This is a genomic window from Dietzia sp. NPDC055343, assembly GCF_053645265.1.
Genome location: NZ_JBSHMJ010000023.1, coordinates 1 through 56,795 on the forward strand (window position 1 = coordinate 1; position 56,795 = coordinate 56,795).

A 56,795-nucleotide genomic window follows, 5' to 3' on the forward strand; every position below is an offset into this window, starting at 1 on the left:
AGCTCCTGCTCGATCCGGCTCGCCGTCGCGTGGTCGGCCATGCTGAGCTCCGGGCGGCAGTGGAAGTGACGATAGAGGTCGCGGAGCCACGGGAGAAGGTCCGCCGCGCGGTCGGCCGGCTCGGCGGCCGGGTCGGGAACGGGCCGGCCGGTCATCAGGCCGACTTCTTTGCCGCCGCCTTCTTGGCGGGGGCCTTTTTTGCCGTCGACTTCTTGGCCGCGGGCTTCTTCGCGGCGGCCTTCTTCGCAGCAGGCTTCTTCGCGGTGGCCTTCTTCTCCGTCGACTTCGTGGCCGGGGCCTTCTTGGGGGACGACCTGGTGCGCTTCTTGGCCGCTGCCTTTGTCGTGGAGCCGGAGCCGTTGTCGTCGTCGGTCTTGTCGTCGTCATCGCCGGAGTCGGAGTCATCCACGTCCCCGCCGCGGTCCTTCACACTCGCACGCAGCGCGGCGAGGAGGTCGGCGACCTCGTCGTCTCCGTCGTCGTCGGAGCTCTCCCGCTCCTCCACCGTGAACGCCTCCCCACCGGCGGCCTTGGCCTCGATGAGTTCCTTGAGCTGGTTCTGGTAGTCGTCCTCGTACTTTTCGGGCTCGAAGTCCGCCGCCATCGTCTCGATGAGCGACGCCGCCATCTTGACCTCCTGGGGGCGTACCTTGGCCTCCTTGTCCAGGCCCTCGAGGATCGCCGGGCGGATCTCGTCCGGCCACAGCAACGTCTGCAGCATCAGCACGTCCTTATACACCCGTAGAGCGCACAGCCTGGTGCGGTTGCGCAGCGTGAACGTGCAGATCGCCAGCCGGTCGGTGGACTCGAGAGCCTCACGCATGAGGATGTACGCGCGGTTCGAGCGCGACGCCGGCTCCAGGAAGTAGGCGTTGTCAAAGGCAACCGGGTCCACCTGATCGGCGGGCACGAACTCCGTGACCTCGATCTCGTGGTTCTGCTCGACGGGCAGGCTGGCCAGGTCCTCCTTGGTGAGGATCACCATCTCGCCCTCATCGGACTCATAGGCCTTGGCGATGTCGCCGTACTCGACCTCCTCGCCGTTGTCGTCGCGCACCCGCTTATAACGGATCCGCACGCCGTCGTTCTTGTCGACCTGCCGCGCCCGCAGATCGTGGTCCTCCGTCGCCGCGTAGACCTTGACCGGCACGTTCACCAGGCCGAAGGAGACCTCGCCCTTCCAGATGGATCGCATGGGGGCAGTATGCGCCGGATCGGGACCCGGGGCAGCCGGACGGGCATAGTGCGCCGGCGTCGGTCATGGTGCGTTCGTGGCGTCGCCCGCCTTCCGTGCGAGGTACCGCTGCTCGGGCAACGAGGTCGCCTCCGAGGCCGCTCGGCGGTAGAGCCCGCGTGACCGCGTGTGGTCCCCCGCCAACTCGTACAGGTACGCCTGCGCCGCGGTGCGTCTGGGCAGCGTCTCCGGGACCTCGGCCAGGGCGGCCAGTCCGGCGTGCGCGCCGTCGGCGTGCCCCACCGCCACCGATCGGTTCAGGCGCGCGACGGGGGCGTCGCGCAGGGCCAACAGCTCGTCGTACCACTCGACGATCTGCACCCAGTCCGTCTCGGCGGTGGACGGGGCGTCGGCGTGCAACGCGGCGATCGCCGCCTGCGCCTGGTACTCACCCAGCTGATCGCGTGCGAGCGCCGCCTGCAGTATCGTCACGCCCTCGGCGATCGCGCCCCGGTCCCATCGGCTGCGGTCCTGCTCGGCCAGGGGCACCAGCTCGCCGTGGTCGTCGGTCCGGGCCGCCCGCCGCGCGTGGTGGAGCAGCATGAGCGCCAGCAGTCCCCGCACCTCGGGATGGTCGATCGACCTCGACAGCTGCCGCGCGAGGCGCAACGCCTCGGCGGCCAGGTCCACCTCCCCGGTGTACCCCTCGTTGAACACCAGGTAGAGCACCCGCAGCACGGTCGCCACGTCGCCGGGCCGGTCCAGCCGCCGACCGACGAGGGTGCGCTTGGCACGGCTGATGCGCTGCGCCATGGTCGCCTCCGGCACCAGGAACGCGCGCGAGATCTGGCGGGTCGTCAGTCCGCCCACCGCCCGCAGTGTCAACGCGATGGCCGACGGCACGGGCAACGCCGGGTGGGCGCACAGGAAGTACAGCCACAGGGTGTCGTCCATCGCCGGCCCCGTCGCCTCACCCGCACGCTCAGCCTCGCTCGCCTCCTCGCGGCGCCGGCGGGCAGCCTCCGACCGGGTCGCGTCGAGGAATCTGCGCCAGGCCACAGCGATCAACCACGCGCGGGGGTCGCGCGGCGGATCGGCGGCCCAGGAGCGCAGCGCCTCGATCAGCGCGTCCTGCACGGCGTCCTCGGCCGCCGCGAAGTCCGCCCCGCGGCGGACGAGGACACCGATCACCTGCGGGGTCAGCGCCCGCAGATCCGGATCATCCACGAGCTCAGTCCTCGAACTCCCCTGGACCGGTGAGCAGTGGACGCAGCTCGAGCCACTCGCGGATCGGTTCGCCACCCGGCCCCGGGGCCGCGGACAACTCACCGGCCAGTTCGACCGCCCGCTCGTAGCTGGCCACGTCGATCACCATCCAGCCGGCGATGAGGTCCTTGGTCTCGGCGAACGGGCCGTCGGTCAGCGGCGGGCGCCCCTCGCCGTCGAACCGCACCCACGTCCCCGACTCCGACAGCGCGTTGGCGTCCACGTACTCGCCGGACTCCTCCAACCGGGCGGCGAAGTCCCGCATGTACTGGATGTGCGCGGAGACCTCGTCGGTCGTCCACTCGGCCATGGGCGGATAGGTGGGCTGCTCGGGGGCCGAACCCCGATAGTGCTTGAGCATCAGGTACTTGGCCATGACGGTCCTCCTCGGGTCACGCGACCCAGTGTGGTCGCTTCACCAGGGGGACGGAACCGCTGCCGGGTTCTCGACACCGGCTGGCCAGCGCGGAGTCGCCGGAGTGGGGAAACCGATGCCGGTCGCCGGAGTCGGGCGCGGATGCGAGAGTGGAGCCATGGCGACACAGGGGCAGAAGGAGACGGTGAAGGTCGACGGGCAGACCGTGCGCTTCACCCATCCCGACAAGGTGCTCTACGAGGCCACCGGCACCACCAAGGCCGATGTGCTGGAGTACTACCAGGCCGTCGCGCCGCTGCTCCTGACGTACGCGGGCCGTCGGCCGGTCACCCGCAAGCGCTGGCCCGATGGCACGGACGCCGACTCGTTCTTCGAGAAGAACCTCCCCCAACATGCGCCCGACTGGGTGCCGCGGGTCGCCATCGAACATTCCTCGCGCACCGTTCGCTACCCGGTGCTCGATTCCGCCGCGACGCTGGCGTGGTTCGCGCAGCAGGCCGCGCTCGAGCTGCACGTGCCGCAGTGGACTCTCGAGAACGACGAGCCCGGACGTACACGGCGCATCGTCATCGACCTGGACCCCGGCGAGGACGTGGCGCTCGATACCACGGCGAAGGTGGCGCTGCGCGTCCGCGACCTCCTCTCCGAGGCCGGGTTGGACGCGTTCCCCGTGACCAGCGGCTCCAAGGGCATCCACCTCTACGCCCGCCTGGACAGAGCCGTGACATCCAAGAGCGCCGCCGCGGTGGCCAAACAGATCGCGCAGTCACTGGAGAAGCAGACGCCCGACCTGGTCACCGCCACCATGAAGCGCTCGATCCGCTCGGGCAAGGTGTTCGTGGACTGGAGCCAGAACAGCGGCGCCAAGACCACCGTCGCTCCGTACTCCCTGCGCGGGCGGGCCGAACCCTGGGTCGCCGCGCCCCGCTCCTGGGAGGAACTCGGCGACGGCGGTCTGGAGCACCTCCATTGGGACGAGGTCCTGCGTCGCGTGGACTCCCAGGGCGACCTGTTGGAGGGCCTCGAGGCCGGCGCCGCCGGTAAATCCGCCAAGAAGAGCGCCCGGGGAAAGAAGTCGGCCGGCAAGAAGAAGACGGCGTCGTCGTCGTCCGATGACGACGACCCCCACCGCACCGACACCCCCGGCACCCGCGCCGCCACGGACCCGGGATGCGACGCCGGGCCCACCAGCGACGACGCGGTGGTGACCAGCCTCGACGAGTACCGCCGCAAACGAGACCGTCGCCGGACGCCCGAACCGTTCGAGGGCGAGGTCGACACCGACCGTAACGAGATCGACGGACCGATCTTCGTGATCCAGGAACACCACGCCCGGCGCCTGCACTTCGATCTCCGACTGGAGCATCACGGGGTGTTGGCGTCCTGGGCCGTCCCCAAGAATCTGCCGACGGAGCCGCGCGATCGGCGGCTGGCGGTGAACACCGAGGACCACCCGCTCGGCTACGAGACGTTCGAGGGCACCATCCCCGAGGGCGAGTACGGCGCCGGTCACATGACCATCTGGGACCACGGCTGGTACGAGTGCGAAAAGTGGCGCTCCGACGAGATCATCGTGTGGCTGCACGGCGACAAGGTCTCCGGCCGATACGTGCTCGTGCGCACCAGCGCGGAGAAGAACCAGTGGATCGTGCAGTACATGAAGGACCAGTCGCCCGACTCCTTCTACGGGGGGCGCGACAACCCCAAGTCGTCGTATCCCGAGGGCGACAAGCGGGCACGAGGGTCGGGCAGGGGGGCCGCCCGGCGCTCGGGCGGCGGATCGTCCGGCGACTCGGGCAGCGGGTCCGGCGGCGCCGACCGACCCGACGCTCCCCCGCTGCCGATGATCCCCACCGCCGCCACGGTGACCGAGCTGCCCGGCGAGAAGTGGGCGTTCGAGGGCAAGTGGGACGGCTACCGGGTGACGGTGGCGACGAACGGCGAGCAGGCCCGCATGGTCAGCCGCAACGGCAACGCGATGGACTGGCTCACCGACGGTTTCCCCGGTCTCGCGCAGGCGCTGGGCCGGCCGGCGGTGCTCGACGGCGAGCTCGTGGTGCTAGATTCCGCCGGCGTCCCGGACTTCGCGGCGCTGGCCAAACAGGCAGGGTCCGAGGGAACGGATGCCTCGATCGCGCCGGTGCACCTGTTCGTCTTCGACGTGCTGGAGCTCGACGGCGTGGACCTGCGTTCGCAGCCCTGGTCGCGGCGGCGGGAGGTGCTGGACCTGCTCGCGCCGCGACTGGCCGAGGTCCCGCGCGTGCAGGCGCCGGGAGTGCTGGACGGCCCCGGCGATCGTGCCCTGGCGGAGGCGGAGGAGTTCGGCTGGGAGGGCATCGTCGCCAAGCGTCGCGACTCCCGGTACGAGTCGGGGAAGCGGTCGCGGGCCTGGCTCAAACAGAAGCTGCTCACCACCACAGACGCCGTGGTGGGCGGGTGGCGGCCGGGCAAGGGCGGGCTCTCCGGCGGGCTCGGCTCGTTACTCCTCGGGCTGCCCACGGATACCGGCCTGACCTATATCGGCCGGGTGGGCACCGGCTTCACCGACCGGCAACGGCGGGCGATGCTCGACGAGCTCGAACCACTGCGGCGCAAATCCAGCCCGTTCGTCGGCGAGCTGCCCTCCGACGCGCGCCGCGACGCGATCTGGGTGTTGCCCAGGCTCGTCGTGGAGGTCCGCCATCAGGGTTTCACGGACGACGGCCACATGCGCCAGCCCACCTGGCGCGACATCCGCCGCGACAAGCTGCCCGGGGATCTGTAAACACGCGTCCGTACCCGAGTCGAGTGCGACCCCGCTGCCCTGCGGTGCCCTGGAGAGGCTGTTCAGGGCACCGCAGGTCACGGCGGTTCAGTCACGCACGCGCCACCGCGCGGCCGTGCCACGAGGGCTGCCATCACGGCCGCGGCCACCGACGTCCTGGGCCCACTTCCCGCCCGGAGCCCCGCCCGAGCCCCGCCCGGATCAGGCGTGAAGTATGTCCGCTGACATGGGGCGCCCTGCACGGCGCCTGCAGGGCACCCAAGGCCAGGCGGGCCGGTCGGGGTCGGGCGGACTCAGGGAGCGATCCCGGCGAGCCGCTTCTCGTCGATGGTGCGATCGAACACGAACGCATAGAGCAGTCCGGCCACCACGGCGGTGTAGGGCCAGATGAAGTAGACGATCACGGCCATGGACATAGGGATGCCCCAGAGATTGGTGTCGCTGTTGTAGGACAGGATCGACCACGCCACGAGTCCGGCCAGGACCGCGCAGTACCCGATGATCCCGATCGTGGACTGCCTCCCCCAGGTGCCGTCGGAACGCAACGAACCCTTGAGCATCAGGACCACCGCGAACAGCGGCACGGTGAGGAACACCATCTGCCACACATCGATGAGCATGCCGACCAGCGCGAACGCGCTGACCGCGGCGAAGGCGTGGATCAACATGTCCGCGCGCTTGTGGTCGGGCTCGGGGGCCAGGGCGGCGTCGAGAACGGGCTCAGACATGGTCGTTCCTTTCGGTGGATACGGCGGCGACACGAGCAGCCGCGCCATCGCTCGACGTGGTCGACCCGCCGTAGAGGTGGGCCAGCGTGGCATCGGGGTGACGGTTGGAGGTCATGAGCGAGACCACATAGAACAGCAGGATCGACACGAGCAGCGAGATGCCGCCGACCTGCATGTACGCGGGCATCGTGATGACCTCTCGTGCAGCCAGGGAACTGATCACGAGATTGCCGACGATCGCGAAGATCACGGTGACGGTCGCGGCGGTGGCCGTGGCGCGATGCCAGTAGATCGACATCACCACGGGCCCGACGATCGCTGCGGCGAAGGCGGCCCACCCCAACGCGCCGAGCAGGAACACCACCTGGGACAGGAACAGGGTGAGCAGCACGGACAGGACCACCAGCACCAGGCTCGAGATGCGGCTCCACAGCAGTTCGCGGACCACCTTGATACCGAACGCGGAGGGCAGGTCACGCATCATCGAGGACGCGCCGATGGTGATGAAGCTCGAGGCCGAGGACATGATCGCGGCCAGCAGCCCGGTCAGCGCGATGCCGCCGACGATCGGGTGGGTGACCGAATCGAGGAACCAGATGGCGGTGTCGTCGATGTTCGCCAGCTCGGGGGCGTCCCCGGTCACCACCATGGACCGGGTGGCCAGGCCGATCCCGACCGAGAACAGGGTCGTGACGCCGTACGCGATGCCGGCCACCGCCGCGCCCCACTTGAGCTGGGTCATGTCGCGCAGCATGAGGAACTTGGTGAGCAGCTGCGGCTGTCCCACGGCGCCGACGAAGATCAGCAACCCGAAGGCGAAGATGTAGGTCGGCGACTTGACGCCGTCGATCGACAGGAGTTCGGCGCTGGCCGAGGAGATGGTGTCGAGCATGGGGAGCCATCCGCCGGCCATCTGGATGGCGAAGAAGAACAGCCCCACGGACATGACCACCATCAGCACGCCCTGCACGAGGTCGGTCCACACGGCCGCGAGCATGCCGCCGGCCATCGTGTACGCGGCCACGACGAGGGAGCCGATCCACGCGCTGGTCGCGACCGAGGTGCCGAGCAGCAGCGAGATGATCACTCCGATCGAGGTGACCTGTGCCGTCATGTAGGCCACAGCCGCCACGAACACCGCGACGGACATGGTGGCGTGCGAGGTCTTGTCCTGGAAGCGCACGCGGATGAGGTCGGGCACCGAGTAGACGCTGTGCTTCTTGCCGATCCAGTTAAGTCGGCTGCCCAGCAGGAACCAGGCCACGGCGAAGCCGAACAGCGCGAAGAGTCCCACGGCGATGAGGGCCTGGAAGCCCCACGCGTAGGTCTGGCCGGTGCCGCCGACCATGCCCCAGCCGGACTGGATGGAGGAGAAGCTCGCGATGGCCATCACGAAGAAGCCGAGGGACTGCCCGGCCACCAGGAACTCCTTCGCCGACTTCATCTTGGTGTTGGCCCACGCTCCGATGGCGAACATCAGCACGAAGTAGGCCAGCACCACGCCTATGACTACGGGATTGTTCATTGCAGATCCTTTGAGAAGAAGACAGTCTTTGAGAAGGAGTCAGTCTTCGGGAGAGTGGAGGGTTCAGCGCCCGTGATCCGAGCGCAGCTGCGCCCGGCGGATCTTGCCGGTGTTGGTGGTGGGCAGCTCGTCCAGGAAGACGACCTCCCGCGGATATTGGTAGAAGGCCAGGCGCTCCTTGACGAAGGCCTGGATCTCGGCGGCCAACTCGTCGGAGCCGGTGACACCGTCAGCGGCGACGATGTACGCGACGATCGCCTCTCCCCGTAGCTCGTCCGGCACGCCGATCACCGCGACCATCTCGACGGACGGGTGCCGCAGGATCTGGTCCTCGATCTCGCCGGGGCCCACCCGATAGCCGGCGGTCGAGATCAGGTCGTCGTTGCGGCCCGAGAACCAGTAGTTCCCGTGGTCGTCGACCGTCGCCAGGTCACCGGTGTGCAGCACGTCGTCGGCGGTCTTCTCCGCCGTCTTGTCGGGGGCGTTCCAGTAGCGCAGGAAGGCGTTGGGGCTGGGGAGTCGCACGCAGATCTCGCCCACCGCCCCGGGCCCGACAGGGTGACCGATCTCGTCGAGCAGCACCAGGTCGAACCCGGGCGTGGGACGGCCCATAGAGCCGGGCGGGGTGTCGAATCGGGCGTGGCAGGTGCCCACGATGAGGTTGCATTCGGTCTGCCCGTAGATCTCGTTGACCCGCACACCGAGGGACTCGCGTGCCCATTCGGCCACGGCCTCGCCCAGTGCCTCGCCGCCCGAGAACGCGGCCCGTAGTCCGGTGTGGGAGTAGTCCACGTCGGAGGCACGCATCATCTTGAGACTGGTCGGGGGCAGGAACGAGCAGGTCACACCGTGTCGCCGGAGGATGTGCTCGACGGTCTCGGGGCTCGGTCGACGATCGGAGGCCACCACGGGGACGCCGCTGTAGAGGCTGGGCAGCAGCACGTCGAGGAGGCCGCCGGCCCAGGCCCAGTCGGCGGGGGTCCAGAACACGTCGCCGGTCTCACCGGTCGCGGCGGGCCGGGGGAAGCCGTCGAGCGCGCGCACCACCCCGGGTATGTGACCCAGCACCACGCGATGACCGTGGAGGGCGCCCTTGGGCTGGCCGGCGGTCCCGGAGGTGTAGATGAGCAGCGCGGGGTCGTCGGGACCGGTGTCGGGGACGACGACGGCGACGTCGGCCGAGTCCGTGACCGACAGCGGGAGCACGGTGAGCGCATCTTCCCCCGGTCTCGCTGGGGCCTCCGGCTCGGCCCCGGTGACGAGGACGAGGCGCAGCTCGGGCAGCCCGGCGAGCTCGTCGGCGAGACGCTCGTGGCAGTCCGCGTCGAACACGGCGGCGACCGCGCCCGAGTCGCCCATGCGGAACAGGGCCGCCTCCGGGCCGAACTTCACCGACAGCGGCACCGCGATGGCGCCCATCAGATATGCGGCCATGTGGGCCACGGCGGTCTCGGCGGACTGTGCGCACATCACCGCGATGCGGTCGCCCTCACCGATCCCGTGGTCGCGCAGGACGGTGATGAGCCGGCGGGCACGGGCGCCGAGGTCGCCGAAGGTCGTGATCTCCGGTGGGGCGTCGCCGCGGTCCACCACGATCGCGGGGGATTCCGGCGGATGCGCGTCAGTGCACGCGGCACCGATGTTGAATCGCTCCGGGATCTCCCAGTGGAAGCCGTCGGGCTCGAGGGGCGGGCGCCAGGGAACCGCCCGCCGATCTGTGACCTCACTCACGTTGTTCTGCATGCCCTGACCGTAGGAGTGGTCTGATTCACATACAATGGAGATTCCCCCTAGCCTTGGAGCCCCTCGATGTATGAATCCCTATCCCTGGATATGACAGACGGCGTCGCCCTGATCACGCTCAACCGTCCGCCGGTCAACGCCCTGTCCCGTGCGATGCAGGAAGAACTGCGTGCAGTCGCTTCGGAGGTCTCGGGGCGCGACGACGTGGAGGCCGTGGTCCTCACCGGTAGCGATCGCGTCTTCGCGGCCGGCGCGGACATCAAGGAGATGCGCGACATGTCGTATGCGCAGATGGTCTCCGAGGCCCGCGACCTGCAGTCGGCGTTCACCGCCGTGGCCGCGATCCCCCAGCCCACCGTCGCCGCGATAACCGGCGCGGCCCTGGGCGGCGGCATGGAGCTCGCCCTCTGCTGCGATCGCCGGATCGCCGAGTCAAAGGCCAAGCTCGGACAGCCCGAGATCCTGCTCGGCATCATCCCCGGCGCCGGCGGCACCCAGCGACTGGCACGGCTCGTCGGTCCGGCCGTGGCCAAGGACCTGTGCCTGACCGGCCGCACCCTCACCGCTGCCGAGGCCCTCGAACTCCGCGCCGTCGAGGAGGTCGTCCCCGACGGGCAGTCCACCGCCCGCGCTCTCGAGTGGGCCCGGCAGTTCGTGGGCGGCCCCCGCATCGCACTCCGGGCGGTCAAGGAAGCCGTCGACCGCGGCATCGAGGTGGACCTGGACACCGGGCTGAGCATCGAGCGCGCCCTGTTCGCGGCCCTGTTCGCCACCGAGGACCGCCAGATCGGCATGCAGTCGTTCATCGACAACGGTCCCGGCAAGGCCGGGTTCACCGGCCGCTGACCGTGTCCGCCGACCTCACCCGCGGGCTCCGCGATGTCCTGGACGCGGCCGCCGAACTGGCCTCCGCCCAGGACGAGGACGCGGTCCTGCACATCGCCATCCGCAGGGCCCGCCAGCTCGTGGGGACCGATCTCGCCTACGTCATGCTGCTCGACCCCGAGCGAGGCGACACGTACATGCGGATGGCCGAGGGCGCCACCAGCCCCAAGTTCGACACCATCCGGCTCGGCATGGGACTCGGACTGGGCGGTCAGGTGGCCGAAGCCATGGCCCCGCGCTGGACCCGCAACTACCTGGCAGACGAGCAGTACACGCACGTCATCGACCCGATCATCATCGACGAGGGCGTTCTGGCGATCCTCGGCGTCCCCGTCCGTACCCACGGCCGCCTCACCGGGATGCTGTTCACCTCGGACCGCTCCGAACGGGACTTCGCGCAGGACGAGATCACCCTGCTCGCGCTGCTCGCCGACCAGATCTCCGCCGCACTCACCGCCGCCGAACGCGCATCACGGCGCCGCCGGGAACTCGACGAGACCCGCGACGCCCTGGACGCCGAACGCGCCCGCACCGCGACCCTCGCCTCCACCGTCGAGACCCATCAGCGACTCACCGAGCTGGTGGTGGGCGGGGCCACGGTGCCCGAGATCGTGGACCTGCTCGTGGACATCGAAGGCGGCACCGCAGCCGTGTACGACCTCGCCCACCGGGAGCTGGGCTCCGCCCGGTCCACCGAGGGGCCGCCGGTCGACCTGCTCCTGCGGGTCCTGCACGAGGTCACGACGGACCAGGAGCGACCGGCCGGACTCATCTCCCGGCGTGTGGACGGCCACGTCGTCGTCGTCACCCCGATCGTCACCGGCCCCGACCACCTCGGCTACGTCACGTTCGGCAGCCGCGGCGGCGCCCCGACGGCCGGCGTCGCACTGGTCCGGGTCGCGTCCGTGATCGCCCTGTTCCTCCTCGGCCACCAGGCGCGCGACGAGGCCGACAACCGCGTGCGGGGCGAGCTGCTCGCCGAGCTCCTCTCCCCCGGCGAGCACGACCTCGAGTCCCTCAGCCGGCGCGCCGACCTGCTCGGGGTGAATGTGGACTCGGACCTCGTCGCGATGGTCATCACCCCGCCAGAAGCCCGCATGACGCGCGCCCTGCAGACCGAATGTCGCGCACTCGCCCGCACCGCCGGCGGGCTGGTCACCACCTATGGCGACCGGGCCGTGATGCTCCTTCCCGGATCGGACGCCGGCGCCACCGCCCGGGACGCGGCCGGCCGCCTGTCATCCCACCGCGCCACGGTCGGCGCCTCCGGCCCCATCGCCGGCCTGCCCGGACTCGACGGGGCCGACGGCGGAGGCGGAGTCGTCGACCACGTGGAACGAGCCCGGCGGGCCGCCCGGCTGCTCATCGCACTGGACCGCGAAGGCGACGGCGCGGCGACCGAGGAGCTGGGGCTGTACGGCCTGCTGTTCAGCGAGGTCGACCGCGAATTCGTGGGCCGATTCATCGAGAGTCACCTGGGACCCGTCCGCGCCAGTGACCGCGCGCGCGGCACCGCCCTACTCGAGACGTTGCAGGCGTGGTTCGCAGCCGAGGGCAGCCCGTCGGCCACCGCCGCGCGACTGTTCGTGCACGTCAACACGGTGTATCAACGGCTCGAGCGACTCGACGCCGTCCTGGGCCCGGGCTGGCGGCGGGGCGACCGCGCGCTCGAACTACGCCTCGCGTTTCGCATGTCCGAGCTCCGCGGGGCCTGAGCAGCTCCCGCCCAGGCTTACGAGCGCACCACGTCGTAGATCATCTTCTGGATCCCGTTCCCGTAAGCCTCGTGCTCGACCAGCGCCAGCGACTGCGCGTCCCTGTCGGCCGCACTGAACAGGCGCTTGCCGGCGCCGAGGAGCAGGGGGAAGACCAGCAGGTGGTAGCGGTCCACCAGCCCGGCGTCGGCGAGCGCGTGCCCGAGCGTCCCGCTGCCCTGCACCAGGATCGGGCCGCCCTCGGTCTCCTTGAGAAGAGCCACCTCCTCCACCGACCGGAGGATGGCGATCGGCCCCCAGTCGTCCACCAGATCCTCATTGCGCAGCGTCTCCGACACCACGTACTTGGGCAGTTCGTTGTAGCGGGCGAAGTCGTCGGTCATCGTGGGCCAGATCGGCGCGAACGCCTCATAGCTCCGGCGGCCCAGCAGCAGCGCCGCAGCCTCCTCCTGCTCCCGCCCCTTGAGTTCGTATGCGGCCGGGTCGAACGCCACGTTCCGGTACGTCCACCCCGCGTTGCGGTATCCCTCTTCTCCACCCGGGGCCTCCATCACGCCGTCGAGCGAGACGAATGCCGTGATGATCAGGGTCCTCATGGGCGTCCTCCTGCCAGCACAGTTTCCTCCAGGCGCGCGTAGCTGATCTCCATGCCGTCGGTCATGCCGGTGCCCAGGATCGCGTCGCGCTGTTCGCGGCTGTCGTAGGTCACCACGAGCGAGATCAGCGTGCCACCGTCGACGGGGGTGAGCGTCTGCTCGTTGCGGGTGGGCGGGCCGTCGACGCCCTCCATCGTCTCCAGGAACACCTCGCGATGCGGTGGGTCGGTCTCCAGCAGCTCGCCGACCAGGGCGAACCCCTGGCCTTCCGTGCCGTTGGTCGGCGCGTACGCGTAGCGGTGCCGGTCCCCCGGCTTCGTGCTCGTGACACATTCGGTGAACTCCCAGCCTTCGGGCCCGTAGCACCACTGCCGCAGCAGTTCCGGATCGTGGTGGGCGGCCCACACCTGCTCCGGGGTCCCGCGCACGACCCGGCTGATCCGGACCGTGGTGTCGGACAGCAGTTGGGCGCTCGTGGCGCGGTCGGCGGCGAAGCTCCGCAGGTCGGCGAGCACGTCGTCGATCTGCCCCATGGCGGAGGTCATGCCCTCCTCCATGCCCATCTCGAGGAGTTGCTCGAGTTCGGGCAGGCTGTTGAAGTGGGTGGTCGTGGTGAGGCGCGAGCCGCCGTCCGTCTCGGCGAACTCGAAGACCATACGCATGGACGGCATGTCGGTGTTGGGCTCGCCGTCGTCGCGGGTGAAGCCGTCGAGGACCTCGAACGAGCGTCCCTCCGCGACCGCCAGGAACTCCCAGTAGCCGCCGGAGCGGTCACCGTCGGGGCCGGTCATGTAGTACTCGGACAGGCCGCCGGGCGCGAGGTCGTGGCGGACGAACGTCGCGGGCCACGTGGGTGGCCCCCAGAACTTCTCGAGTTGGCGCGGGTCGGCGTAGGCGTCCCAGAGACGCCGGAGCGGAACGGTGAAATCAGCGACGACGACGAGGGTCAGCGCCTCCGGGTCCTTGACTACTGAGGTGATGGGCATTGTGAGCCTCCAGGGATGAGATCTGCCTGCGTGGTGGGACGTGGCGGGGCGTGGCGGGCCAGTACCTTTCGCGGTCCTCCTTCCTCTGTTCTCGACCAGGGGCGTTCAGTCTTCGGCCAGGAACGCATCGAGGCGGTCGATACGGCCGCGCCACAGCTGTTCATAGCTGGTGAGCAGGCCCTGTGCGGTGCGGATGGTCTCGGGATTGCCGCGGATCCGGCGTTCTCGGCCGATGCGGTTGTTGCTGATCAACCCGGCCTCCTCGAGGATGTTGACGTGCTTACGGACCGCCGCGAACGACATCGCGTACCGCTCGGCGAGTTCGGAGACGGACGCCTCCTCGACGAGCGTGCGCCGGACGATGTCGCGGCGCGTGGCATCAGCCAGCGCTCGGAAGATCCGGTCGACGTCGGCATCGCTGAAGTCCGTCTCGTACGGTTGATGTAGAACCATTTGGTATCACGTTAGGCCGACCACGCCCGCCCGTCAATGGCTGCCGCCGGGGAATTTTCCCGCCCGGTCCCCGGGCCCTGACCTGGACTGCCCTGGAGGCGCGGTCCAGGGCATCGCAGGTCAACGCGCCGGAGCCGCGCGAGTGGCACCCCCGCCCCGAACTTGTCGCATTCCGGCTTCACTGGCCCCTGCAATCCTGGCAGCCAACAATGTCGCACCTCGAACATACAGTCGAACACATGACGACCACCTACCCGTTCACCACGCAGAATTCGGCCTCCTCGACCAAGGCGCTCAACACGCAGTTCGCTCAGTCCGCTCAGTTTGCGGAGAGATTCGAACCGCCGCCGGGATTCACAACGACCACAGCCCCCGCCACCGAGGTGCTCGTCCCGGACGCCTTCGGCCGGTGGGACCCCGGACAGCAACGCGGGTATCTCGCCCAACGAGCGATCAATGCCGCCGAGGGCCGGACCGTCGTCTACGCCTATGCCTGCGTTCGCAGGGCCACCGAGCACGACGAGCAGCGCGACCCGCTGGACACGGCCGCCACCATGGTGGGCGCGTCGATGGCCTTGTCGCGCCGCGGCGCATTCCGCCTCGTCACCACAGCGGTGGAATTGATCGAGCGGCTCCCGCGAACCGCGGCTCTGCTGACGACCGGATGGATCGGGGCCCAGGCAGCCCACGCCATCGCCGAGGAGACCGCACTGGTCGAGGACACGCTGATCCCTGAACTCGACCGGCGCATCTGCGAGGGCCTCGCACCGACCAGGCGACGAACGCACCCGCCCAGAATCGGACCTCTGCGCAAGATGCTCAGCAAGCATGTCGCGGCCTGCGACCCCGTCGGTGCCGATGCGCGCGCACAGCAGACGCGACGTGATCAGAACGTGAGGATGACGCCCATATCGGGCGACCACGCCCGGATCACCGCGACCCTCACCGCAGTGGACGCCATCGAGATCGCCGACCGCATCGAGGCGCTGGTACGCACCGTCTCCGCGGACGATCCCCGGACCAGCGGGCAACTCCGAGCCGCCGGCCTACTCGCCCTGAGTCGCGGCTGGACCTGTCTGCCGGAGCCCGACGGCAGCCACCCCACCGATCCGGCCGCGCAAGAGGCGGCTCGGCGGGTGATCATCCATTCCTATGACGACGGAGATCCCGACTTCCGCGGGCTGTTCCTGACGGGATACGGACCGGTCACCGGCTACACCGCCGATGAGTTGCAGCGCATGGCGAGACGAAGGCTCGACGCGCTGGACACTCTCGGCGACCCGGACAGCGAGGCGGCGCGCCGGTACTCCCCCTCGGAGGCACTGTCCCACTTCTGCCGGGGCCGCGACGGCACTTGCGTCTTTCCCGGATGCCAGACCCCGGCGGACAAGACCGACCTCGATCACATCATCCCGTTCGACCATGACGAACCCGGCCGTGGCGGTCACACGACAAGCGACGATCTCGGCTGTCTCTGCCGCACGCATCATCGCCTCAAGACCGAAGGCCTATGGGCGTACTACCGGAACACCGAAGGGGTCTACGTGTGGATCCACGGGCCGAACCATCCCGACCGGGACCCCGGGACGCGGATCATGAGCGTCCCCAACGGGCCGCTCGCGCAGTTCGCCGCACCGCGGCACCCCGAGCGCAGTTGTCTACAACAGGAGTCGGCGGAGGCCGGCCGGACCGGCGACGGCATAGCCGGGGCAGGACGCCGGCCGCACAGGCGGCAGCGCCGGCACACCGAACGGCGGTACCTGCGGGCGCAGGCCGAGCAGCGGCTCCGGCCGACGGGCGGATCCGCCGAGCAGCCGCCGGGGCAGCAGGGGCGGTCGGCAGCCTAGGCCGCGCCGCCGGGTGTCAGTTCAGGCCCGCGTACGAGTGCAGACCGGAGACCACGATGTTGATGAAGAACAGGTTGAACACCAGCACCACGAATCCGGCGATGTTGATCCACGCCGCCTTCTTCGGGCCCCAGCCGGAGGTGGCGCGAGCGTGCAGGTAGCCGGCGTACAACACCCACGAGATGAACGACACCGTCTCCTTGGGGTCCCAGCCCCAGAACCGGCCCCACGCGCTCTCGGCCCACACCGCGCCCAGCAGGATGCCCACGCCGAAGACGGGGAAGCCGATCACGGTGACGCGGTAGGCCAGCCGGTCGAGGGTCTCCGCCGCCGGCAGGGGGCGGGCCAACCCGGCAGCCCAGCCGTTCTCCTGGCCCTGCGGCTGCCACACGCGGATGAGGTACATGATCGACACGACACCCGGGACGAGCAGGATCCCCGCACCCAGCGAGATGATCGACACATGGATCGGCAGCCAGTACGAGCGCAGCGCCGGCACCACGGGTGCGGCCTCGGAGTACAGGTGCGTCCCGCCGAAGAACATCAGCACCAGCACCGGGAGCAGCAGGTACGGCCATGCCGTCTGCATCGCGGGCTTGCGCAGGAACACCAGCCCGGCGCCCACCCCGAGAATCGACGTGCCGAGGATGAACTCGTACATGTTGCCGAGCGGGAACCGGTCGGTTGCGAGTCCTCGCAGGATCAGCGACGCCACCGAGAAGACGAATCCTATGGTGATGAACAGCTGCGCGATCCGGGCCCAGCGCCGGTTCCCGGCGGCGGCCCGCTCATCGTCGGCGATTCCGGTGGAGCTGAGCGAGGTGGACTCGGTGAGCCCGGTGCCGCCGGCCGCTACGAGCTCCTTCTCCGAGATCTTGGCTACGCGGAACCCCCCGTAGTAGACCAGCGATGCGATCAGCGCCAGTACGTAGATGCCGAACGCCGTCCGGAACGCCAGATCCGAGTACGTGGACAGGGTCTCGTTGACAGGCAGCCCCTGAGCGAGAATCAAGGTATTCACCGGGTGTCGTCCTTCCGCACGGTGTCGTCGGCATCGCCGCGACTGGTTGAAGTGTGTCCCGGCTCCGCCGGATCAGGCAAGCCGTCACCGGGCAACACGGGTGTGACAGTGGATTCAGCGACCAGCCGGTCCCGGAGTGCATCGAATTCCGAGCCCCAGCCCGATCGGTCCGTCCGGGCCAGGCCCCCCAGGTCGACGCGGGTGACGTTGTCGTCGTCGATACTCACCCGGGCCCAGATTCGCCGGCGCCGCACCATCAGGCTCAACACCAGGCCGCCCATCATGACCGCGGCGAACACTCCCACCCAGATCTGTGTGGGGTCCTCGGAGACCTGGATGTTGATGAACTCCTCGGCGCCGTCGAACCGGACCTCGGTGCCGTCGGCGAGCGTCGTGGACTCGCCCGGCCGCAGGTTGACGCGCGCCTCGCGGTTGAGCAATCCCGACTCGATGAGGTCCGGCTCCAGCGAGAAGATCGACTGCGGGCGGCCGGTGTCCAGGCCGGCGTCGCCGCGGTAGACGTCGATCGCCACCGCCGGGTCGTCCATGCGCGGGAAGCGCGAGCTGAGCAGGGTGCCGTCGAACTGCGCGGTCGGCGCGAACAGGCCCTGCACGGCGATCTGCTGCCCACGCCGCTCGACCAGGTCCGGGTACATGCCGGCCGGCGGGTCGAAGCGCATGATTCCCGAGGACAGGAACGTCTGCAGCTCCGTCGGCTGCCAGTGCTGGGTGTCGGTGCGGGTCTCGCCGTTGGGGAACGTCACCGTGAACGTGGGCGCGAAACCGTGTCCCTGCAGGTAGACGCGGGTCGAGCCGATGCGCAGCGGGTGGTTGACCGCCATCTCGTAGTGTTCCCACGTGTCCGGGGAGGTGGTGGCCACGTCCTCGGTGAAGCGCACGTTCGAGGTGAACATCTCGGCCTGGCCGTTGGACAGGTAGTCGGCGCGGAAGTCCTCGATCTTGATGCAGAACTGCTCGAGGTCTGTGCCGTCGACGAGCAGGCCGGCGCGGAACGAATCGTACGCGCTCGGCGTGGTGTTGCAGAACGCCGGCGACTCCTCGTTGGCGATGAGTACCCGCATGCCCTCGGCGTACACGAACTTGCCAGCCGCGAACATGATCAGCAGGGCGAGCAGGGCGAAGTGGAAGACGATGTTGCCGACCTCGCGCGTGTAACCGCGCTCGGAGGACAGCTCGATGGTGCCGGGGACGCGGCCGTCGCCGTCGTTGCGTCGCACCCGCCAGCCACGCAGCGCGCGCTGCACCTGGCCCGCCGCCTCCTCCGGCGTGGCGGTGGTGCGGTACGCGGCGTGGTGCGGCAGCCGACCGAGATTGCGGGGCGTGAGCGGTGGCGGCGTGCGCAGCTGCTTGACCAGGTCGATACAGCGCGGCGTCAGGCAGCCGACCAGCGAGACGAACAGCAGGACGTAGATGGCGGTGAACCACCAGCTGCCGAACACGTCGAACAGCTGCAGTTTGTCGTAGAGCTCGCCGATCCAGCCGTTCTCTTCGATGTACTCGACGACATTGCCCTCGTTGAGGCTGCGCTGCGGCAGGAGTGCGCCGGGGATGGCGGCCACCGCCAGCAGGAACAACAGGATGAGGGCCGTGCGCATCGCCGTGAGGGTGCGCCATGCGTTACGGAAGAAGGCTGTGACGGCGGCTGTTCTGGGCATGGGGTCCATCTGCGTGTCGCGGTGCGTCGAGGCTGCTGCGGCTGGGTGCGCCACAGCCGGTTCGACGCCGGTCGGTCCCAGGCTAGTCGGGGGAACCTGAGCGAAACCTGGCAGGGTACAGCCGGTGACCCCGACTATGACGGGGGTCTCCCGAGGCGGAGATCGACGCGCGGCGAGGGGCCGGTATCGGCGTCCGAGAACCTCTTCGGGGCACCCCGCCTGCGGGCGCTCCGGGGAATGGTCTATTGTTCTTTCTCGCAAGGACACGGGCGCTCACGGGCCCGAGGTCCCATGCGGATGTGGCGCAGCTGGTAGCGCATCACCTTGCCAAGGTGAGGGTCGCGGGTTCGAATCCCGTCATCCGCTCAGCGTGTGATGTCCCGGATCGTCGTTCACCGATGGTCCGGGACATCACTCGTTTGTGGGCTTCGCAGGTTCGCGCACGCAGGCTAGATGGGCAGCGTGGTGTCCGAGATGGCGAAGTCGCGCAGCCAGTCGATGAACAGCGCCCATGCGCCGGTCAGCAGCAGCAGGCCCACGAAGATCAACATCACTCCGCCGAACACCTGGATGCCGCGGGTGTGCTTCTGCAGCCAGCCGACGGTGCGCATCGCCCAGGTGGAGCCGAAGGCCACCACGACGAACGGCAGGCCGAGCCCGAGGCAGTAGGCCACGATCAGCAGCACGCCGCGGGCGGCGTCGACTCCGGTCCCGGCGGCCACGGACAGCGCGGCGGCCAGGGTCGGTCCGAGGCACGGGGTCCATCCGAGCGCGAACACGGCGCCGAGCAAGGGGGCGCCGAGCCACGTCGACAGCGACCTGGGCTGCATCCGGGTATCACGCTGCAGTGTGGGGACCAGCCCGATGAAGACCAGTCCCATGAGGATGGTCACCACGCCGCCGAGGCGCTGCAGCAGTTCCTGCTGCGGTGCGAGGTACTGCACGGTTCCCAGCACCATGGCGCTGAGCAGGACGAACACCACGGTGAAACCGCCCACGAACAGCAACGACGCCCCCACGACGCGGGCTCGCGACGCCTTCCGGGTTCGGCGTTCCTCCACGGTCAGTGTCGCGTTGGCCGCGCGTTGCCGTTCCGCGGCAGCCGCGGTGGCCGGCGGCCGCTCGGCGCCCACGACGCTGGCCAGGTACGCCAGGTAGCCGGGCACGAGTGGAACCACGCAGGGCGAGGCGAACGAGACGAGCCCGGCGAGCACGCAGGCTCCCAGCGCCAGCAGGATCGGCCCGCCGGCGACCGTCTGCTGGAACGTCTCCCCCACGCTCTGGGCGAGCACGATCACGTCCGGACTCACGCCGGCTCGACCTCCTCGGCCAGGAGCCGCTCGATGGCGCTGTTGAGCTTGTCGTCGGTGATCTCGACCAGGTACACGGCGGCCACGCGGTGCTGCTTGTCGAGCAGAATTGTGGTGGGCACGACCGAGGTGGGGAATCCGCGCAGCGCGGCGACGGCGGCGTTGCTGGGGTCCCAGATCGACGGGTAGGTGACGCCGTTGTCCGACACGAAGTCGACGGGCTTCTGCCGGTTGGGGTCCCGCAGATTGATGCCGAACACCGTCGCGCCCCGGGCGCCGAACTCGTCCTGGATGCGTTGCAGGTCGTCGACCTCAGCACGGCACGGCCCGCACCACTGACCCCAGGTGTTGAGCACCACGACCTCCCCGGCGTGGTCCTGCTGCAGGTTGAGCGTGGTGCCCGGGTCGAGCAGGTCCGGGCCGGCGATCTCCGCAACGGGCTTACGCTCGGCCGGCGGGTCGTAGAGGATCTCGAGTTTGCCGTCGGGGCTGACGAACTCGAAGGTCTCAGGACCGGCCACCACGGCGTCGTCCCCGGTGGCGCAGCCACTGGTGACCAGCACACCTGTCAGCATCAACGCACCGAGCGCGGTTCGGGTCTTACGCATGGTTTCCGTTCAGGCTCCGGTCTGGGACGGGTCGGACGCACCCGCCGGCTCCGAGTAGACGATGTCGCGCAGTGTGGTGCCCTCGAACACCAGCGAGGTGATCGACGCCAGCGAGCACTGCCGCTTGCGCGGATCGTGCCACAGTCGGCGGCCCTCGAGAAAACGACGGGTGGTGTAGACGGGCAGCTGGTGACTGACCAGGACCGCCTCGTGTCCGCGCGCCACGTCGAGGGCCGAGTACACGGCCCCGATCATCCGGTGCGCGATCTGCAGGTACGGCTCGCCCCACGACGGCTGCATCGGGTTCAACAGGATCGGCCAGTACTGGGGGTCACGTAGCGCCCCGCCGCGCCCGCCGACCTTGTTTCCCTCGAACCGGTTGTCCGCCTCGATGATGTCCTCGTCGATCCCCACCGGAAGCCCGAGCCGCTCGGCGAGCGGGGCCGCGGTCTCCTGCGCGCGCTGCAGCGGCGAGGCGACGATCGAGACGATGTCGTGCCCGGAACCGAGCACCCGCCCCACGGTCTCCGCCTGGCTCCGGCCCAGCTCGGACAGCCGGAAGCCGGGTAGCCGCCCGTACAGGACGCCGTCAGGGTTGTGTACCTCACCGTGGCGCACGAGGTGGACGATCGTCTGTGTCTCGGGACCACGGGCCGAGGCGTCACGTGAGGTCGACGACGACGAGCGCGGCTCACCCGGCGCGGCGATCGTCCCCGGCTCGGCGCCATAGGCCTCGGATCCCTCGGCCTCGGTCGACACGTGGGCGTCACCGGCGTCGGCCGCGGCACCGGGCCCGGCCAGCGACGGCGGCGCGTCGGCGGGGGCGGGGTGATCACCCCGCAGGGGGATCGGCAGTGACGTGGGGCCCGTCGCCGGGACTGCGAACCTCGCGCGCAGGCCTCGCTTGTTCCCGCTCATCGGGCGTTGTCCGGGGCGGTGGCGGCGGCTGCTGCCTCGGCGGCGACCGGCAGCGCATCGGCAATGTGCTGGAAGTCGTCGTCGGTGAGCGCGGTGGAGACGAACCAGGTCTCGAACGCGCTCGGCGGCGCGTAGATCCCACGATCGAGGAGGGTGTTGAAGAACGGTGCGTACCGGAACGACTCGGCGGCCTTGGCGCCGGCGTAGTCGGTGACCTGGTCCTCGGTGAAAAAGGTGCTGAGCATGGTGCCGGCACGCTGGATGGTGTGGGCCACGCCCGCCGCGTGCAGCGCATTGCTGATCAGCGCCTCGAGCCGGTCGGCGTTGGTCTGCAGCGTGTAGTAGCAGGAGTGGTCGGCCAGACGCAGTGAGGTGAGGCCGGCGGCCACTGCGACGGGGTTTCCGGACAGGGTCCCGGCCTGGTAGACGGGCCCGGCCGGGGCGAGGGCCGCCATGACGTCGGCGCGACCACCGAAGGCGGCCGCGGGCAGGCCTCCGGACATGACCTTTCCGAAGGTGGTCAGGTCGCCGGCCACGCCGTCGATCCCCCACCAGCCGCGGTCACCGGCACGGAAGCCGGTCATGACCTCATCCATGATGAGCAGCGCGCCGCCTGCCGAGCAGAGGCTGCGCAGTTCCTCGTTGAACCCGGGCAGTGGCGGGACCGTGCCCATGTTGCCGGCGGCGGCCTCGGTGATCACGCAGGCGATCTGGTCGCCGTGGTTGGCGAACGCCAGGCGCACCGCGTCGACGTCGTTGTACGGCAGCACGATCGTGTCGTGGGCGCTGGCCCCGGTGACGCCGGGCGAGTCCGGCAGGGAGAACGTGGCCACCCCGGAGCCGGCGTCGGCGAGCAGCGCGTCGACGTGGCCGTGGTAGCAGCCGGAGAACTTGATGACCTTGGCCCGGCCGGTGAAGCCGCGGGCCAGGCGTACCGCGCTCATGGTGGCCTCGGTGCCCGAGTTGACCAGTCGCACCTCCTCCACGGACGTGCGGGCGATGATCTCGCGCGCCAGATCGACCTCACCCTCGGTGGGGGTCCCGAAGCTGAGGCCGCGGGAGGCCGCGGACCGGACGGCGCCGACGATCTCCGGGTGGGCGTGGCCGTGGATCATCGGCCCCCACGAGCACACGAGATCGATATAGCTGTTGCCGTCGACGTCCGTCATGCGAGAACCCCGCGCTTCACGCATGAAACGCGGGGTTCCGCCGACGGAGTTGAAGGCGCGGACCGGGGAGTTGACCCCACCGGGGATCAGCTCTCGGGCCTCCGCGAAGAGCTCGGCCGATCGCGTGGTGCCTGACAGGCCGGTCGGGGTCGGGAGGGCATCACTCGGGTTCGTCACCCCTCCAGTGTCTCAGAGACGCCCGACGAGCTCTCCCCCGCGGTGCGTGGCCTGCGGCTATGCCGGCGGCGCCGGCGGGGTGAACAGCGACTTGGCCGCCGCGTCGATCTGACCGGCCACGTCCTGCAGCGCCTTCTGCGCCTGCGCGTGCACCTCCTGCGGGGTGGGCAGCGGGGCCGGAGCGGGGATCACCGGCGCGGGGGCCGCGTTCACCGGTGCGGCCTCGACGGATCCGGTGACCGGCGCGGTCGCGGCGTCGCGGTGCGTGCCGTACCAGTCGTCGGCGCCCTCGACCGGGGCCCCCATGCCCTCCTGGGCGGCGGAGGCGCGGTCGGCCGCGTCCCACTTGGGCAGCGGGTCCGGCGACGGCTTGCCCGGCACGTGGCCGGGGGTGGCCTGTCCGGTCTCGAGGAACTCCATGACGATCCGGTCGACGGCCTCGTTACCGGTCCGGAACACGGCGTGGTCGCCGCCCCCGACGGTCACCAGCGTGCCGCCCATGGCGTCGGCGACGCGGTGGGCCCCGGCGATCGGGGTCACGGCGTCGTCCTCGGAGTGCAGGACGAGAGGCTTCACGTCCAGCTCGTCTCCGCTGGGGTCGATCGTGCGGGCGACGGGATCCCAGCCCACACAGTCGTCGCCGGCGGCCTCGACCGCGGCGCGCGTCGCGAGTCGGCTGCCTCCGGTGGCCTTGTCGATCTTGGCCGCCGTCACCCCCAGCTGGTCGGCCGGGGCGGCCGTCTCGTTGCAGGTGATGATCGCGTTCATCTCGATGTCGGTGCGGTAGACCGGCGAGCGGTTCTCCTGCGCCGCGAGCATGAGGCCGACGGTCTCGTAGTCGACCCGGGCGATCTGGCCGCCGTCGTTGTAGTACTTCAGGATGTGGGCCAGCATCGGCCACGCCTGCTCGTTGTAGGTGGCGCCCACGGTGGCGTCGTAGAGACCGGTGGTGGCGTTGTTGGTCAGGCCCTGCAGCGCGGCTGCGCGGGCGAAGCCCTCGACGCGGGCGCGGCCCGGCGCGGTCGTGTTGACCACGTCGATGGCCGGCTGCTCGAGCACCGTTCCGCGCAGCTCGACCGGCAGGTCACGGGTCTCGGCCGGCGGGGGCGTCAGGTTGGCGGGGCCGCCCACCTCCTGGTCGGTCACCCACTTCCAGGAGTGGAACACCTTCAGGGGGGTGTCACCGAGCCCGTAGTACTCGTCCCGCTCGGCGATCCACCCGAAGATGTCGTTGATCCGCTTCTCCTGCGCGAACGCGCCCTGCTGCGCCTGCTCGGACCAGCGCCAGTCGGGGTGGGTGTTGGAGTCGAGCACCATCTTCCCGGTGTGCTCGGGGAACAGCGTCGCGTAGTCGGTGCCGATCGCGGTGCCGTAGGACACGCCCAGGTAGTCGATCTCGGCGAGCTCGAGCGCCTCGCGCACCGCATTGGTGTCGCGCGCGGCGTTCTCGGTGGTCATGGACTTCATGTACGCCGGGTCGGTGCCGAAGCACGCGTCGTGCAGCGGGTTGGCGGAGTTCGGGCCGACGTACTCGACCTCACAGACCATCGGGTTGGAGCCGAACATGCCGCGGGGCTGGACCGCCACCAGGTCGTGGTTCTCGTACAGCCCGGCCGGCGCGGAGCCGTCCAGCGGCGGGTTCCAGAAGTTGAGCGCGTAGTTTCCCGGCCCGCCCGGGTTGCCGAACACGGTGGACCTGGCCTGTCCCGAGGAGGCCTTGATCCGGGTCAGCGCGACCTTGGTTGTGGCGCCGGCCGGGTCGCCGTAGTCGACGGGCACCTCGACGGTCCCGCACTCCATCCCGGCGGGGAGGTATTCGGACTCCACGCCGAGCATCTCAGTACATTCCTGCCACTCCACCGGGGCGGCTGCGGCCACTCCCGATCCCAGCAGTGCGATCGCTCCCACGACCGCGGTGGTGCCAACGAAAGTGCTAGATGGCTGCACCGATCCCCAATTCCATGTGCTGTAGGTGTCTTCCCGAGAATCGGACGCCTCGCCGCAGGCTTTCACCATGGCCACATACGTCCGAACTTTCCCAACAGTAGCGTGTGGTGCGCACCACGTGGAATCGCCGGGCAAGCACTCAGCGAACCGTCATCCGATCGTTACCGTGACACGCTGATCCGCCACGAAACCCCAGGCAGAAGTGGATATATCAGCCTCGGAGACGTGAGGTGGCACTCAGGATCGACAGCGTCGCGAACACCATCGCCAGACCGGCTGACACGGTGGCGGCAAGCAGCAACCGGGTGTCGGTGACCGTGCGGACGACGGTGCCGTCCACGGGCGGGTCGATGGCGGGCGGAACGACCTCGATCGACCCCCGCGACAGCCACCACAGGAGCACGGCCAGGGCCGCCGCGACAGTCGCCACGACGACGTGACGCCGAGCCCTCATGCCGGGCCCGACGACGCATCGGCGGCCCCGACGGCGTCGACCAGAGCCGCACGCAACGCGGCGGGACGGCGGCACCATGCGCGGACCTCGGCGCCGGTGTCCAGACGCAGCCCCACGGCCCCGCGTCGCCGCGGGACCTCGCGTAGCTCACCGAGCGTGCGGGCGGTCTGCCAGGACGCCTCGTCAGGGCCCGCGCCGGCAGGGGGGAGTACCTGCTCGACGTGGGCCAGGTCGAGTTCCTCGGTGCCCTGGTAGTAGGCGGTGGGGGTGAGCCGGACGCGTCCATGCACGCGCGTGGCGGCGATCATGACCCCGTGGCACAGCGCGGACGCGATCGCGCAGATGGTCAGCATCAGCCAGTGCACCGGCGCATCGGTGAGCCACTCGAACAACCCGGCCGCGGTGCAGAACAGCGGGGCCGCCAGGATCCAGGCCCAGCTCCAGCCGTCCTCGGCGTACAGGACGGGCCCCTCGGGCTCGGCGCCCGGCCGGATCCGGGCCGGTTCACTTGCCGACACGGGTCCCCCTGTCGCCCTTGGTGTACGCGAGCGCCTCCGCGGTGTGCTGGCGCCAGACCGCGGTGGCGGCGCACAGCCCCGCGAGGATCTGGAGGGCGACAACGACGAAGCTCACGACCTCGTCACGGTCACCCGCGCCGGCCACGCCACCGAACACGCCGATGACGACGGACACCGCATCGATCACGAGAAAGATCGCGATGAGGTTGAGCATGGTGCGGGCCCAGCCCCTGCCCGCCCGGAGCCGGAATGCCAGCCACACCGTCAGCGCGGCGGCCAGCAGCGCGAACACCGCACCGACGGCCAGCGCGAGCTGGAACAGCGAATCGATGGAGATGTCGGTCGTGCCCGCGTTATCCACGGCGTCGCGGAAGGCGCCCTGGGTGGCGACGGGCAGATCCGTGAGCCGCGCGGTCGCCGCGTTGAGCAACATGCCCGCCAACGCGAACACCGCCGCGGCCAGCCACAGGCCCCAGGCCGCGCGGATCTCCTCGGGGGGCGGGGGCGAGGGCCGGTCGAGCTCGGCCTCCCCGCCGGACCCGGCGACGGGGCCGGCCCCGCCGGTGTCGTCGGGGGCCGGCGGCCGCCACGGTCCGCTGGAGGTCACCGCCGACCACGGCCTTCGGCCAGCAGCTTCGCGGCGAGCAGCGCCCAGTACGTCAACACGATGTCGGCACCGGCACGGCGGATGGACAGGAGCGATTCCATGACCGCCGGATCGTGGTCGATCCAGCCCCGCTCGGCCGCGGCCGAGATCATCGCGTACTCACCGGAGACCTGATAGGCCGCGACCGGGACGTCGGAGATCTCCGCGGTCTGGCGGAGGACGTCGAGATACGACATGGCCGGCTTGACCATCACCATGTCGGCCCCCTCGTCCAGATCCAGCCGCACCTCTCGCAGGGACTCGCGCAGGTTGCCGGGGTCCTGCTGGTACGTCTTGCGGTCACCCTGCAGGGACGAGCCGACCGCCTCGCGGAACGGGCCGTAGAACGCGCTGGCGTACTTGGCGCTGTAGGCGAGCACCGCGACGTCCTGATGCCCCTGGGCATCGAGAGCCGCGCGGATGGACGCGATCTGCCCGTCCATCATCCCGCTGGGCCCCACGACGTGGGCTCCGGCCGCCGCCTGGGCGACCGCCAACTCGTTGTAGGCGGTCAGCGTGGCGTCGTTGTCCACCACCACCTCGCCGCGGGGGCCGGTACCGAGTACTCCGCAATGCCCGTGGTCGGTGAACTCGTCGAGGCACGTGTCCGCCATCACGACGAGGTCGTCACCGACCTCCTCGCGGACCGCCGCCAACGCCCGGTTGAGGATGCCGTCCGGGGCGACCCCACAGCTGCCGCGGGCGTCCTTGTCCTCGTCCCGCGGTACCCCGAAGAGCATGATCCCGCCGAGTCCCGCCTCGGCCGCCGAGGCGGCTTCGCGACGCAGTGAATCCACGGTGTGCTGGGCGACGGAGGGCAGGGAGCTGATGGGCCGCGGCTCGTCGATTCCGTCGGCAACGAACACCGGCAACACCAGCTGCCGGGCCTCCAGCGTGGTCTCCCCCACGAGTCGACGCATCGCAGGAGTGTTCCTGAGGCGTCGCGGTCGGACTACGGGGGCGGCAGGATTCTGCGGCAATTCGATCACGCCCTCCACTCTACGAAAGTCCACCACCCGACGGCGGCGCGCGACGGCGTCACCAGCTACTCTCCCCCACCGACGAGCGCGCCCCCGGAGCTCGGGAGAACTCGGGGGCGCGTTGCCGCGGTCGCGGTCAGCGGCGACGCGCGCGACGACGCGGCGGCGGCAGCTCGCCGGCCGCGCGCAGGTGGTCGGCGTGCGAGGCCAGGGCGTCGACCAGCTCGAGCACCGAGGCGTTCTCGGGCTGCACGTCCACGCGCAGTCCGAACTCGGCGGCGGTCTCGGCGGTCCGGGGCCCGATGCACGCGATGAGCGTGCGGGCATGCGGCTTGCCGGCGATCCCCACGAGGTTTCGCACGGTCGAGGAGCTGGTGAAGCAGACGGCGTCGAACCCGCCGGTCTTGATCATCTCGCGGATCTCGGCGGCCGGCGGAGCGGCACGCACGGTCCGGTACGCGGTGACGTCCTCGATCTCCCAGCCACGGTCGGTCAGGCCCTCGGCGAGGGTCTCGGTGGCGATGTCGGCGCGCGGGAGCAGGACCCGGTTGACCGGGTCGAGGACGTCGTCGTACGGCGGGAACACCTCGAGCATGCCCAGGCTGGACTGCTCGCCGGAGGGCAGCAGTTCCGGCTGGATGCCCAGCTCACGGACGCGTGCCGCGGTGCCCTCGCCGACGCAAGCGATCTTCACGCCGGAGAAGGCGCGGGCATCCAGGCCGAACTCGACGAACTTCTCCCACACGGCACGCACGGCGTTCGCGGAGGTGAACACGACCCACTGGTAGCGGCCGTCGACGAGCCCCTTGACGGCGCGCTCCATCTGGGCGGGGCTGCGCGGCGGCTCCACCGCGATGGTCGGCACCTCGACGGGCACGGCGCCGTGCTCGGAGATGCGGTCGCTCATCTCGGCGGACTGGGCCTTGGTGCGGGGCACGAGCACGTTCCAGCCGAACATGGCACGCGACTCCCACCACTGGTGGCGGTGCCGCTCGCCGGCCGACTTGCCGATGGTCACGACGAGGTCGCCCTCCATGTCCCGCCCGACGTCGGCCATGGTGGCCAGGGTGCCGTCGGCGGACTTCTGGGCGCAGAGCGAACCGGAGCAGGTGACGGTCACCGGCGTACCGGCGGCCAGGCCCTGCTCGGCCAGGTTGGAGGCGGCCTCGGCGAGGTGGCGCCCGGTGGTGCGCAGGACGATCGGTCCGGGAGAGCCGACGAGGGCCGCCCAGTCGACCTTGCCGCGACCGTCGGCGAACACGTAGCCGGAGCCGAGCGCGATGCCGGCGAAGGCGGGCACGGCGGTGGCCTCGGCGACGCCGGGCACGACCTCGAACGGCACGACGGTGCGGCCGACGCCCGCGATCTCGGTGACGGTGGCGTCGGTGGTCATGGGGTCACCGGCGACCAGGCGGACGACGTCGCGCCCCTTCTTGGCCTCGGCGACGAGCTGCTTGGCGACGGCCGCGGGCTCGCCCAGCACGGGCCGGATGTCGGCCGCGGTCGGGGCGGGCAGGGCCTTGAGACGCTTGACCTCGGCCTTGTCCTCGGCGGCGACGGCCGCGTCCATCTCGGCCTGCCGCGCGTCGAGCATCTCCTGCGGCACCGGCACCTGTGTGGCGACCAGCGCGAGCACCTCGGCCGACACGTCGGCGTCGGCGAAGACCAGTGCGTTTCCGGCGAGGACCTCCTGGGCCCGGCAGGTGAGCATCCCCGCGTTGCCCGGACCTCCGCCGACGAAGCGGACGGTTCCGGGGCGGGTGTTGCGTGCTCGAGTCATTGTTCGTCTCTCCGTGGGATGGGTGTCGCGCGCTGGCTGCGCGCGAGTGGGGAGTTCGTGGGCGGGTCAGGAGTCGCGGACGGTCGGTGGCGCCGTCGTGGACTCCCTGGGTACGAGTGGGTCGCGTTGTTCGGGCGACTCGTCGGACATGAGGTCTCGCGCGCCCCGGTCGAGCAGTTCGGCCGCGAGTGTGCGTCCGAGCTCCTCGGCGGCCGCGAGGGGGCCGTCGGGGTGCTCCGCGGGGACGGTGGTCCCGTGGGTGCGTAGAACTGTGGAACCGTCGTGGGCGGCGACGACCGCGTGGAGCGTGAGCTCGGCGTCGGCGGCGACCCGGTCGGCGGCGGGGTCCGTACCGGCGAAGGCGGAGTCCGCGGGACCGATCCCGGACAGTTCCGCCCGCGCGCCCACGGGCGCGGTGCACCCGGCCTCGAGGTCGGCGAGCAGGCGCCGTTCGGCCGCGATCCGCACCCGGGTGGGGAGATGGTCGACGACGGCGAGGGCCGCGATCGCGTCCGGATCGTCAGCACGTGCTTCGACGGCCAACGCTCCCTGGGCGGGGGCCGGCAACATCTCGTCGATGCCGAACCGATGGGTGGCGCGCTCGCCCACCCGGGTGCGGTCGAGTCCGGCGGCGGCCAGGACCACCGCGTCGAGGTCGCCGCTGGTGACGTAGCCCATCCGCGTGTCGATGTTGCCGCGCAGCGGGTGCAGGTCCAGGTCGGGCCGCAGGGCCGCGAGCTGGGAGCGCCGGCGCGGGGCGGAGGTGCCGACGCGGGCGCCCTCGGGGAGCGTGGCCATGGTCAGACCGTCCCGGGCGATGAGCACGTCCGACGGGTCGACGCGGGGCGGCACGGCGATCGGCGCGAACCGTTCGTCGCGTGCGGTCGGCAGGTCCTTGTAGGAGTGGACGGCGATGTCGCAGTTCCCACGCTCCAGCGCGGCCCGGAGTTCGAGGGTGAACACGCCGACGCCGATCCGCTCGACCGGCGCCATCACGACGTCGCCCTTGGTCTGCACGATGACCAGCTCGGCCTGGTATCCGGCCGCGATGAGCGCGTCACGGACGTGCCCGGCCTGCGTGGTGGCCAGCGTGCTGCCGCGCGTTCCCACCTTCAGGATCCTGCTCATGACGCCTCCTCATCCACGATGCTGTCCAGATCGAACAATGTGCTCACCACTGCCGCGAAGTCCTCGCCGTCCGACCTGGCGGCGAGTTCTTTGACCTTCACCGTCGGCGGGTGCAGAAGTTTGTCGACCACCCGGCGGACGGTGTTGGCGACCTCGTCGCGCACCTTGTCGTCCATTCCCGGCAGGCGTGCCTCGAGGCGCCGCATCTCGGCCGCGACCACCTGCCCACCGCGTCCCCGCAGCTTGCCGATCAGCGGGCCGACCTCGGCCATGCGCTCGGCCTGGGTGTACGCGGTCAGCTCGGCGTCGACGATGGTGCGGGCCGCGTCGGACTCGGCGGCGGCGCCCGAGGTGGCGGGATCCTCCTTGAGGGCCTCGATGCCCAGGACCGTCACGCCGGGCAGTCCGGCGACCGCCGGGTCGACGTCCCGCGGCATCCCGAGGTCGCAGATGACCAGGTGGCCCAGCTCGCCGCGGCCGGCGAGCGCGGTGTGCACGTCGCCGAGCGTCACGACCGTGCCCACTGCTCCGGTGCAGGTGAAGAGGATGTCGGCCCTGGACACCGCGCGGGCCAGTTCCTCGAGCGGGAACGCCGCGGCCGGGGTGCCGGCGTCGCGGGCGATCTCCGACAGGCGCTCGGCCCGCTCGGCGGTGCGGTTGGTGACGTCGATGTGGGAGATGCCGCCGCGGCCCAGGTGCGCCACGGCGAGCCCGCCCATCGCGCCCGCACCGAGCACCACGGCCCGACGCCCGTCGAGGTGGCGGCCCGCGCCGGGGCCGTCTGCGGCCGAGCCGGCCGGGTCGAGGCCGGTCGCGTCGAGGATCTCGGCGGCCCGGTCCAGCGCGACCGACACCACGGAGGCACCGGCCGAGTCGATCCCGGTCTCGGTGTGGACGCGCTTGCCCACGTGCAGCGCCTGCTGGGCCAGACGGTGCAGTGTCGTCCCGGCCGCGCCGATCTCCGACGCCGACTGGTAGGCGGTGCGGATCTGGCCGATGATCTGCTGCTCGCCCACCACCATCGAGTCCAGGCCCGAGGCCACGGAGAACAGGTGCTCGGCTGCGGCCTCGGAGTACCGGATGTACAGGTGGCGGCTCAGCTCGTCGATCGCCATCCCGGAATGCCTCGACAGCAGCGCCACCACGTCGTCGAGCGCCGGGTGGAACGCCTTGGCGGCCGAGTACACCTCGACCCGGTTGCAGGTGGTGACGATCATCGCCTCGTCGATGTGCTCACCCGCGATCAGTTCCTCGGTGAGCACGTCCCGGTCGACCTCGGAGACGGCGACGGCCTCGAGCAGCGAAACGGGCGCACTGTGATGGGAGACACCCACCAGGAGGATGCTCACAACCGACCCCCGGCCGCCGGGGCGCGACGGGCCCATGCCAGAATGGATGCCAGCTCGTCAACTCGTGGCCTGACGGCCCGGGACGCGGCATCGGGACGGCCGCCACCGCGCGGGCCGGAGACCGAATGAACGGACAGGGCACCGCAGGACGAACTCGCGGAACGCTGCTCCACAGTCGGTCGTCTCCTGTCGATGTGCACGGCTGCGTACAGGCCGGCCCCACGCCGGGACCGACCTGCCGGGACGGTCGCGGCGGTGAAGCCTGCGTACGACCCGTAACGCGATCCACCGTAACCCGCATGGCACCCCGGGACAAAACCGTCACCGGGGTCAATGCTATGCGCGGCGGACCCCGCGCGCCGTCCGTGAGCAGCACCGACCGCCGGCCCGCCCCACGAAAGGACCTCCCCCGTGCCTCCCCGCCGCAGATACTCCTCGTCGGCGTCGCCGGCGACCCGCGCCCGCTACGCCAGGCGCCGTCAGCGGCGGCTGTCCCGGGTGGACAACGATCTCACCGACCAGCAGTGGTTCGAGATCCTCGACGCCTGGGAAGGATGCGCGTACTGCGGGGAGACCGGGCCGGCGCTGCAGCGCGACTGCGTCCAGCCGATCTCCCGCGGTGGCCGCTACACCGTGGAGAACGTGGTCCCGGCCTGCGCGTCCTGCAACGCGAGCAAGCACAACAGTGAGGTGACCGGCTGGATGCGGCGCAAGAAGCTCGACGAGGGCGCGTTCCTGCTGCGCCACGCGACGTTCCTCCGGGCGCTCCGGGGCGCCGGGCAGCCGGGGGTCCCCGAACTGCCGGAAGAGGCGGACGACGTCTAGTCCCAACCCGCGAACGGCTCGGTGTCGGCGAGCGTGGCGACGAGCTCGTCGTCGTCGACCTCCCAACAGGAGTGCTCGGAGCCGTCCACCAACACCACCGGCAGTCGGTCGCCGTACTCGATCGCGAGCTCGCGATCGGCGGCCAGGTCGACGTCGGTCACCTCCAGCCGCGCGCCCGCCCGCGCGCACAACGGGACCAGCTGATCGTGGACCCGCACGCAGCTCCCGCAGCCCTCGCGCGTCAACAACGTCACACCGTGCACCATGCCTAGATAGTGCCCGACCGCCCCAGGGCTGCCCTAGGATGGGGCCCATCGCCCCCAGGAGGTCACGACAGGTGAACGACGACGACGCCGACACCACGCCCGCCGACGGCCTCGACCCGGAGTCCCCGGGCGCGGACGCGTCGGATTTCACCGACGAGCAGGTGGGGTCGGACGGCCGGCCGGCCGTGTTCGGCATGCGGCTGCCCGGTCGCGCTGACGTCACGAGTGCCATCGGCCGCCTGGCCTACCGGCGTCGCAGCCATCGCATCCAGCGCATGGCGGGTAAGGCGTCGGCTGACAACGCCGTCAAGATCGAGAAGGGTGTGGAGACCGGCACCCCGCTGGCCGACGCCCCGGTCCCGGCGGACGGGCACGCGGTCGAGCCGTTCGTCGCCGACCCGCAGGTGGCCGCGTTCTTCGACGTGGACAACACGCTGATCCAGGGTGCCTCGATCATCCTGCTGGCCCGCGGGCTGGCCAAGCACAAGTTCTTCACCGCCAAGGACATCATGGGGTTGGCGTGGTCGCAGGCCAAGTTCCGGATCTCCGGCGAGGAGAACGCCGACGACGTGGCGAGCGGACGCGACAAGGCACTGGCGTTCGTCGAGGGCCGCACCGTCGCCGAGCTGACCGCGCTGAGCGAGGAGGTCGTGGACACCTCGATGCTCGACCGCGTCTGGCCGGGCACACGGGCGCTCGTGCAGATGCACCTCGACGCCGGTCAGCAGGTCTGGCTGGTCACCGCCACGCCGGTGATGCTGGCCCGCGTGATCGCCACCCGGCTGGGCCTGTCGGGCGCGCTGGGGACGGTCACCGAGGAGAAGGACGGCGTCTACACCGGCCGGCTCGTGGGCGACATCCTGCACGGGCCCGGTAAGGCGCATGCGATCGCCACGCTCGCCGAGAAGGAGGGCTTCGACCTGTCGAAGTGCTACGCCTATTCGGACAGCTTCAACGACATGCCGATGCTGACCATGGTGGGCCACCCGGTGGCCATCAACCCGGATTCGAAGCTGCGGAAGTACGCCTCGGAAAACGGCTGGAACGTCAAGGACTTCCGCACGGTTCGACAGGCCGCCAAGAAGGCCGTGCCGGGTGTGCTGGCGGTCGGCGGGATCGCCGGCGCCGGGGCGGCTATGCGGTCGAAGTACTCCTCCCGCCCCGGCGGCGCGTAGCGCGAGGTCAGCCGAAGAAGACGCTGCCGCGTCGCGCGAGGTTCCGGAACAGCGTGTTCTGGATGGTCTCGCGGACCTGGTCGGTGATCTCGAAGACCACCATCGGGTCGTCGGCAGCGTCCGGCCCCAGGTGCGCGGTCTCGATGGGCTCGCCGAACTCCATCGTCCACTTGGTGGGCAACGGGATACCGCCGAGCCCGCCGAGGAGCGGGAACGTCGGGGTGATGGGCATGTACGGCAGTCCGAGCAGCCGCGCGAGCGCCGGGATCTCGCCGATCTTCGGGTAGATCTCCTCCGAGCCGACGACCGAGCACGGGATGATCGGCGCGCCGGCGGCCAGCGCGGTGGACACGAACCCGCCGCGGCCGAAGCGCTGCAGTCGGTAGCGGTCGGCGAACGGCTTACCGAGGCCCTTGAACCCCTCGGGCCACACGGCCACCACGTGACCGTCCTCGAGCAGTCGCTCGGCGTCGGCGTTGCAGGCCAGGGTGGCGCCTGCCCGGCGGGCCAGCGGCGCGGACACGGGCAGCGTCATGGCCAGATCCGCGGCCAACAGACGCAGGGCACGACCACCGTGGTCGTGGACCGCGACGCTGGTCATCAGCCCGTCGAGCGGGAGCACGCCGGCGTGGTTGGACACGATCAACCCCGCGCCCTCGTCCGGGATGTTGTCCGCCCCGATCACCTCGACCCGGAACCAGTGCTCGAACAGCGGGCGCCAAAGGGGCAGCCAGACGTTGGTGTAGAAGTGTTCGTCGAAGCCGAACTCGTCGACCTCGTAGCCGCCGGTGATGCGGGTCGCCAGGATCTCCCCGGCGGTGTTGATGGCCTCGGCCATCCCGGACAGCGCGCTGACGTCGCCGGTCGCGAGCATCACGTCCACGCCGCGCGCGAGATCGCGGACCGGCGCGAGCATCTCGACATCGATCGGCACGGCCTCCACGATCTGCCCGAGGGTGGCCCGCATCGAGCTGAGGAACCTGTCGACGATCCGCCCGATCTCGGTGGCGGCGGCGTCGCTGCTGGTGGTCGCGCCGAGGAAGCCCTCCCCGACCATCCGGTCACTCCGGGCGTCCCGGCGGCCCTCACCCCAGCGGGGGCCGCCGAGTGGCTGGCTCAGATCGAATTCCGGGCCCTTCACAACGCCTCCTCCATGCGGTCGGGCAGGGCCCCGATCGCCTCGAGCTCACCGATGGTGGTGTCCACGCCCGCGCGCAGCCGGTCGGCCACGGGCCCCGGTAGCAACTTCTCGAGCTTGGCGACCTTCCGCTCCAGCGAGGCACGGGTGACCAGCGGTTCCGTCCCGGAGTCGACCAGGTAGGCGTGCAGGGCCTCGTCGGTGGTGTAGCTGGGCTGGAAGCCGAACTCCTTGCGCATGCGGGTGGTGTCCACCACCCTGCCGAAGCGCAGGTACCGCATCTGCGACGGGCCGATGTCCCTGAGCCCCCGACTGAGCAGCATGCGGGCCGCGTACTTGAAGGTCTGCGGCGGCACCGGCAGCGGGATGTGGCCCGCCCGGCGGATCGCCCGGGCCAGCGTGAGCACACCCTCGGCGGCGATGTTGTACGTGCCCGGCGCCGCCCCGAGGGTGGCGTGGAGCAGCGCGTCCAACGCGTCCTGCGGGTGCAGCAGTTGGACCCGCGGGTCGTAACCGGCAAGCACCGGCGCGACCGACGGCAGCAGCAGCTCCCCCAGCACGGTCGGCTCGGGCAGCCCGAGGATGGCGGGGATGCGCAGGATCGTCACGTCGATGTCCGGGCGCTTGCGGGACATGCCCCGCACATAGCCCTCCACGGACAGGTGGTCCAGCGGGATGCCGCCGCTCGGCTGGCGGCGCGCGGCCATGTCCTCGGTGAACATGGCCGGGTCCGAGCCCGAGGAGCCGTAGACGGTGGTGGAGGAGATCAGCACGAACCGCTTGACGGTCGAGGCCCTGCCACACGCCGCGATGACGTGCATCGAGCCCATGATGTTGGACTCCTTGACGGCCGCCCGGCCGCCCGGCGCGAAGTCGGTGTGGAACAGCCCGGCGTGCACCACGGTGTCGATCCCCGCCTCGCGCAGGATCCCCTGCAGACGCGGCGACTGGGGGTCGAGCCGGACGAACTCGGCGTCACGCATCCGCCTGCGGTGCTGGGGTGACGGCTTGACCGAGTCGATGGCCAGCACGCGCTCGACGGACTCGTTCCGGAGCAGCATGCCCACCAGGTGCGCGCCGAGGTAGCGACTGCCGCCGACGACCGCGACAGCACGCGCCGGCGGGCGGCTGGAAGCTTCGGTGTTCACCCGACCGAGTCTAGCCGCGACGTGCCGTGCGAACCGGCCCCGGCCGGAAATACACCGATGCCCGCCACCACTGGGGCGACGGGCATCCGCTACAGGCGTGAGTCCGGGCGCGATCAGCGCGCCGCGGGACTCACTTACCGAGTTTGCGACGCTGCACGCGAGTCCGGCGGAGCATCTTGCGGTGCTTCTTCTTGGACATACGCTTGCGGCGCTTCTTGATCACAGAACCCATATCGGGGTCACCTACCTGTCGACTACTGGTCGTGGACCTTGGCTTGCGCTCCGGCGTCTGAAGCGGGCTTCTCGAGCCGGAACGGAACCAGTCCAGCCTACCTGCAGGCGGGTCCGCGACGAAAATGGGTCCGGGACGGAATGTACCTCCGCCCCGGTCGGGTCAGCCTGCGGAGAAGTACGAGGTGTCGAGGTACTCGTGCACGGCCTTGGCGTGGACGCGGAACGAGCGCCCCACCCGGACGGCCGGCAACTCGCCGGAGTGCACGAGTCGGTAGACCGTCATCTTGGACACGCGCATCAGCGCGGCCACCTCGGCAACGGTGAGGAACTGGGAGCCCCCCGCCGGCTGCGAGCCGCCTTCGGTCTTGTCGGTAGTCGCCATCGTCACAACCCTTCGTGGCACGCGTCGCGCCGCAGGCTTCCCCTCCTGCGGTACGGACACGCACGTGCTGGAGATGAGCCTAGCGTGAAAGTTGTGATCAATGCGACGGGAGTGGGCGAATTACTTCAATGACACGCCGCCGAGACCTGAGTTCACCCGTTCTGAACTGGGCTTGTGCTAAAAGCGACGACCCGCCAGGTGGGGTTTCTCTCACCTGGCGGGTCGCCTCCCTCGCTGCTTCGCCCTCCCGGCAGCCGCCCGGGCCGTCCTCGTCGAGGCCGGCGGGTGCGTGCGGGTGGGCGTGCGCCGCGGGTCAGTCGATCTCGTCGTCGTCCTCGATCACGGCCCGCGCCATCTCGCGGGACCGCGACGCGGCGGCCTCGACCGCATCGGCCACCGCCGCGCGCAGGCCTCCCGACTCGAGGCGGTGGATCGCCGCTGCGGTGGTGCCGCCCGGCGAGCTGACGTTGTAGCGGAGCTGTCCTGGGCCCTCGCCACCGCCGGCGAGCATCGCGCCGGCGCCGAGCGCGGTGCCGGTGGCCAGGGTCGTGGCCACGTCGCGGGGCAGGCCCTGCTCCACGCCGGCGTCGATCAGCGCCTCGGCGAGGAGGAAGAAGTAGGCGGGGCCGGACCCGGACACGGCCGTCACCGCGTCCATCTGGGCCTCGGTGACGACGACGACGGCGCCGACGCTCTCCATGATCGACCGCACCTGCTCGAGATGCTCGTCGCGCGCGAACCGGCCCTTGCAGATGGCCGAGACGCCCTGGCCCACGAGCATCGCGGTGTTGGGCATGACCCGCACGACCGGCGAGCCGGCGCTGAGTCTGGTCTCGAGCGATTCGGTCGAGACACCCGCGGCGAGCGAGACCACGATCGACTCGTGGACGCTGTCGGAGATGGCGTCGCCGACCCGCTCGGTCACCGCGGGCACATCCTGCGGCTTCACGGCGATCGCGATCACATCGGCGCCCTCACACCCGATGTCGAGGGTCGTGGGCAGGATGGAGTACTTCTTGGCCAACTCGTCGGCGCGGGCCTGGACGGCTTCGATCACCACGATGTCCGACCCCGGGGTCCCGGCCTCGCGGAGACCCGCGATGAGGGCCTCTCCGATGCGTCCGCCACCGACCACTGCGATTCTCGTCATGCCCATCACAGTGCCACACCGCCGCGGGCCGGCCCCGGCGTGCCGCCCCGCTGACGTGCGCGCTGAAATGAGCTCCGCCCGCATCCGGAAACGGATGCGGGCGGAGTCGGTACGTGCTGGTGCGGAGCCGCTAGGTGACGAGCCTGAGCAGGAGCGGCCCGCAGGTCACGCCTATGCCCACGATCACCGCCAGGGCGATGCTGACCGTGTCATTCGACCGGCGCAGCACGCGCACCATGGCGACGAGCCCCACGATCACGATGATCGCCAGCGCGAACGCCACCCACGGCAGGTCGGTCCACAGCAACTGGAAGCCGATGAACAGCGCCGCGCCCGCGACCGCGGAGGCGAGTACCTGGGCGACGAGGATCATCCACTGCGACGCGGGCGACCGCTCGGTGTCCGCGTGATCGGCACGCGTGGCATCCGGGTGATCGGCACGCGCGGTGTCCGAGTCGGCGTCGCGGTACCGGTCCGTCGTGGCCGGTGCGGAGTCCCGGTCACCGGAGACCGCGGCCGCGGTCATCCCGGCGACGCCGGCGCCGCCCGCGGCAGCAGCCGCAGCCCGGCCGAAGGAGCCCTCGCGGCCGTCAGTGTCAGTGCCCTCGGGGGCGGCTGAACCGGTGACCGCGCCAGCGTCCTTGACGCCTGGAGCGGGCGCGGTCGCGGCGGGAGCCGCATCGCTGTTCTTGTCTGTGGCCCTGTCTGAGGCCTTGTCTGCGGCCTTGTCCGTGGTGGCCGCGCCTGCGGCGACCACGCCGGCCGGAGCCTCGGGAGCACTGTGGGCTGTGGAGCCACTGCCGGTCGGCACGCCCCACGCCTGCTGCCGGGCCGGGGCGGAGTCCGCCCGACCGGCGGTGTCCCCCGCGGCGGTGTCCCCCGCGGTGGAGTCCTTGGCCCGCGTCGGCGCCTGTGCCTGCGTCTGCGCTTGAGACTGCGTCTGCGCGGCGGTCGGCTGCCCGGGACCGGCCTGGGAACCGGTACCCGAGCCGGTCGCGGCGGCGCCCGCAAGACCCGCGGCACCGGCAGCAGCGCCACCCGCCGCCGCGGCACCGGCCACACCGGCCCCGGACGGCCCGCGATCATCGCGCGCATCAGGGGTCCAGGCGCCCGTCGGGCGCGCCGCGGCCTGGTCCTTTTCCTTGCGCTTACGGCCGAACAGACCGCGACGCTTCTCCTGCGGCTGCCCCTCGGGCGTCTCGTCCGCGGTCGCGGGAGCACCGGCCCCCGGGGCGGGCGGCTGCTGCGCGGGCGCCTGCTGTGTGGGTGCCTGCTGTGCGGGTGCCTGCTGTGCGGGTGCCTGCTGCCGGGCCCCCGGCTGCCGGGCGCCCGGCTGCTGGGCCGGGATCCTGGCGGTCTGGGCCGCCGAAGGCTGCGCTGCCGGCGGCTGCTGCGCGGTCGGCGACTGCTGTGTCGCCGACGGGCGCGCCTGCGACGCCGACGCGGGAGCCTGCCCCGACTTCGGGGTGGACGGCTGCGGTGTGGGCGGCGTCGTCGTCCTACCCGTCGCCCCCGACTGCGCGGTTCCCGCGCCCGCACCGGTCTGGTCGCCCGTCGCCCGGGGCCCGTCCGCCGACGGCGACGAACCGCCCTCGGCAGCCTCCGCCTCGCGCGCATGACGCCGCGCCGCACGGCCGCTGAGGACCGTGTCATCGGTGATGCGCGGGATCTCACCGGTGAGCTCGGAGACACTCACCCCACCCTCGTCAGCCCGGCGGCGCCGACGCCCGGTGGGCGCGACCTCCTGCTGCTCCGCGCCCATGCGCTTGAGCAGCTCCGCCACGGTGATCTGCTGACCGTCAGAATCCTCGGCCATCGTCAGCTTCCCTTCCCGTCGCCGCCCACGTCCCGGTCGAGACGCTGAAGAATGAGCCCCTCACGCAGAGCCCACGGACAGATTTTCACACTTTCCAACCCCAATGCACGCATGGACGCCTCCGCGACCAACGCGCCGGCCACCACTTGATACGAACGATCAGCGCTGACGCCCTCCAACTCTGCCCTGTCCGCAGCGGTCATGCGAGAGATGAACGCGATCACCTGGCGCAGACCGGCCGCGGTGAGAATCCGCTCGACCCGCGGCCCCTCGGACGACGGCGCCGCGCCCGTCAGGCGTGCCAGCATCCGGAAGGTCTTGGAGGTGGCGCAGGCGACATCCGGATCGCCGGCGGCACGCAGCTCCTTGGCCGGCCCCTCCAGCTCCGCATCGATGTAGTCGCGAAGCTGATTGATGCGCTTGCGCTCCGGCGGGTCCGTCTTGAACCAGTCGTGGGTCAGACGGCCAGCGCCCAGCTGCAGGCTGAAGGCGTGCTCCGGCAGCTCGTCCTCCCCGCTGGTCAGCTCGAGCGAACCACCCCCGATGTCGAGGTTGAGGATCCGCCCGGCGCTCCAGCCGTACCACCGCCGCGCCGCGAGGAACGTCATGCGCGCCTCGTCCTCACCGGAGAGCACCCGCAGTTCGACGCCCGTCTCCTTGGCGACCTTGGCCAGCACCTCGTCCGAGTTCGCGGAATCCCGCACGGCGGAGGTCGCCAGCGCCATGACCTCCTTGCACTTGGTGGCCTTGGCGAGATCGGCGGCCTCGTTCACCGCGTCGATCAGGCGGGCGATGCCGGTCTTGGTGATGCTGTTGTCCTGATCCAGGTACTCGATGAGACGCAGGCGGGTCTTGGAGTCGTTCATGGGCGTGGGGTGGCCACCACGATGCGCATCGACGACGACGAAATGAACCGTGTTACTCCCGACGTCCAGGACACCTAATCTCACACGCCCACCCTAAACGGTCTACGGTCGCTGGTTGTGACCGCCACCGAACCTTCTACAACCCCGGGTACCCCTCGCCCCGAGGTCCCGTTGGACTTCCCTCGCGAGTGGTACAGCTTTCCCGACCCGACCAACGGCGAGCATCTCATCTCAGTGGACATGACGTGGCTGCTCTCGTCCTGGACGTGCGTCTTCGGCACGCCCGCCTGCCACGGCATCGACAGTTCCCAACCGGAGTCCGGGTGCTGCACGCACGGCGCGTTCCTCTCGGACGACGAGGACCGTGAGCGCCTCACCCGGAACGTCTCGCTCCTGGCACCCGGCGAGTGGCAGCATCGCGACGCCGCGTTCGCGGCCGCCGCCGCCGAGAACTCCGAGAACGAGGTGTGGCTCGAGGAGGATGAACTGACGGGCGACGACGGCGAGATGGAGCCGGCGCTGCGGACCCGCAAACTGGGCGGGCGCTGCGTCTTCTTCAACGACCCCGGCTGGCCGGCCGGGTCGGGCTGCGCCCTGCACCACATGGCCGGGCGCACCGGGCGGAGCCTGCCGGAGTCCAAGCCGGACGTGTGCTGGCAGCTGCCGCTGCGCGTGACCCACGACTGGGAGGACCGCGCCGACGAGGTGGAGATCCTCCACACCCGTGTAGGCGAGTACGACCGCCGCGGCTGGGGCCCCGGCGGGCTCGACCTCGACTGGTACTGCACAGGCTCGCCCGAGGCGCACGTGGGCGCCGAGCCCGTCTACGTCTCGCTGCGCGACGAGCTGGTCGAGTTGCTGGGCGAGGAGCCGTACGAGGTGCTGGCCGCGGCCTGTGCGCGGCGGCGGCAGCTGGGCATCGTGGCCGTGCACCCGGCGACCGCCCGCGCGTGCGGGGCCTGAGACCGGCTGCCGACCCGCCTCCCCCGCCCACTCTCCGCCTCGCCGCCAGCCGGGCTGGGCGTCGACCGGCTGCGGGGACCGCACGCGCAGCGGATCAGGGCTCGAACTTGTAGCCCAACCCGCGGACGGTCACCAGGTGCACCGGCTTGCCCGGATCCTGCTCGACCTTCGAGCGCAGGCGCTTGACGTGCACGTCGAGGGTCTTGGTGTCGCCCACGTAGTCCGAACCCCACACGCGGTCGATGAGCTGCCCGCGGGTGAGCACCCGGCCGGAGTTGCGCAGCAGGTACTCGAGCAGATCGAACTCCTTGAGGGGCAGCGTCACCGCCGCCCCGCGGACCGTCACCGTGTGCCGCTCGATGTCCATCCGGACCGGTCCCGACTCGAGGACACCGATCTCCTCGGGTTCGTCCGCCTCCTTGTCGGCCCCGCGGCGTAGGACCGCCCGGATACGCGCGATGAGCTCGCGGGCCGAATAGGGCTTGGTCACGTAGTCGTCGGCGCCCAGTTCGAGCCCCACGACCTTGTCGATCTCACTGTCCCGGGCGGTCACCATGATGACCGGCACGCTCGAGGTCACGCGGAGTCGCTTGCACACGTCGGTTCCCGACATCCCCGGGAGCATGAGGTCGAGCAGCACGATATCGGCGCCCTCGGACTCGAAGCTCTCCAACGCGGTCGGGCCGTCGCCGGCGATGGTGACGTCGAAGCCCTCCTTGCGGAGCAGGAAGGCCAGCGGGTCCGCCAGCGAGTCCTCGTCCTCCACGATCAGCACCCTGGTCACGGCACCTGGTCCTCTCCTTGATCGACGTGCTCTGTGGCGGGAGACGCCCCGCCGGAATCCGGCTCCACATGGGCCGGGAGTTCGAGAGTGAAGGTCGACCCGGTCCCGGGTCGACTCCACAGGGATACGGCGCCGTTGTGGTTCTGGGCGACGTGTTTGACGATCGCCAACCCCAGGCCGGTGCCGCCGGTCGCGCGGGAACGGGCCTTGTCGACGCGGAAGAAGCGCTCGAAGACGCGCGTCTGGTGCTCGGGGGCGATCCCGATCCCGCGGTCGGTGACCCGCAGCATCACCGTGTCGCCGGAGATCCCCCGGGTGATCGACACCGGAGTGCGCTCGTGCGAGTAGTTGATGGCGTTGAAGATGAGGTTCGCCAACGCGGTGACCAGCAGGGTCCAGTCGCCCTTGATCTCCAACCCGGACGGCGAGTCGGTGATGAGCTCGATCCCGGCCGTCTCCGCGGCGCCCGCCGCCCGCCGGAGCGCCTCGTCCACCACGTCGTCGACGTCCACCGGCTCCGGGTCGCGGATCCGCTCGGCACCCTGCAGACGGGAGAGCTCGATGAGCTCGGTGACCATCTTGCCCAGCCGCTGCGCCTCGCCCACCACGCGACCACCGAAGTACTCGACCGAGTCCGGGTCGTCCTTGGACTCCAGGAGCGCCTCGGCGAGGACCGCCATCGCCCCCACCGGGGTCTTGAGCTCGTGGGAGACGTTGGCCACGAAGTCGCGCCGGGCGGCCTCCATACGGCGGTGCTCCGAGTCGTCGTCCGCGAACACCACGACGAACTGCTCGCCGTGGCCCTGCAGGATCTCGCAGCGGCCGCTGACTGACGGGATACGGCGACGGCCGGCCGCCATCTTCGCGGGCAGGTCGAACACCGAAGTCCGGTCGTCGACGAACGTGGCGTGCGCCGCCGTCCAGACCGGCTCGATCAGCAACCGGTCCTCGACGATGCCCAATTCGTCGGCACGGCGGTTGAACAGCACCACGTCCTGGTGACGGTCCACCACGGCGAGCGCGTACGGCGCCTGCTGATAGACCGCCCGCAACACATCGAGCCTGGTCGGCCCGGCCTGCTCCGCACGTCGCCGGTCGGCTCGCGCATTGATCAAGGGGATGACGAAGCCGCCCACGACGAAGCCGATGATCCCGGCGACGATCGCGAGGAAGATCCCCAGACTGACCTGCACGACCCAGATACTACGACCCGGGTACCCCGCCCGGAAAAGCAGAACCCCCCGTCCACCTGCGCGAAGTTCGCAGATAGGCGGGGGTTTACGGCTCGTTCACCGGGCCTTCACCTCACACGTGGGCGGTGGCCCTATCGGCGTGTCGCCCACGCGAAAGCAGGCCCGAGGACGCGGGGCTACTTTCCACCCTGGCTGGCCACGGCGGCGGCGCCGGCGGCGGCGGCCTCCGGGTCGAGGTACGTGCCGCCCGGGTTGGCGACCTTCCCGGCCTCGTCGAAGCGGTAGACCAGCGGGATCCCGGTCGGGATGTTCAGACCCGCGATGTCATCATCGGAGATCTCGTCGAGGTGCTTGACCAGCGCGCGCAGCGAGTTGCCGTGCGCGGCCACCAGGACCGTCTCGCCGGCCGCGATGCGCGGGGCGATCTCGGCGGTGTAGTACGGAATGAAGCGGTCCACCACGTCCTTGAGGCACTCCGTGAGGGGCACCTCCGGGAGGTCGGCGTAGCGGACGTCGCCGGTCTGCGAATACTCGTTGTCCGGGTCGATGGCCGGCGGCGGCGTGTCGTAGCTGCGGCGCCAGAGCATGAACTGGTCGTCGCCGAACTCTTCCTTGATCTCCGCCTTGTTGAGGCCCTGCAGCTTGCCGTAGTGGCGCTCGTTGAGCTTCCAGTGCCGCACCACCGGCACCCAATGGCGGTCGCATGCGTCCAGCGAGATGTTCGCGGTGGTGATCGCGCGGCGCAGCAGCGAGGTGTAGACGATGTCCGGGAGGATGCCCTCCTTCGCGAGGAGCTTGCCGCCGCGGACCGCCTCCTCGCGACCGAGGTCGGTGAGATCGACGTCGACCCACCCCGTGAACTGGTTGGACGCGTTCCACTGGGACTGACCGTGACGCAGGAGGACGAGTGTTCCGTAAGTCATAGGTCCATTATGACCCGATGCTCACCGGCTACGGTGCAAGCATGACCGCAGACGCCGGAGACACCCCCGAAGCCACCGACCGGCCCTGGACGGTCCACTACACCCCGGGGACCACACACGACCTGGATTACGGCACCACCACGCTGTGCGACCAATTCGACCAGGCCGTCAGCGCCCACTTCGAACGGCCCGCCACCGAGTTCTTCGGCCGGGTGACCACCTACGGCGATCTCGGCAGCCGGGTCCGGCGCGCCGCCGAGGGCCTGCGCCTCCTGGGCGTGGGCAAGGGTGACCGCGTGGCCGTCCTCCTGCCCAACTGCCCCCAGGGCATCGTGGTGTTCTACGCGGCTCTGCGGCTGGGCGCGATCGTCGTCGAACACAATCCCCTGTACACGGCCGACGAGCTCGAGGCCCCCTTCGCCGATCACGGTGCGAAGGTCGTCGTGGCGTGGAACGTCGTCACCGACGTCGTGCAGGACCTCGCGACCCGCCCCGACACCGCGATCGAGCACGTCCTGGCCGTCGACCTCCTCGACGCGTTCCCCACCGCCAAGCGCCTCGCCCTGCGACATCTCCCGGTTCCCTCGCTACGCGCCTCCCGCGACAAGCTGTCCCGCCCCGACACGCACACCCCGCGCTGGGCGGCCCTGGAGACCGGCCCCGAGCTGGATTTCTCCCACCCCTACCCCACCAACGACGACGTGGCGCTGATCCTCTACACCTCCGGCACCACCGGGACGCCCAAGGGCGCGATGCTCACCCACGCCAACCTGGTCGCGAACTCGACCCAGGGCAAGGCGTGGGTGCCAGGGCTCGAGCCCGGCAAGGAGCGGTTCCTGGCCTCGCTGCCGATGTTCCACGCCTACGGGGTGACGATGTGCGTGGTGTTCGGCATCGCCCAGGGGGCCCGGCTCCAGCTCGTGCCGACGCCCGACATGGACCTGATCATGCCGATCTTCGCCAAGGAGCCGCCGACATTCATCCCGGCTGTCCCGCCGATCTACACCCGCATCCTCGAGGAGGCCGACAAGCGCGGCATCTCGCTCAAGGGCATCCGCAACTCCTTCTCCGGGGCGATGAGCCTGCGCGCCGACCTCATCGAACGGTGGGAGGCCGCCACCGACGGCCTCTTGGTGGAGGGGTACGGGATGACCGAGACCTCGCCCATCACTGTGGGCAATCCCATGTCGACGGCGAGGCGAGCCGGTTCGATCGGCGTCCCGTTCCCCGACACGGATATCCGGGTCGTCGACAAGGAGGACCCCTCGCGGGACGTACCCTCCGGGGAGCCCGGTGAGCTCCTGGTCAAGGGACCGCAGGTCTTCCCGGGGTACTGGAACAACGAGGAGGCGACCGCGGCGACGCTGCACGACGGCTGGCTGCGCACCGGCGACGTGGTGGAGCAGGCCCCCGACGGTTTCCTGCACGTGGTGGACCGGATCAAGGAGGTGATCGTCACCGGCGGGTTCAACGTCTACCCCTCGGAGGTCGAGGCGGTTCTGCGGACGGCTCCCGGCATCGCCGACTGTGCGGTCGTCGGCCGGGACGGGGCCCACGGTGAGCAGGTCGTCGCGGCGGTGGTGCTCGAACCGGGTGCGTCACTCGATGTGGACGCGATCCGCGCCCACTGCAAATCGTCGCTCGCCGGGTACAAGGTGCCGCGCGAGTTCGTCGAACTCGACGAGCTGCCCGCCAACCCGATGGGCAAGGTGCTGCGCAAGAAGGTCGCCGAGGCCATTAACCCCTGACCCCTGGAAAGACCTGCAGCAGCTCGAGACGACAGAGCTGCGCAAGCCCACGAGCCAGCGCAACTCCCCCGACTTACGCTGCGCCGGTGACCTGCGCTGCCGGCGTGTACGCAATGCAGCCACTCACGCTGGCACGCGGGACCCTCCCGCCAGCGCAAGCCCACAAGCCAGCGCAACCCCCCCAACTTACGCTGCAGAACTGCCCGTCTGTGCTACTCGGGCTGGGGCAGATCCTCGGTGAGGTGGCGGAACGCCTCCAGGTTGCGCAGCGACTCGCCCCGCGAGACCCGCCACTCCCATTCCCGGCGGATCGCGGTGTGGAAGCCGGTCTCGATGATGATGTTGAAGTCGTGGTCGGCGGCCTCCAGTACCTGCCCGAGCACGCGGTCGAGCTCCTCCTCCGTCACCGCGACCAGCGGCATCCGGCCGACCAGATAGATGTCGCCGTTGTTGTCCAGCGTGTACGCCACCTGGTACATCCGGCGATTGCGACGCAGCAGGTACTTGTAGACCTTCTCGAAGTCCTCGTCCGGCCGGCGGCACACGAACGCCTCGACGCGCACGCTCTCGCGGTTCACGGTGAGATGGCAGGCCGTCTTGAGGCGCTTCTCCCCCGGCAGCTGCACCACGAAGGTGTTGCCGTCGGCCAGCGTCGACTCGATGTCCCGCTCCACCAGGAAGTCGCGGATCCGCTCGACGGTGGGGGCGTCGGCCTCGTCCGGACGTCGGGCGGGCCCGTACGCGGCGCCAGCAGAGGAGCCTGCACCGTCGAGGGCACCGGCCCCAGCCGCAGCATCATCCTCGCCGTCGTCGCCCATGCGCTTGTTCTCGGTGGGGTCGATCATCGTGGCTCCTTCGCGGGTTAGAATGGACTCAGGCGCGGGTTGGAACGAACTCAGGACGCCGTGGCCGCCGCGCGCCGCGCCCGGTACGAGGCCATCGTGCCCGCATACGACGCCAGCAGCCCGTCGGCCGTGGAATCCCAGCTGAACCCGGCGGCGTGCACCGGGGCGTGGCGGGACATCTCCAGCCGCAGCTCGTCGTCGTCGAGCAGTGATCCGAGGACCCGCGCCCACTCGCGCGGATCGTGCCCGTCCACGGTGAGCCCGGTCCGGCCGTTCGCGACGGCCGTCGGCAGCCCGCCCACGGCGGCGGCCACCACCGGCGTCCCGCACGCCTGCGCCTCCAACGCGACCAGTCCGAACGACTCTGAGTACGACGGCACCGCCACGATGTCCGCGGCCCGGTACACGTCGACCAGCTCCGACGGCGGGCGCGGCGCCAGGAAGCTCACGCGGTCGGCCACGCCCAGCTCCTCGGCCAGCTCCATGAGCGAACGCGGCCGCTCGAGCCCCGACCCGCTGGGCCCGCCCACCACGAGCAGCCGCACGTCGCGGTGCGGCTCGGCGCGCACGATCTCGGCGAGCGCCCGCACCACCACGTCGGGTGCCTTGAGCGGCTGGATGCGGCCGACGAACGCGATCACCTCGGAGCGCTGCGCCACGCCGAGTGCGCGCCGGGCCTGCTCGGTGCCGCGCCGGGTGCCGGGCGTGTACTGCTCGAGGTCGGCGCCGGGGGGGACGATGTCGATGTCGGCCGGGTCGGCGTCGTAGTAGCCCACGAGCTCGTCGCGTTCCCCGGTGGTGTTGACGACCAGCCGGTGCGCGGCGTCCACGATCTGCTGCTCGCCGATGCGTCGCGACTCCGGTTCGGGGGTGTCACCGCTGGTGAGGACCGCGTTCTTGACCTCGGCCAGCGTGTGGGCGGTGTGCACGAGCGGCACGCCCCAGTGCTCGGAGGCGACCAGCCCCGCCTGGCCGGACAGCCAGTAGTGGGAGTGGATGAGGTCGTAGTGGCCGGGCGCCTGGCCGGCCTCGGCGCGCATGACGCCGGCGACGAACGGACACAGCTGCGTGGGCAGGTCCTCCTTGCGGAGGCCCTCGAACGGGCCGGCCACGATGTTGCGGACCAGCACGCCGTCGCCCGCCTCCTCGACCGGCGGCTGCGACGAGTGGGTGGCGCGGGTGAAGATCTCCACCTCGACGCCGCGGCGGGCCAGACGCCGCGCGGTCTGCAGCACGTACACGTTGAGCCCGCCCGCGTCACCGGTGCCGGGCTGGGCGAGCGGCGAGGTGTGGAACGACAGCACCGCGACGCGCTTGGGGAGCGGCGCGTCGGGTCCGGGGCGGAGGTCGGAAACGGTCACCAGTCCGATTGTGCCTCCGTGCGCGCCGGGGTGCACGCGGCGCGGGGGCGGGGATCGGGTGGGACGACGACGACAACGCCCGCCGCTCGCCCACCCCCCACGGGCGGTGTGGGGTGTCTACAGTTCGGCGGCGAAGGCGTCGAGCTCGGCGAGGAACTTCGGCTTCTCCTCGATGAAGGGCGCATGGGCGGACTCGGCGAAGCCCACGTAGCGGCCGCCGGGGATCATCTCGGCGTTGGCCTGACCGGCGGACGGCAGCACCACGCCGTCGTGCTCACCGTGGATCACCAGCGCGGGGATGCCCAGGCCGCGCAGTGTCTCGTCGTTGTCCACGCGACGGGTGAGCAGCTTCTGGCGGACGGTCGGCGGGGTGGCCAGCGAGAGTCCGAAGATCCGCTGGCCGCTCGTGCCGTCGCCGGACCGCATCATGGCGCTCCCGAAGCTCGCGAGCGCGGCCACGGCCCTGCCGGGGTTCTCGTCGAACGCGCCGTTCGACGTGACCTCGACCATGGCCGGGCCGATCGCGCCGCCGGCGGACCGGGACACCGAGGTGACGGCGCCGCAGAGCACGATGCCCGCGACCCTGCCCTCGCCGCGGGCGGCGAGGTAGTCCGACACCACGATCCCACCGTACGACCAGCCGAGCAGGATCGCGCCCGCCCCATCGCTGACACCGGCGGCGTCCAGGACCGCCTCGACGTCGTCAGCCCACTGCGCAGCCGAGTCATAACCGGCGTCGGCGACGTCGGAGTGGCCGTGTCCGCGCAGGTCCAGCGCCACCACCCGGAACCGGGTCGCCAGGTCGGCCAGAAGATCCGGGCCCCAGCAGGCGCTCGACTGGGCCCAGCCGTGGATCAGCACGAGCGGGCGCGCGGCGGGGTCGCCGAGCACGCGGTAGGCGATCGTGGTGCCGTCCGAGGAGACGGTGGAGGCGAGGGAATACGTGGCGGGAGAGGTCATGTCGGCCATCGTGCCAGTCCCATCGCTATCGCACGTCGGCTCGTCGGAGGTGTCCCCCGAACGCGGAGGCCCCTCCCCCGGAGCCGCCCCGTGCGGTTACCGTGTTCCAATGGCAGCCACCACCACCGCGACAGACCCCGACGTCGTCGTCCGGATGTTCTTCGACGCCCTCGCCTCCGGCTCGACCGCCGCCGCGGCGGAACTGGTCTCCGGCGACGTGTGGTGGGCGAACATCGGGCTGCCGACCGTGCGCGGCAAGCGGGCCGTCGTCGGCGCGATCGCCGCGATGCACCGCAGCGTGCGATTCGGGGTCCGGACCCACCATCTCGCGGTGTCGGCGCCCGCGGACCCCACCGATCCCCGCTCCCCGCACATCGTTCTCACCGAGCGCACCGACTCGCTCGGGATCGGCCGGTTCCGCTGCGACTTCTGGGTGTGCGGGCGGCTGGAGGTCCGCGACGGCCTGGTCTGCGGCTGGCAGGACTACTTCTCCACCGCCGACATCGCGCGCGGCGCGGTGCGCGGGCTGGTCGGGATGATCCCCGGCCGTCGCGTCGGTCGATAACGCGGCATTAGGCGCGCGGTCGGCCCGCGGCCGCTGAGCAGCCGTACGGCCGGCGACGTCGTCACCTACGCTCGAGTGCATGACCGATCACAGTGCCGCCCGTGAGCGCCTCGCCGCCCTGCCCGCCGACACCCGCGTGGCGGTGGTGACCGGCGCATCGTCGGGCATTGGCGAGGCGAGCGCCCGCGAACTGGCAGGCCAGGGCTTCCACGTGATCGTTGGCGCGCGGCGCGCCGACCGGCTGGAGGCACTCGCCGCCGAGATCGGCGGCACCGCCCTGCCTCTCGATGTGACCGACGCGGACTCGTGCGCGGCGTTCTGCTCGGCCATCCCCCGCCTGCACGTGCTGGTCAACAACGCCGGCGGCGCCAAGGGCACCACCAGCGTCATGGACGCCGACGAGGAGCAGTGGCGCTGGATGTGGGAGACCAACGTCCTCGGCACGCTGCGGATGGTCAAGGGACTCATGCCGACCCTCGTGGACACCGGCGACGGGCTGGTCATCACCATCACCTCCATCGCGGCGCTCGAGTCGTACGACAACGGCTCCGGCTACACCTCCGCCAAGCACGCGCAGGCCGTCCTGCACCGGACGCTGCGAGGCGAGCACCTCGGCCAGCCCGTGCGGTTCACCGAGATCGCGCCCGGCATGGTCGACACCGAGTTCTCGAGCGTGCGGTTCGACGGCGACGCGGACAAGGCCGCCGCCGTCTACCGCGGGCTGACCCCGATGATCGCCGAGGACATCGCGGAGATCGTGGGATTCGTCGCCAGCCGGCCGTCGCACGTGAACCTCGACCAGATCGTGGTGAAGCCGCGCGCCCAGCACTCCGCGATGCGGGCGCACCGCGACTGAGCCGGGGCCGGATCACGACGCTCCGGCGGCGCTACAGAAGGTGAGGCTAGGCAACGTCAGGTTAGGCTTCACACCGGCAGGTTAGGCTAACTGACCTGGCACGATGCCGCGCGCGGTCCTATTGTGGGACCCCTCGGGAGAACCCCTCCCGGCGCGTCTCGACTCTTGTCGAGGCCGCCTCACGAAAGGCGCCACCATGACCCAGAGCAGCAGCACCTACGCCGAACTCCTCTCCGCCCAGGTCGGCCACGAGTTCGCCGCCAGCCAGCAGTACATCGCGATCGCCGTGTGGGCGGACGCGCAGGACCTTCCGCAGCTGGCCGCCCGCTTCTACCAGCACAGCCTGGGCGAGCGGAACCACGCCATGATGATGGTCCAGTACATGCTCGACCGGGACATCCCCACCGTGATCCCCGCCGTGCCGGCGCCCCAGGCCGAGTTCGACGGGCCCGTTGGCGCACTGAGCCTCGCGCTCGAGCAGGAGAAGCAGGTCACCCGCCAGATCGAGGCGCTGTTCCAGGCCGCGCGCGCCGAGGCCGATCCGCTGGGCGAGCAGTTCATGCTGTGGTTCCTGCGTGAGCAGGTCGAGGAGGTCGCCAACATGAACACGCTGGTGACCATCGCCGAGCGCGCGGACGACGACTGGTTCCGCATCGAGGAGTACCTCGCCCGCGAGACCGACGCCTCCACCAACACGGGCACCCCGCCCGCGGTCGCCGGCGGCGCGGTCTGAGCACGACCGCCTGACAACGGCGGGCCGGGAGGGCAGGCGGTCAGCGCGACCAGTCGGCCAGCCTCTCGACGAGGATGCGGTTGCTCTCCTCGAGCGCGGCGGCGTTGGCCTCGGCCGATCCGCCGGACAGCATCCCGTCGGCATGCGCGCCGGGCACGGAGAACACGTGCCCGGCGTCGTCGTATATGTGCACCTCCGTACTCTCCGGCAGGTCCTCGGCGATCCGCCGGGCAGCCGCGTCGGCAGGCCACACCTGGTCGTCGCCGCCGGCGAACACCAGCATCTCCCCCGGTAGTCGCGTGAGATCGATGCGGGCATCGCCGGACTGCGGCGCCTCGAGCGCCCCCTCGAACACCGGCCGCAGGTGGATCGGCGCGCCGAGGAGCGAGGCAAGCGCCAACCTCAGGACCGGCCCCGGACCGGGCGCGTCGGCGTAGGCAACGTACGGCACGTCCTGCCCGCCGACCGTCCACGACGACACCACGTTCCGCTGATCCATCCCCTGCATCACGTGGTCCATCGGCGCGAACAGCACCAGGTTGTCGACCCGCGGCTCGTAGGTCGGCAGCAGCGCGGCGAGCTCGGCCCCCTTGGACGTCCCGACGATCGTGACGGGATCGGCCGATTCGGCGTTGGCCTCGGCCCAGTCGATCGCCTGCGACGCCGTCTCCACGGGGACCCGGTCCAGCGTCTCCGGCTGGCCGGGCTGCCCGAAGTAGAACAACGACAGCACCTCGTGCCCCGCGCGCGCCAGCAGTTCGGCGTGCTCGAAATCGGGCCCGCCCTCGGAGCCGCCCCAGGTCAGCACCACGCCCTCGTGTCGGATCGTCTCGGGCCGCAGGTGGAAGCCGCGCACTCGCCCGTCGGCGATCGGTGTGACCTCGATGCCCGGCAGCTCCGTGGGGTAGGACGCCGGGTTCCGCGGCTCGGCGTAGGCGAGGGCGGGTTCGGGGTAGCGGAAGTGGTTGACGACGCGCGCCGCGACGACCGCGAGGACGACGACGAGGAGGAACACGAACGGCCACCTCAGCACGTTCCAGAGCTTGCGCATCGTGCTCCTCCCCGGGGTGGCCGTCTGTCGGCAGCCTATCCAGACGCGGGGCCCTGCCATCGCGATTACGCCGAGCGGACGTACTCCGCGTAGGTCACCCCGCTCTCGAATTCCCGGCTCATCCGCCGCGTGAGCGGCATCGCCGACGCGCCCGGCTTCGCGGCGGCCGCGCCGATGAGGGGGATGCCGTCACCGAGCACGAGCGGGTTGACCTTGAGCCGGAGTTCGTCGATCTCGTCGATCAGCGTCGCCGCGAGTGCGCCGCCGCCGCACAGCCAGATGTCCAGCCCCGACTGCTCCGCCTTGAGCCGGCGGACCACGGTGACCGGGTCCTCCGAGGTGATGGTCAGCCCCTCCTGTGTCGGCAGGTCGTCGGGATGGCTGGTGAACACGTACTGCCGCAGGTGCGGATAGCCACTGGCCAGCCCCTCGTCCACGGCCACCTGGTGGGTGGCCCGTCCCATCAGGACGGTGTCGAACACCCGCGGGGGCGTCTCGGCCAGGCCGAGTTGCTCGCGGAAGTGCCCGGGGACGGACTCGGGGTAGTGCTCGACGATCCAGGGCCCGTGGTCTCCCTCGAGCGGGAAGAAATCGAAGGCGCCGTCGGGGGCGGCGATGTAGCCGTCGAGGGTGACGGCCACGTAGTAGATGAGCTTTCGCATGGTGGTTCCTCTGGTCGGTTCTCGGATTGGTCGCGGATCAGGCGAGGGTGATCACGTCGTCCACCCCCACGCGGTCACAGAACCCGTCGTCGTGACTGACCAGCAGGAGGGCACCCCGCCACTGCGCGAGCGCATCGGCGAGCACCTCCACTCCTTCGAGGTCGAGGTTGTTGGTCGGCTCGTCGAGGATCAGCAGCTGCGGCACCGGCCGGGCGAACAGCTCCGATGCCAGTGCCGCGCGCAGCCGCTCGCCGCCGGACAGGTCGCCGAGCCGGCGGAACCCGGCGTCGCCGCTGAACAGCATCCGCGCCGCGTGGGCGTGGGCCTCCTCCGCCGACGCCGAGGGGCGTACCGCGCGGATCGCGTCGACGACCGAGCAGTCAGGATGCTCGACACGCAGGTCCTGGGGCAGGAACGCCCACGGGGTGGCGATCGCCGGGGTGACGGCGTTGTCGTCGTCGTTCCCACGCATCGCACCGGACGCCGCGTGGTCACCGGCGGGATCGTCGCGATGGCCTCCGATGAGGCGGCGCAGCAGCGTCGTCTTGCCGCTGCCGTTCGGGCCGGCGAGCCGGACCCGGGCCGGCCCCGCGAGGTGGATGCGGCCGGCGACTGGGTCCTCGACATCCACCACCACCCGGCCCGACGGGAGCTGCGGGTCGGGTAGCTTGACGCGCAGCAGTTCCTCGCGGCGGACCGCGGCATCGGCCTCGCGCATCCGTTCCTGCGCCTGCTCGACGCCCCGCTCGTGGGTGGCCCGGTACTTCGCGGCCGACTCCTGCGCCGCCCGCTTGCGCGCCCCCATGATGATCTTCGGCTCGCGCTTGGTGGCTTCCATCTTCCGGCCGTACCGCTCGCGCCGCGCCAGCGCCACCTGCGCGTCGGCCTTGTCGCGCTTCTCGGACCGCAGGTCATTGCGCGCGCCGGTCAGTGCCTGCAGCGCCGCCGACTGCTCGGCGTCCACCACCTCGCGGTAGTGCTCGTAGTTCCCGCCGAACACGCGGGTCCGGCCCGCGCGGAGTTCCACCGTGGTGTCGGCGCGGTCGAGGAGTTCGAGATCGTGGCTCACGACCAGCGCGATGCGGTTGCCGCCCGCCACGAATCGCTCCAGCGCGCTGAACAGCCTGCCGCGCGCCCGCGAGTCGAGGTTGTTGGTGGGCTCGTCCAGCAGCAGCACCCGCGGATGCCCGAGGAGTCGACCGGCCACGGCCGCGAGCGTGCGCTCCCCGCCGGACAGCTGGCCCACGGGTCGGTCCAGATCCGTGGGGAGGCCCAACTCGTCGAGCTGCGCGACCGTGCGTTCGGCGATGGTCCAGTCGTCGGCGAGGCGGGTGAAGTCGTCGTCGTCGCCCTCTCCCGCCTCGATCCGCGCCAGCGCCGCGAGCCGGCCGCCGACCCCCAGCTCATCGGCGAGGGTCCGCTCGGCGGGGGCGTCGGCCAGCAGCTGCGGCACGTACGCGACATCGGCGGGGTAGGCGGAGCCGGCCGCGGAAGCGGTGGCGGCCGCGGAAGCGGTGGCGGCCGGGTCGGTGGCGGCCGGGTCGGTTGCGGTCGGGTCGGTTGCGGCGCCCGCGGCAATGATGGCGGCGCAGGCCACGCCGTCGACCGTGATCGATCCCCGTGCGGGCGGCAGCACGCCGGCGATCAGCCCGAGGAGGGTGCTCTTGCCGGCGCCGTTGCGGCCGACGAGTGCGGTGAGCCCCGGACCGATCGCGAGGTTCAGGCCGGAGAAGAGTGTGGTGTCGTCGGGAAACGCGAAAGCGACGTCCGACAGGACGAGGGAAGACATGTGTGCTCCAGGGAGGTGGCTGATGGGCCGAATCTCACCTGTGGTTACGCACTGTCCTGTGTTCTCCTCGTTAGCGCTTCTCGGCCCTGCGCCCCTCGCCCGGCGGGTCTCCCCTGCCCGGACGCCGTGCGCTGCCGACGTGCTCGCAGCACACTACCCCCGCCGCAACGTCCACACAAGACCCGGTAACCCGCCCGACCCCACCGGCGGTTGCAAGACATCATCCCCGAGCTGCAAGACAGAATGTGCGAGAACCCGGCCGAAAACCTGCGAGATGTCAGGCATCTGAAGGTCGATGTCTTGCAACTGGGCTGCGGCGGGGCGGGGTCTACATGAACGCGCTGGGCGGCAGGCCTTCGCGGCTGGTCATCGGCAGTTCCTTCTCGAGCCGCTCCATGAAGAAGTGCGACTGCACGGCCGTCCAAACGTTATTGGTGAGCCAGTACAGGCCGATCGCGATGGGGAAGTTGAAGAAGTACGCGCCCACGATCGGGAAGAACGGAAACAGGTACATCATGATCTTCATCGATTTATTCATCGACTCGGTCATGGACTCGGCGATGGTCTGGAAATCCTGTGGCTTGTCGGCACCCGCGCTCGCAGCACCCGCGCCCGCAGCGCCGGCCCTGGCGGGCGTGCCCGGGGTGCCGTCAGCACGATCGGTCGAACGCTCGCCCGCGTCCCCTTCGACGCCGCCTTCAACGCTGCCCTCGACGATCCCGTCGACGTGGTCCCCGCTGCCGGCGTCCGCGCGCTCGACCTTCTCGCCGTCGATCTCGATGACCTCACCGTCGACGAACGGACCGCCCGCACGGTCCTCTGCCTCGACCTGCGCGACCGCCGCCTTCTCAGCTTCCTTGGCCGCCTTCTGCCGGCGGAAGGAGTTCCACATGTTGATGAACGTCGCGATGCCGGCGAGCACGAACAGCGGCACGGCCAGCACGAGGATGTCCTCGCGCACGAGCCCCGGGTGCAGCGACTCCATGACCTCCTGCGGCATCCGGATGTAGGACGCCAGCGGCACACCGAAGATCTCGGCGTTGAGGAACGACGACACCTGGTCCGGGCCGAACGCCCCGTTCGTCATGGTCTGCGCCTCCTCGATGGAGACGTCCCGCGGCGAGAAGTTCAGCAGCACGTGGTACAGGCCGAGGAACACCGGGATCTGCACGAAGAGCGGCAGGCAGCCGGCTGCCGGATTGACCCCGGCATCGGAGTACATGGCCTGCATCTCCTTGGCCTGCTCCTGCCGGTCCTCGGGAGACTTGCGGTCCTTGTACTTGAGCTGCATCTCCTTCATCTTGGGGCCGAGCTGCGCCATCTTGCGCATGGAGTACTGCTGCCGCCACATCGACCGCATGAGCAGCAGCCGCACAGTCACCACCAGCAGGATCACCGAGCCGACCCACGCGAGCCCGGAGTTCGGATCCACGACGAAACTCAGCACCCAGTGCCAGAACTTCATGACGAGCGACACCGGGTACGCGAACAGGTCCACGGGCGAATCTCCATAAGACGGGCGGCGCCGCGAAGGCGGGCGCGCGGGGCGGGTCAGACCGAGAGGTCACCGTCCAGCGTGCCAGGCGCGTACGACTTGGTGGCCGCGGGGGTCACGGCGGCACT

Annotated in this window: 52 protein-coding genes and 1 tRNA gene; 12 read left to right on the forward strand and 41 right to left on the reverse strand. The window is 70.5% G+C overall.

From position 1 onward, the window contains the following. Window positions 1-154 precede the first annotated feature (154 nt). The 3 genes from ku to ACWIE7_RS11965 form a co-directional block, all read right to left on the reverse strand. Entirely contained in the window at window positions 155-1,195 is a 1,041-nt protein-coding gene (gene ku / locus ACWIE7_RS11955) for a non-homologous end joining protein Ku (protein ID WP_454069324.1), read from the reverse strand. 63 nt (window positions 1,196-1,258) lie between these two features. Then, entirely contained in the window at window positions 1,259-2,401 is a 1,143-nt protein-coding gene (locus ACWIE7_RS11960; protein ID WP_454069325.1) for an RNA polymerase sigma factor, read from the reverse strand. A 4-nt stretch (window positions 2,402-2,405) separates the two neighbouring features. Beyond that, window positions 2,406-2,816, reverse strand: coding sequence for a YciI family protein (locus ACWIE7_RS11965; protein WP_454069326.1), 411 nt, complete (start codon window positions 2,814-2,816; stop codon window positions 2,406-2,408). Window positions 2,817-2,973: 157 nt separating this feature from the next. On the opposite strand from ACWIE7_RS11965, the gene ACWIE7_RS11970 reads away from it, so the two are divergent. Beyond that, window positions 2,974-5,580 carry an ATP-dependent DNA ligase gene (locus ACWIE7_RS11970; RefSeq protein ID WP_454069327.1) on the forward strand — a complete coding sequence of 869 codons (2,607 nt, stop codon included), beginning with the start codon at window positions 2,974-2,976 and terminating at the stop codon, window positions 5,578-5,580. A gap of 293 nt (window positions 5,581-5,873) precedes the next feature. Here the strand turns inward: ACWIE7_RS11970 and ACWIE7_RS11975 are convergent, their stop codons facing one another. The 3 genes from ACWIE7_RS11975 to ACWIE7_RS11985 form a co-directional block, all read right to left on the reverse strand. Further along, window positions 5,874-6,308 (reverse strand): hypothetical protein, encoded by a 435-nt coding sequence (locus tag ACWIE7_RS11975; protein WP_454069328.1) that lies wholly within the window; start codon window positions 6,306-6,308, stop codon window positions 5,874-5,876. Beyond that, the gene (locus tag ACWIE7_RS11980) at window positions 6,301-7,833 is read right to left on the reverse strand and encodes a sodium:solute symporter family transporter (RefSeq protein WP_454069329.1); all 1,533 of its coding nucleotides are present in this window, start codon (window positions 7,831-7,833) and stop codon (window positions 6,301-6,303) included. The genes ACWIE7_RS11975 and ACWIE7_RS11980 overlap by 8 nt, the downstream gene beginning before the upstream one ends. Window positions 7,834-7,896: 63 nt before the next feature. Beyond that, entirely contained in the window at window positions 7,897-9,576 is a 1,680-nt protein-coding gene (locus ACWIE7_RS11985; protein WP_454069330.1) for an AMP-binding protein, read from the reverse strand. 66 nt (window positions 9,577-9,642) lie between these two features. Between ACWIE7_RS11985 and ACWIE7_RS11990 the strand changes: the two genes are divergently transcribed. Continuing rightward, window positions 9,643-10,422, forward strand: coding sequence for an enoyl-CoA hydratase/isomerase family protein (locus tag ACWIE7_RS11990; RefSeq protein WP_452098427.1), 780 nt, complete (start codon window positions 9,643-9,645; stop codon window positions 10,420-10,422). Window positions 10,423-10,424: 2 nt separating this feature from the next. Further along, entirely contained in the window at window positions 10,425-12,176 is a 1,752-nt protein-coding gene (locus tag ACWIE7_RS11995) for a helix-turn-helix domain-containing protein (protein WP_454069331.1), read from the forward strand. Between the two features lie 17 nt (window positions 12,177-12,193). Here ACWIE7_RS11995 and ACWIE7_RS12000 read toward each other — a convergent pair whose 3' ends face one another. From ACWIE7_RS12000 to ACWIE7_RS12010, 3 genes are all read right to left on the reverse strand, one after another. Beyond that, window positions 12,194-12,772 carry a dihydrofolate reductase family protein gene (locus ACWIE7_RS12000; RefSeq protein WP_452098425.1) on the reverse strand — a complete coding sequence of 193 codons (579 nt, stop codon included), beginning with the start codon at window positions 12,770-12,772 and terminating at the stop codon, window positions 12,194-12,196. Next, window positions 12,769-13,758: an SRPBCC family protein gene (locus tag ACWIE7_RS12005; RefSeq protein WP_454069332.1), complete on the reverse strand. Its 990-nt coding sequence runs from the start codon at window positions 13,756-13,758 to the stop codon at window positions 12,769-12,771. Before ACWIE7_RS12005 ends, ACWIE7_RS12000 begins: the two co-directional genes overlap by 4 nt. Window positions 13,759-13,863: 105 nt before the next feature. Next, complete coding sequence (locus tag ACWIE7_RS12010; RefSeq protein WP_454069333.1) at window positions 13,864-14,211, reverse strand: ArsR/SmtB family transcription factor; 348 nt, start codon at window positions 14,209-14,211, stop codon at window positions 13,864-13,866. A gap of 239 nt (window positions 14,212-14,450) precedes the next feature. On the opposite strand from ACWIE7_RS12010, the gene ACWIE7_RS12015 reads away from it, so the two are divergent. Beyond that, the gene (locus tag ACWIE7_RS12015; RefSeq protein WP_454069334.1) at window positions 14,451-16,058 is read left to right on the forward strand and encodes a DUF222 domain-containing protein; all 1,608 of its coding nucleotides are present in this window, start codon (window positions 14,451-14,453) and stop codon (window positions 16,056-16,058) included. 16 nt (window positions 16,059-16,074) lie between these two features. On the opposite strand, the gene ccsB is transcribed toward ACWIE7_RS12015, so the two are convergent. Then, a complete protein-coding gene (ccsB, locus tag ACWIE7_RS12020; RefSeq protein WP_454069335.1) occupies window positions 16,075-17,079 on the reverse strand; it encodes a c-type cytochrome biogenesis protein CcsB in 1,005 nt (334 codons plus the stop codon). Continuing rightward, window positions 17,076-18,755 (reverse strand): cytochrome c biogenesis protein ResB, encoded by a 1,680-nt coding sequence (gene resB / locus ACWIE7_RS12025; protein ID WP_452098420.1) that lies wholly within the window; start codon window positions 18,753-18,755, stop codon window positions 17,076-17,078. The genes ccsB and resB overlap by 4 nt, the downstream gene beginning before the upstream one ends. A 293-nt stretch (window positions 18,756-19,048) precedes the next feature. Between resB and ACWIE7_RS12030 the strand changes: the two genes are divergently transcribed. Then, window positions 19,049-19,121 (forward strand) — tRNA-Gly (locus ACWIE7_RS12030). A gap of 83 nt (window positions 19,122-19,204) precedes the next feature. On the opposite strand, the gene ACWIE7_RS12035 is transcribed toward ACWIE7_RS12030, so the two are convergent. From ACWIE7_RS12035 to ACWIE7_RS12090, 12 genes are all read right to left on the reverse strand, one after another. Then, window positions 19,205-20,065: a cytochrome c biogenesis CcdA family protein gene (locus ACWIE7_RS12035; RefSeq protein WP_344995076.1), complete on the reverse strand. Its 861-nt coding sequence runs from the start codon at window positions 20,063-20,065 to the stop codon at window positions 19,205-19,207. After that, window positions 20,062-20,673: a TlpA family protein disulfide reductase gene (locus tag ACWIE7_RS12040; RefSeq protein WP_454069336.1), complete on the reverse strand. Its 612-nt coding sequence runs from the start codon at window positions 20,671-20,673 to the stop codon at window positions 20,062-20,064. Before ACWIE7_RS12040 ends, ACWIE7_RS12035 begins: the two co-directional genes overlap by 4 nt. A gap of 9 nt (window positions 20,674-20,682) precedes the next feature. Next, complete coding sequence (locus ACWIE7_RS12045; RefSeq protein ID WP_454058528.1) at window positions 20,683-21,591, reverse strand: histidine phosphatase family protein; 909 nt, start codon at window positions 21,589-21,591, stop codon at window positions 20,683-20,685. Continuing rightward, window positions 21,588-22,898: a glutamate-1-semialdehyde 2,1-aminomutase gene (gene hemL, locus ACWIE7_RS12050; RefSeq protein WP_454058545.1), complete on the reverse strand. Its 1,311-nt coding sequence runs from the start codon at window positions 22,896-22,898 to the stop codon at window positions 21,588-21,590. The genes ACWIE7_RS12045 and hemL overlap by 4 nt, the downstream gene beginning before the upstream one ends. Window positions 22,899-22,994: 96 nt before the next feature. After that, a complete protein-coding gene (locus ACWIE7_RS12055; protein WP_454058529.1) occupies window positions 22,995-24,845 on the reverse strand; it encodes an alpha/beta fold hydrolase in 1,851 nt (616 codons plus the stop codon). 250 nt (window positions 24,846-25,095) lie between these two features. Further along, window positions 25,096-25,338: a hypothetical protein gene (locus ACWIE7_RS12060; protein ID WP_454058530.1), complete on the reverse strand. Its 243-nt coding sequence runs from the start codon at window positions 25,336-25,338 to the stop codon at window positions 25,096-25,098. After that, entirely contained in the window at window positions 25,335-25,856 is a 522-nt protein-coding gene (locus tag ACWIE7_RS12065) for a hypothetical protein (RefSeq protein ID WP_452098415.1), read from the reverse strand. Before ACWIE7_RS12065 ends, ACWIE7_RS12060 begins: the two co-directional genes overlap by 4 nt. Then, window positions 25,843-26,463 (reverse strand): hypothetical protein, encoded by a 621-nt coding sequence (locus ACWIE7_RS12070; RefSeq protein WP_452098414.1) that lies wholly within the window; start codon window positions 26,461-26,463, stop codon window positions 25,843-25,845. Before ACWIE7_RS12070 ends, ACWIE7_RS12065 begins: the two co-directional genes overlap by 14 nt. Further along, window positions 26,460-27,500, reverse strand: a complete 1,041-nt coding sequence (hemB, locus tag ACWIE7_RS12075) for a porphobilinogen synthase (RefSeq protein ID WP_452098413.1) — start codon at window positions 27,498-27,500, stop codon at window positions 26,460-26,462. The genes ACWIE7_RS12070 and hemB overlap by 4 nt, the downstream gene beginning before the upstream one ends. Before the next feature lie 118 nt (window positions 27,501-27,618). Beyond that, complete coding sequence (locus ACWIE7_RS12080) at window positions 27,619-29,262, reverse strand: bifunctional uroporphyrinogen-III C-methyltransferase/uroporphyrinogen-III synthase (RefSeq protein ID WP_230928450.1); 1,644 nt, start codon at window positions 29,260-29,262, stop codon at window positions 27,619-27,621. A 66-nt stretch (window positions 29,263-29,328) separates the two neighbouring features. Beyond that, entirely contained in the window at window positions 29,329-30,390 is a 1,062-nt protein-coding gene (gene hemC, locus ACWIE7_RS12085; protein ID WP_454069337.1) for a hydroxymethylbilane synthase, read from the reverse strand. After that, on the reverse strand, window positions 30,387-31,739 hold the full coding sequence (locus tag ACWIE7_RS12090) for a glutamyl-tRNA reductase (protein ID WP_452098411.1): 1,353 nt from the start codon (window positions 31,737-31,739) through the stop codon (window positions 30,387-30,389). The genes hemC and ACWIE7_RS12090 overlap by 4 nt, the downstream gene beginning before the upstream one ends. Before the next feature lie 411 nt (window positions 31,740-32,150). Between ACWIE7_RS12090 and ACWIE7_RS12095 the strand changes: the two genes are divergently transcribed. Continuing rightward, window positions 32,151-32,564: an HNH endonuclease gene (locus ACWIE7_RS12095; protein ID WP_454058532.1), complete on the forward strand. Its 414-nt coding sequence runs from the start codon at window positions 32,151-32,153 to the stop codon at window positions 32,562-32,564. Here ACWIE7_RS12095 and ACWIE7_RS12100 read toward each other — a convergent pair. After that, window positions 32,561-32,818, reverse strand: a complete 258-nt coding sequence (locus ACWIE7_RS12100; protein ID WP_454058533.1) for a glutaredoxin family protein — start codon at window positions 32,816-32,818, stop codon at window positions 32,561-32,563. The two genes, ACWIE7_RS12095 and ACWIE7_RS12100, sit on opposite strands and share 4 nt — an antisense overlap. A gap of 206 nt (window positions 32,819-33,024) precedes the next feature. Between ACWIE7_RS12100 and ACWIE7_RS12105 the strand changes: the two genes are divergently transcribed. Further along, window positions 33,025-34,005 (forward strand): HAD family hydrolase, encoded by a 981-nt coding sequence (locus ACWIE7_RS12105; RefSeq protein ID WP_454058546.1) that lies wholly within the window; start codon window positions 33,025-33,027, stop codon window positions 34,003-34,005. Window positions 34,006-34,012: 7 nt separating this feature from the next. On the opposite strand, the gene ACWIE7_RS12110 is transcribed toward ACWIE7_RS12105, so the two are convergent. The 7 genes from ACWIE7_RS12110 to ACWIE7_RS12140 all read right to left on the reverse strand — a co-directional run bounded on the left by ACWIE7_RS12110 (window position 34,013) and on the right by ACWIE7_RS12140 (window position 40,823). Next, window positions 34,013-35,146 carry a lysophospholipid acyltransferase family protein gene (locus ACWIE7_RS12110; protein ID WP_452098408.1) on the reverse strand — a complete coding sequence of 378 codons (1,134 nt, stop codon included), beginning with the start codon at window positions 35,144-35,146 and terminating at the stop codon, window positions 34,013-34,015. Continuing rightward, window positions 35,143-36,291 (reverse strand): NAD-dependent epimerase/dehydratase family protein, encoded by a 1,149-nt coding sequence (locus tag ACWIE7_RS12115; RefSeq protein ID WP_452098407.1) that lies wholly within the window; start codon window positions 36,289-36,291, stop codon window positions 35,143-35,145. The genes ACWIE7_RS12110 and ACWIE7_RS12115 overlap by 4 nt, the downstream gene beginning before the upstream one ends. 130 nt (window positions 36,292-36,421) lie before the next feature. Then, complete coding sequence (locus ACWIE7_RS12120) at window positions 36,422-36,523, reverse strand: 30S ribosomal protein bS22 (protein WP_003855542.1); 102 nt, start codon at window positions 36,521-36,523, stop codon at window positions 36,422-36,424. 162 nt (window positions 36,524-36,685) lie between these two features. Then, complete coding sequence (locus ACWIE7_RS12125) at window positions 36,686-36,907, reverse strand: helix-turn-helix domain-containing protein (RefSeq protein WP_452098406.1); 222 nt, start codon at window positions 36,905-36,907, stop codon at window positions 36,686-36,688. A 313-nt stretch (window positions 36,908-37,220) separates the two neighbouring features. Further along, window positions 37,221-38,057, reverse strand: a complete 837-nt coding sequence (proC, locus tag ACWIE7_RS12130; RefSeq protein ID WP_454069338.1) for a pyrroline-5-carboxylate reductase — start codon at window positions 38,055-38,057, stop codon at window positions 37,221-37,223. A 130-nt stretch (window positions 38,058-38,187) separates the two neighbouring features. Continuing rightward, complete coding sequence (locus ACWIE7_RS12135; protein WP_454069339.1) at window positions 38,188-39,873, reverse strand: hypothetical protein; 1,686 nt, start codon at window positions 39,871-39,873, stop codon at window positions 38,188-38,190. A 2-nt stretch (window positions 39,874-39,875) separates the two neighbouring features. Further along, entirely contained in the window at window positions 39,876-40,823 is a 948-nt protein-coding gene (locus tag ACWIE7_RS12140; RefSeq protein WP_230928460.1) for a Ppx/GppA phosphatase family protein, read from the reverse strand. 33 nt (window positions 40,824-40,856) lie between these two features. On the opposite strand from ACWIE7_RS12140, the gene ACWIE7_RS12145 reads away from it, so the two are divergent. Further along, window positions 40,857-41,702 (forward strand): hypothetical protein, encoded by an 846-nt coding sequence (locus tag ACWIE7_RS12145; protein WP_452098403.1) that lies wholly within the window; start codon window positions 40,857-40,859, stop codon window positions 41,700-41,702. A gap of 94 nt (window positions 41,703-41,796) precedes the next feature. On the opposite strand, the gene ACWIE7_RS12150 is transcribed toward ACWIE7_RS12145, so the two are convergent. The 3 genes from ACWIE7_RS12150 to ACWIE7_RS12160 form a co-directional block, all read right to left on the reverse strand. Beyond that, the gene (locus tag ACWIE7_RS12150; RefSeq protein ID WP_452098402.1) at window positions 41,797-42,486 is read right to left on the reverse strand and encodes a response regulator; all 690 of its coding nucleotides are present in this window, start codon (window positions 42,484-42,486) and stop codon (window positions 41,797-41,799) included. After that, entirely contained in the window at window positions 42,483-43,679 is a 1,197-nt protein-coding gene (locus ACWIE7_RS12155) for a sensor histidine kinase (RefSeq protein WP_454069340.1), read from the reverse strand. The genes ACWIE7_RS12150 and ACWIE7_RS12155 overlap by 4 nt, the downstream gene beginning before the upstream one ends. A 176-nt stretch (window positions 43,680-43,855) precedes the next feature. Beyond that, entirely contained in the window at window positions 43,856-44,602 is a 747-nt protein-coding gene (locus tag ACWIE7_RS12160) for a phosphoglyceromutase (RefSeq protein ID WP_454069341.1), read from the reverse strand. 41 nt (window positions 44,603-44,643) lie between these two features. On the opposite strand from ACWIE7_RS12160, the gene ACWIE7_RS12165 reads away from it, so the two are divergent. Next, window positions 44,644-46,350 carry a long-chain-fatty-acid--CoA ligase gene (locus ACWIE7_RS12165; protein WP_454069342.1) on the forward strand — a complete coding sequence of 569 codons (1,707 nt, stop codon included), beginning with the start codon at window positions 44,644-44,646 and terminating at the stop codon, window positions 46,348-46,350. 212 nt (window positions 46,351-46,562) lie between these two features. Here the strand turns inward: ACWIE7_RS12165 and ACWIE7_RS12170 are convergent, their stop codons facing one another. The 3 genes from ACWIE7_RS12170 to ACWIE7_RS12180 form a co-directional block, all read right to left on the reverse strand. Then, on the reverse strand, window positions 46,563-47,195 hold the full coding sequence (locus ACWIE7_RS12170) for a YbjN domain-containing protein (RefSeq protein ID WP_454069343.1): 633 nt from the start codon (window positions 47,193-47,195) through the stop codon (window positions 46,563-46,565). A 50-nt stretch (window positions 47,196-47,245) separates the two neighbouring features. Beyond that, a complete protein-coding gene (gene mshA, locus ACWIE7_RS12175; RefSeq protein WP_454069344.1) occupies window positions 47,246-48,556 on the reverse strand; it encodes a D-inositol-3-phosphate glycosyltransferase in 1,311 nt (436 codons plus the stop codon). Window positions 48,557-48,673: 117 nt separating this feature from the next. Beyond that, window positions 48,674-49,525: an alpha/beta fold hydrolase gene (locus ACWIE7_RS12180; RefSeq protein ID WP_452098397.1), complete on the reverse strand. Its 852-nt coding sequence runs from the start codon at window positions 49,523-49,525 to the stop codon at window positions 48,674-48,676. A 100-nt stretch (window positions 49,526-49,625) separates the two neighbouring features. Here ACWIE7_RS12180 and ACWIE7_RS12185 point away from each other — a divergent pair, with 100 nt between their 5' ends. The 3 genes from ACWIE7_RS12185 to ACWIE7_RS12195 all read left to right on the forward strand — a co-directional run bounded on the left by ACWIE7_RS12185 (window position 49,626) and on the right by ACWIE7_RS12195 (window position 51,670). Further along, entirely contained in the window at window positions 49,626-50,081 is a 456-nt protein-coding gene (locus ACWIE7_RS12185; protein WP_454069345.1) for a limonene-1,2-epoxide hydrolase family protein, read from the forward strand. 79 nt (window positions 50,082-50,160) lie between these two features. Beyond that, window positions 50,161-50,937, forward strand: a complete 777-nt coding sequence (locus ACWIE7_RS12190) for an SDR family oxidoreductase (RefSeq protein ID WP_452098395.1) — start codon at window positions 50,161-50,163, stop codon at window positions 50,935-50,937. 196 nt (window positions 50,938-51,133) lie between these two features. Beyond that, complete coding sequence (locus ACWIE7_RS12195) at window positions 51,134-51,670, forward strand: ferritin (protein WP_230928470.1); 537 nt, start codon at window positions 51,134-51,136, stop codon at window positions 51,668-51,670. A 40-nt stretch (window positions 51,671-51,710) separates the two neighbouring features. Here the strand turns inward: ACWIE7_RS12195 and ACWIE7_RS12200 are convergent, their stop codons facing one another. The 4 genes from ACWIE7_RS12200 to yidC all read right to left on the reverse strand — a co-directional run bounded on the left by ACWIE7_RS12200 (window position 51,711) and on the right by yidC (window position 56,670). Beyond that, window positions 51,711-52,721, reverse strand: coding sequence for an alpha/beta hydrolase (locus ACWIE7_RS12200; protein ID WP_454058540.1), 1,011 nt, complete (start codon window positions 52,719-52,721; stop codon window positions 51,711-51,713). A 65-nt stretch (window positions 52,722-52,786) separates the two neighbouring features. Further along, window positions 52,787-53,383: a dihydrofolate reductase family protein gene (locus tag ACWIE7_RS12205; RefSeq protein WP_452098393.1), complete on the reverse strand. Its 597-nt coding sequence runs from the start codon at window positions 53,381-53,383 to the stop codon at window positions 52,787-52,789. A 37-nt stretch (window positions 53,384-53,420) separates the two neighbouring features. Continuing rightward, window positions 53,421-55,172: an ATP-binding cassette domain-containing protein gene (locus ACWIE7_RS12210; protein WP_454069346.1), complete on the reverse strand. Its 1,752-nt coding sequence runs from the start codon at window positions 55,170-55,172 to the stop codon at window positions 53,421-53,423. 328 nt (window positions 55,173-55,500) lie between these two features. Next, entirely contained in the window at window positions 55,501-56,670 is a 1,170-nt protein-coding gene (gene yidC, locus ACWIE7_RS12215; protein ID WP_452098391.1) for a membrane protein insertase YidC, read from the reverse strand. Window positions 56,671-56,795: the final 125 nt, after the last annotated feature.

Excerpts from the sequence above, each read along its gene's own strand:
- ku (WP_454069324.1), bottom strand. The coding sequence starts at position 1,195 with ATGCGATCCATCTGGAAGGGCGAGGTCTCCTTCGGCCTGGTGAACGTG.
- ACWIE7_RS11965 (WP_454069326.1), bottom strand. The coding sequence starts at position 2,816 with ATGGCCAAGTACCTGATGCTCAAGCACTATCGGGGTTCGGCCCCCGAG.
- ACWIE7_RS11970 (WP_454069327.1), top strand. The coding sequence starts at position 2,974 with ATGGCGACACAGGGGCAGAAGGAGACGGTGAAGGTCGACGGGCAGACC.
- ACWIE7_RS11975 (WP_454069328.1), bottom strand. The coding sequence starts at position 6,308 with ATGTCTGAGCCCGTTCTCGACGCCGCCCTGGCCCCCGAGCCCGACCAC.
- ACWIE7_RS11980 (WP_454069329.1), bottom strand. The coding sequence starts at position 7,833 with ATGAACAATCCCGTAGTCATAGGCGTGGTGCTGGCCTACTTCGTGCTG.
- ACWIE7_RS11985 (WP_454069330.1), bottom strand. The coding sequence starts at position 9,576 with ATGCAGAACAACGTGAGTGAGGTCACAGATCGGCGGGCGGTTCCCTGG.
- ACWIE7_RS11990 (WP_452098427.1), top strand. The coding sequence starts at position 9,643 with ATGTATGAATCCCTATCCCTGGATATGACAGACGGCGTCGCCCTGATC.
- ACWIE7_RS12000 (WP_452098425.1), bottom strand. The coding sequence starts at position 12,772 with ATGAGGACCCTGATCATCACGGCATTCGTCTCGCTCGACGGCGTGATG.
- ACWIE7_RS12005 (WP_454069332.1), bottom strand. The coding sequence starts at position 13,758 with ATGCCCATCACCTCAGTAGTCAAGGACCCGGAGGCGCTGACCCTCGTC.
- ACWIE7_RS12010 (WP_454069333.1), bottom strand. The coding sequence starts at position 14,211 with ATGGTTCTACATCAACCGTACGAGACGGACTTCAGCGATGCCGACGTC.
- ACWIE7_RS12015 (WP_454069334.1), top strand. The coding sequence starts at position 14,451 with ATGACGACCACCTACCCGTTCACCACGCAGAATTCGGCCTCCTCGACC.
- resB (WP_452098420.1), bottom strand. The coding sequence starts at position 18,755 with ATGCCCAGAACAGCCGCCGTCACAGCCTTCTTCCGTAACGCATGGCGC.
- ACWIE7_RS12040 (WP_454069336.1), bottom strand. The coding sequence starts at position 20,673 with ATGCGTAAGACCCGAACCGCGCTCGGTGCGTTGATGCTGACAGGTGTG.
- ACWIE7_RS12045 (WP_454058528.1), bottom strand. The coding sequence starts at position 21,591 with ATGAGCGGGAACAAGCGAGGCCTGCGCGCGAGGTTCGCAGTCCCGGCG.
- ACWIE7_RS12060 (WP_454058530.1), bottom strand. The coding sequence starts at position 25,338 with ATGAGGGCTCGGCGTCACGTCGTCGTGGCGACTGTCGCGGCGGCCCTG.
- ACWIE7_RS12080 (WP_230928450.1), bottom strand. The coding sequence starts at position 29,262 with ATGACTCGAGCACGCAACACCCGCCCCGGAACCGTCCGCTTCGTCGGC.
- hemC (WP_454069337.1), bottom strand. The coding sequence starts at position 30,390 with ATGAGCAGGATCCTGAAGGTGGGAACGCGCGGCAGCACGCTGGCCACC.
- ACWIE7_RS12105 (WP_454058546.1), top strand. The coding sequence starts at position 33,025 with ATGCGGCTGCCCGGTCGCGCTGACGTCACGAGTGCCATCGGCCGCCTG.
- ACWIE7_RS12120 (WP_003855542.1), bottom strand. The coding sequence starts at position 36,523 with ATGGGTTCTGTGATCAAGAAGCGCCGCAAGCGTATGTCCAAGAAGAAG.
- ACWIE7_RS12125 (WP_452098406.1), bottom strand. The coding sequence starts at position 36,907 with ATGGCGACTACCGACAAGACCGAAGGCGGCTCGCAGCCGGCGGGGGGC.
- proC (WP_454069338.1), bottom strand. The coding sequence starts at position 38,057 with ATGACGAGAATCGCAGTGGTCGGTGGCGGACGCATCGGAGAGGCCCTC.
- ACWIE7_RS12135 (WP_454069339.1), bottom strand. The coding sequence starts at position 39,873 with ATGGCCGAGGATTCTGACGGTCAGCAGATCACCGTGGCGGAGCTGCTC.
- ACWIE7_RS12160 (WP_454069341.1), bottom strand. The coding sequence starts at position 44,602 with ATGACTTACGGAACACTCGTCCTCCTGCGTCACGGTCAGTCCCAGTGG.
- ACWIE7_RS12165 (WP_454069342.1), top strand. The coding sequence starts at position 44,644 with ATGACCGCAGACGCCGGAGACACCCCCGAAGCCACCGACCGGCCCTGG.
- ACWIE7_RS12170 (WP_454069343.1), bottom strand. The coding sequence starts at position 47,195 with ATGATCGACCCCACCGAGAACAAGCGCATGGGCGACGACGGCGAGGAT.
- ACWIE7_RS12180 (WP_452098397.1), bottom strand. The coding sequence starts at position 49,525 with ATGGCCGACATGACCTCTCCCGCCACGTATTCCCTCGCCTCCACCGTC.
- ACWIE7_RS12185 (WP_454069345.1), top strand. The coding sequence starts at position 49,626 with ATGGCAGCCACCACCACCGCGACAGACCCCGACGTCGTCGTCCGGATG.
- ACWIE7_RS12190 (WP_452098395.1), top strand. The coding sequence starts at position 50,161 with ATGACCGATCACAGTGCCGCCCGTGAGCGCCTCGCCGCCCTGCCCGCC.
- ACWIE7_RS12195 (WP_230928470.1), top strand. The coding sequence starts at position 51,134 with ATGACCCAGAGCAGCAGCACCTACGCCGAACTCCTCTCCGCCCAGGTC.
- ACWIE7_RS12200 (WP_454058540.1), bottom strand. The coding sequence starts at position 52,721 with ATGCGCAAGCTCTGGAACGTGCTGAGGTGGCCGTTCGTGTTCCTCCTC.
- ACWIE7_RS12205 (WP_452098393.1), bottom strand. The coding sequence starts at position 53,383 with ATGCGAAAGCTCATCTACTACGTGGCCGTCACCCTCGACGGCTACATC.
- ACWIE7_RS12210 (WP_454069346.1), bottom strand. The coding sequence starts at position 55,172 with ATGTCTTCCCTCGTCCTGTCGGACGTCGCTTTCGCGTTTCCCGACGAC.